Raw genomic sequence first — 57,252 nt, 5'->3', positions numbered from 1 at the left:
TTGATGGACCTCGGTTGCTATCGCGGTCTGCGTCATCGTCGCGGTCTTCCAGTGCGCGGTCAGCGTACCAAGACCAACGCGCGTACCCGTAAAGGTCCGCGTAAGCCGATCCGCAAGTAATCGCCCCAGCGAATCGACAGGAATTTAATCATGGCAAAACCTGCTGCTCGTCCTCGTAAAAAAGTTAAAAAGACAGTGGTTGATGGCATCGCCCACATCCATGCATCTTTTAACAACACCATCGTGACCATTACCGACCGTCAAGGTAACGCTCTTTCCTGGGCTACCTCCGGTGGTTCGGGTTTCCGCGGTTCCCGCAAGTCCACCCCGTTTGCTGCTCAAGTAGCTGCTGAACGTGCTGGTCAAGCTGCGCTGGAATATGGCCTGAAAAACCTCGACGTCAACGTCAAAGGTCCAGGTCCAGGTCGTGAATCCGCAGTCCGCGCTTTGAACGGCTGTGGCTACAAGATCGCCAGCATCACCGACGTGACGCCAATCCCGCACAACGGGTGCCGTCCGCCGAAGAAGCGCCGCGTGTAATCCAGGAGATTGTAAAGAATGGCTCGTTACATTGGTCCAAAATGCAAACTCGCTCGTCGCGAAGGCACCGATCTCTTCCTGAAGAGCGGCGTGCGCGCGATCGAATCGAAGTGCAACATTGAAGCAGCACCTGGTATCCACGGCCAACGCCGCGGTCGCCAGTCCGACTACGGCACCCAACTGCGTGAAAAGCAGAAGGTCCGTCGTATCTACGGCGTTCTCGAGCGTCAATTCAGCGGCTACTACAAAGAAGCTGCTGGCAAGAAAGGTGCAACCGGTGAAAACCTGCTGCAACTGCTCGAATGCCGTCTGGACAACGTTGTATACCGTATGGGCTTTGGTTCGACTCGTGCCGAATCCCGTCAGCTGGTATCGCACAAGTCGATCAGCGTAAACGGTCAGACCGTTAACGTTCCGTCCTACCAGGTTCGTGCTGGTGACGTGGTTGCTGTTCGCGAGAAAGCAAAAAATCAACTTCGCATTGTCCAAGCTCTCGATCTGTGTGCCCAACGTGGCCGCGTAGAATGGGTAGAAGTAGACACTGAGAAGAAGTCGGGCGTTTTCAAGAACGTTCCAGCTCGCAGTGATCTGTCCGCCGACATCAACGAAAGCCTGATTGTCGAGCTCTACTCCAAGTAAGGGCTAGAAAATAGGTGCATCCATGCAGATTTCGGTAAATGAGTTCCTGACACCCCGCCACATTGATGTGCAGGTTGTCAGTCCAACCCGCGCCAAGATCACTCTCGAGCCTCTCGAGCGTGGCTTTGGCCATACCCTGGGCAACGCGCTGCGCCGCATCCTGTTGTCCTCAATGCCCGGCTGTGCAGTAGTCGAGGCCGAGATTGACGGTGTGCTCCACGAGTACAGCGCCATCGAAGGTGTACAGGAAGACGTAATTGAAATCCTGTTGAACCTTAAAGGTCTGGCTATCAAGCTGCACGGTCGTGACGAAGTTACGCTGACCTTGTCGAAGAAGGGTTCGGGGGTGGTTACCGCTGCCGATATTCAGCTGGATCATGATGTCGAGATCGTTAATCCCGATCACGTAATCGCTAACCTGGCGTCTAACGGCGCCCTGAACATGAAGCTCGTAGTAGCTCGTGGTCGTGGTTATGAACCGGCAGACTCGCGTCAGAGCGATGAAGACGAAAGCCGCAGCATCGGTCGCTTGCAGCTTGACTCTTCGTTCAGCCCGGTTCGCCGTATCGCATACGTGGTGGAAAACGCCCGTGTCGAGCAGCGTACTAACCTGGACAAGCTGGTTATTGATCTGGAAACCAACGGTACCCTGGATCCTGAAGAGGCAATTCGCCGCGCTGCAACCATTCTGCAACAGCAGTTGGCTGCGTTCGTCGACCTCAAAGGTGACAGTGAGCCAGTGGTTGTCGAGCAGGAAGACGAGATCGATCCGATCCTGCTTCGCCCGGTTGACGATCTGGAACTGACTGTACGTTCGGCTAACTGCCTTAAGGCGGAAAACATCTACTACATCGGTGACCTGATTCAGCGTACCGAAGTAGAGCTGTTGAAGACTCCGAACCTGGGCAAGAAATCCTTGACTGAAATCAAGGACGTTCTGGCCTCCCGCGGTCTGTCCCTCGGCATGCGCCTCGACAACTGGCCGCCTGCAAGTCTTAAGAAGGACGACAAGGCGACTGCCTGATCGTCGTAATCACCGAACGTAGTGTTTGGTAAGGAATGAACCATGCGTCATCGTAAAAGTGGTCGTCACCTGAGCCGCACCAGCTCGCACCGCAAGGCCATGTTCCAGAACATGGCGGTGTCGCTGTTCGAGCACGAGCTGATCAAAACTACTCTGCCAAAAGCCAAAGAACTGCGCCGCGTTGCCGAGCCGCTGATCACTCTGGCCAAGACAGATAGCGTTGCTAACCGCCGTCTGGCTTTCGACCGTACTCGTTCGAAAGCTATCGTTGGTAAGCTCTTCAACGACCTGGGCAAGCGTTACGCTACCCGTGAGGGTGGCTACCTGCGCATCCTCAAGTGCGGTTTCCGCGCTGGCGACAACGCGCCTATGGCGTACGTCGAGTTGGTTGATCGTGCTACTGCTGGCGAAGCTGTATCTGCCGAGTAAGACGTCAGTCTGAAACAAAGAACCGGGCCTAGTGCCCGGTTTTTTGTGCCTGTAAGAAACGCGCCGTTTGTACAAGCGTCTCCTTCGTTCGCATCGTCATCATGTGATGGGGATGGTCATTAGTATTTTTCTATCGATGACTGCAAGTTAATGAATTTGTAGCTGTCATATTGATGATCAATACTCCTTCTCAGCCGATTAGCCGGCAGTTAAAGACCGACAGAGGAAGGACGATCGCATGAGCCAAAACACAACGCTTACCACCGCCAGTGGCGCTCCTGTTGCCGATAACCAGAATTCCCGTTCCGCCGGCCCTCGTGGCCCGCTGCTGCTCGACGACTTTCACCTGATCGAGAAGCTTGCCCACTTCAACCGTGAAAACATCCCTGAGCGCCGTGTACACGCCAAAGGTTCGGGTGCCTACGGTACGTTCACCGTGACGCGCGATATCACTCAATACACCACCGCGAAGCTGTTTGATGCGGTCGGCAAGCAAACTCCAGCGTTCCTGCGGTTTTCCACCGTGGGTGGTGAGCGCGGCTCGGCCGATACCGAGCGTGATCCACGCGGATTTGCCTTGAAGTTCTACACCGAGGAAGGAAACTGGGACATCGTCGGCAACAACACACCAGTGTTCTTCATTCGCGATCCACTGAAGTTTCCAGACTTTATCCACACGCAGAAGCGTTTGCCGCAAAGCAACCTGAAGAGTGCCCAGATGATGTGGGACTTCTGGTCGCATTCGCCCGAGGCGCTGCACCAGGTCACCATCCTGTTCTCCGACCGGGGCATCCCTGACGGATATCGCCACATGCATGGCTTTGGCAGCCACACTTACAGCCTCATCAACGCCCAGGGTGAGCGTCACTGGGTGAAGTGGCACTACAAGACCAAACAAGGGATCAAAAACCTCGCTCCTGCCGAGGCTGCGCGCCTGGCGGGAACTGACCCGGATTACGCCCAGCGCGATTTGTTCAATGCCATCGAACGCGGTGATTTTCCGAAATGGCGCGTGTGCATTCAGATCATGAGCGAGGCTCAAGCGGCGGCACACTATGAGAACCCGTTTGATGTGACCAAAACCTGGTCGCAAAAAGAGTTTCCACTCATTGAAGTCGGAGAGCTGGAGCTCAATCGCAATCCGCAGAACTACTTCGCGGAAGTCGAGCAAGCGGCGTTTGGTCCCAGCAATATGGTGCCAGGTGTTGGTCTCTCGCCGGATCGTTTGCTGCAAGGCCGGGTATTCGCCTACGCGGACGCTCACCGCTACCGTGTCGGCACCAATCACCAACAGTTGCCAGTCAACGCTCCGCGGAGCCCGGTGAACACTTACCAGCGCGATGGCTCGATGGCTTTTGGCAGCAATGGCGGTGCGTCGCCGAACTACGAGCCGAACAGCTACGTCGAGTCGCCTAAGCAGGCGCCTCGTTACGCAGAACCGGCGTTGGCCCTCAGTGGTGCTGCCGATCGTTACGACCACCGTGAAGATACCGATTACTACAGTCACGCTGGTGCGTTGTTTCGCTTGATGACTGAAGAGCAGAAATCACTGCTGGTCAGCAACATCGCCGGAGCGATGGCGGGTGTGTCGAGCGATGTGGTTGACCGCCAGCTGCAGCATTTCTACAAAGCCGATCCGGCGTATGGAGAAGCAATCGCAAAGCTGCTCAACGTACAGCTTAACGAAGTCTAAATGAGAAGCAGAACCGCCCTTGTTTGGGCGGTTTTTTGCGTTATTTAAGCTGCTTTTCTCGGAATATCTTCGCTTTTATTGCGTCTTCCGAGTGACGATAGGGGCATGTTGGTTCAAACTACAACTTTCAAGCAGGGAGATGTAGGGCGATGCAAGGCCACCCAGATGTGATCGATTACCTCAACACGTTGCTGACCGGCGAACTGGCCGCGCGTGATCAATATTTCGTCCACTCGCGGATGTATGAGGACTGGGGTTTCACCAAGCTCTACGAACGAATCAACCACGAGATGGAAGAAGAAGCCGGACACGCTGATGCCTTGATGCGCCGGATTCTGATGCTCGAAGGCACGCCGCGTATGCGTCCGGACGATCTCGATGTCGGCACCACGGTGACAGAGATGCTCGAAGCGGATTTGCGTCTGGAATACAAGGTCCGTGCTGCGTTGTGCAAAGGCATCACGCTCTGCGAGCAGCACAAGGACTATGTCAGTCGCGAAATGCTGCGGGTTCAATTGCATGACACCGAAGAAGATCACACCTACTGGCTCGAGAAGCAGTTGGGTCTGATCAAGTTGATCGGGCTTGAGAACTACCTGCAATCCCACGCCTGATTGCATAGGGGAAGCCCCAACGTCTTTTGCAGGAGCGAGCTTGCTCGCGAAAAATCTGAAGGCGCTGCGTTATCGTTTACGACCTTCGTCGGAACGCCGCCCGGAGCAAGCTCGCTCCTACAGATACAAAAAAAGCCCCTGTCACCGATGAAGTGACAGGGGCTTTTTCATGGGGCCAGGTTAAGCCCGATCGCGCTCCAGCAGCGGCTTGAGGTAGTAACCGGTATGGGATTGCTTCATCTCGGCCACTTCCTCCGGCGTGCCGACGGCAATGATCTGCCCGCCCTTGGAACCACCCTCCGGTCCCAGGTCCACCAGCCAGTCAGCGGTCTTGATCACGTCCAGGTTATGTTCGATCACCACCACGGTGTTGCCGTGATCGCGCAGGCGATGCAACACGTCCAGCAGTTGCTGGATATCCGCGAAGTGCAGCCCGGTGGTCGGTTCATCGAGGATGTACAGGGTCTTGCCGGTATCGCGCTTGGACAGTTCGCGGGAGAGTTTCACCCGCTGGGCTTCACCGCCGGACAGCGTGGTCGCCGATTGCCCCAGCTTGATGTACGACAGGCCGACGTCCATCAACGTTTGCAGCTTGCGCGCCAGGGCCGGTACGGCATCGAAGAACTCCCGCGCTTCCTCGATGGTCATCTCGAGGGTTTCGTGGATGCTCTTGCCCTTGTACTTGATTTCCAGGGTTTCGCGGTTGTAACGCTTGCTCTTGCACACGTCGCACGGAACGTAGATGTCCGGCAGGAAGTGCATCTCCACCTTGATCAGGCCGTCGCCCTGGCAGGCTTCGCAACGGCCGCCCTTGACGTTGAATGAGAAGCGCCCCGGCCCGTAGCCCCGGGAGCGGGACTCCGGTACGCCGGCGAACAACTCGCGGATCGGTGTGAACAGTCCGGTGTAGGTCGCCGGGTTGGAGCGCGGTGTACGGCCGATCGGGCTCTGGTCGATGTCTACGACCTTGTCCAGGTGCTCCATGCCCTTGATGCTGTCGTGGGCGGCCGCCTCAAGGGTAGTGGCGCCATTCAGCGCTGTAGCGCTTAAAGGGAACAGCGTGTTGTTGATCAGCGTCGACTTGCCTGAGCCGGATACGCCCGTCACGCAAGTGAGCAAACCAATCGGAATCTCCAGATCGACATCGCGCAAGTTGTTGCCACGCGCGCCCTTGAGCGACAGCGTCAGCTTCTTGTTGCGCGGTGTGCGTCTGGCCGGGACTTCGATCTTTACCCGGCCCGACAGGTACTTGCCCGTCAGCGAGTCCGGATGCGCCATGACCTCGGCCGGTGTGCCTTCGGCGACGATATGCCCGCCGTGCACGCCGGCGCCCGGGCCGATGTCCACCACGTAGTCGGCCAGGCGAATGGCGTCTTCGTCATGCTCGACCACGATCACCGTGTTACCGATATCGCGCAGGTGCTTGAGGGTGCCCAGCAGCCGGTCGTTGTCGCGTTGATGCAGGCCGATGGAGGGTTCGTCGAGGATGTACAGGACGCCCACCAGGCCGGCGCCGATCTGGCTGGCCAGACGGATACGCTGGGCCTCGCCACCGGACAAGGTGTCTGCACTGCGATCCAGCGACAGATAGTCGAGGCCGACGTTGACCAGGAACTGCAGGCGTTCGCGAATTTCCTTGAGAATCTTGTCGGCAATTTCGCCACGGCGGCCGGTGAGCTTGAGCCCGCCAAAATAATCGGATGCATCGCCGATCGGCAGGTTGGTCACCGCCGGCAGGGTTTTCTCGCCGACCCACACGTGCCGCGCCTCACGCCGCAGGCGGGTGCCGCGGCAGTCCGGGCACGACTGGGTGCTGAGGAACTTGGCCAGCTCTTCGCGCACCGATGCCGATTCGGTCTCGCGGTAGCGTCGCTCCAGGTTCGGCACGATGCCTTCGAACGGATGCGAGCGTTTGACGATGTCGCCGCGGTCGTTCAGGTATTTGAAATCGACGTTTTGCGAACCGCTGCCATGCAGGATGAATTTCTGCTGGTCGGCGGGCAGTTCGTTGAACGGTACTTCCAGGCTGAACTTGTAGTGCGAGGCCAGCGAGCCGAGCATCTGGAAGTAATAGACGTTGCGCCGATCCCAGCCACGAATCGCCCCTTCAGCCAGGGTCAGTTCGCCGTTGACCAGGCGCTTGATGTCGAAGAACTGTTTTACCCCCAGACCATCACAGGTCGGGCAGGCGCCGGCCGGGTTGTTGAAGGAGAACAGCTTGGGCTCCAGCTCGCTGATCGCGTGGCCGCAGATCGGGCAGGCGAAGCGTGCGGAGAAGATCATCTCTTCTCCCGGTTCGTCGTCCATCGGTGCCACCAGGGCGATACCGTCCGCCAGCTTCAGCGCGGTCTCGAAGGATTCGGCCAGGCGTTGTTGCAGGTCGGCGCGGACCTTGAAACGGTCGACCACGACATCAATGGTGTGTTTTTTCTGCTTGTCGAGCTTGGGTGCTTCGTCCAGTTCGTAAAGCTTGCCGTTGATCCGGGCACGGACGAACCCTTGGGCGCGCAGTTCTTCGAAGACCGACAGGTGCTCGCCTTTGCGCTCGCGGATGACCGGGGCCAACAGCATCAGCTTGCTGCCCTCCGGTTCGGCGAGGACCAGATCGACCATCTGGCTGACGGTCTGTGCTTCCAGCGGGATGTCGTGGTCCGGGCAGCGCGGGATACCCACGCGTGCATAAAGCAGGCGCAGGTAGTCGTAGATTTCGGTGATGGTGCCGACCGTCGAACGCGGGTTGTGCGAGGTGGACTTTTGTTCGATGGAAATCGCCGGCGACAGGCCTTCGATGGTGTCGACGTCGGGTTTTTCCATCATCGACAGGAACTGCCGGGCGTAAGCCGAGAGCGATTCGACATAGCGGCGCTGACCTTCGGCGTACAGGGTGTCGAACGCCAGGGACGACTTGCCGGAGCCGGACAGGCCGGTGATGACGATCAGCTTGTCCCGCGGCAGGGTCAGGTCAATGTTCTTCAGGTTGTGGGTTCGAGCCCCACGAATCAGGATCTTGTCCAAGGTGGCCTCGCTTGGCGGGCGTCGAAAACGTAGGAGTATACGGCCAAATACTGGATGGATGCACACTATCAAACGAGAGGGTTACTGTCTTACATGAAGAGTGTGTCAGCAATGCGCGTCAAAGCGTCGCGATATACCCCGCCAATCGATGGGGCTGGTAGAATCGGCGCCGGTTCACATGAGGTTTTTCCATGCACGATCCCCACAGCGAGCGCATGAGTGGCAGCGAGACCCGCGCAGCAAGCGGTCTGGCCCTGGTGTTCGCCTTCCGTATGCTTGGCATGTTCATGGTGTTGCCGGTACTGGCGACCTATGGGATGGATCTGGCGGGGGCTACACCGGCCCTGATCGGCCTGGCGATTGGCGCTTATGGCCTGACGCAGGCGGTTTTCCAGATTCCGTTCGGTTTCATTTCCGACCGCATCGGTCGACGCCCGGTAATTTATCTGGGGTTGATCGTCTTTGCCCTCGGCAGTCTGCTGGCCGCCAATGCCGATTCGATCTGGGGCGTGATCGCCGGGCGAATCCTGCAGGGCGCCGGGGCGATTTCCGCGGCGGTCATGGCCTTGCTGTCCGACCTGACCCGCGAGCAGCACCGGACCAAGGCCATGGCCATGATCGGCATGACCATCGGCCTGTCGTTTGCGGTGGCCATGGTGGTCGGCCCGCTGCTGACCCGTGCCTTCGGGCTGTCCGGGCTGTTCCTTGCCACGGGCGGCATGGCGCTGTTCGGCATCGTGATCGTGATGTTCATGGTGCCGCGCTCCACCGGCCCGTTGCAGCACCGCGAATCCGGTATCGCGCGCCAGGCGCTGATCCCGACACTCAAGCATCCGGACCTGCTGCGTCTGGACCTGGGCATTTTTGTGTTGCACGCGATGTTGATGTCCAGCTTCGTCGCCTTGCCGCTGGCGCTGGTCGAGAAAGCCGGGCTGCCCAAAGAGCAGCACTGGTGGGTGTACCTGACCGCGCTGCTGATTTCTTTCTTCGCCATGATCCCGTTCATTATCTACGGCGAGAGGAAACGCAAAATGAAACGAGTTTTACTCGGCGCCGTCGTGACGTTGATGCTCACTGAGCTATTCTTCTGGCAGTTCGGCGATAGCCTGCGGGCTCTGGTGATCGGTACGGTGGTGTTCTTCACCGCATTCAATCTGCTGGAAGCTTCGTTGCCATCGCTGATCAGCAAGGTTTCACCGGCAGGCGGCAAGGGCACGGCGATGGGGGTTTATTCCACCAGCCAGTTCCTTGGCTCGGCACTGGGGGGAATCCTCGGTGGCTGGCTGTTCCAGCATGGCGGTCTGTCGGTTGTGTTCCTCGGATGCGCCGGTCTGGCTGCCCTCTGGCTGGCCTTTGCTGTTACCATGCGTGAACCTCCCTACGTCACAAGCCTGCGCTTGCCGTTGTCGCCCGAGGCGATCCGCGAAGCGGGTCTGGTCGAGCGCCTGAAGGCGGTCGTAGGGGTAACAGATGCAGTCATCGTCGCAGATGAGGCGGCGATTTACATCAAACTGGACACCGAACTATTGGATCGCACCACCCTTGAGTGCCTGGTGAACAACCCGGCCGGGGCAGCGTGCGTAGCCTAGGAGAACGTTATGGCCCGTGGGGTTAACAAAGTCATATTGGTCGGCACTTGCGGCCAGGATCCCGAAGTTCGCTACTTGCCTAACGGTAATGCCGTGACCAACCTGAGTCTGGCGACCAGCGAACAGTGGACCGACAAGCAAACCGGTCAGAAAGTCGAAAAGACCGAATGGCACCGTGTGTCGATGTTCGGCAAAGTGGCGGAAATCGCCGGCGAATACCTGCGTAAAGGTTCGCAGGTGTACATCGAAGGCAAGCTGCAGACCCGCGAGTGGGAAAAAGACGGTATCAAGCGTTACACCACCGAAATCGTGGTCGACATGCAAGGCACCATGCAACTGCTGGGCGGCCGTCCGCAGGGCGACCAGCAGGGCCAGGGCGGTGGTAACAACTACCAGCAATCCGCTCCGCGCCAGCAGGCTCCGCGTCCACAGCAGTCGGCGCCGCAACAGTCGCGCCCGGCGCCACAGCAGGCCGCTCCTCAGCCGGCTCCGGATTTCGACAGCTTTGATGACGATATTCCGTTCTAAAGCAGCTGCAAGCCTCAAGCTACAAGCAGCAAGCTGACGAAACAAAACCCGCACTTCGGTCTGAAGTGCGGGTTTTTTTTGGGCGGTGAAATTTAGTTGCAGACTCAGGCCGCGATGAACTCGTCGGTCGAGACAACGCTGGCATACGCAAACGCCAGGGCCGCCATGAAAGCTGCATGAACCTGCGCCGCCGGAACCGTCACGCCATTGAACTCCAGGTCACGGGTGGCGCAGGCGTCGTGGATCACTGTGACCTTATAGCCAAAGTCTGCCGCCGCACGAGTGATGCCATCGATGCACATGTGGCTCATGCTGCCCACGACCACCAGTTCCTTGATGTCTTGCTCGTCGAGGATCGATTTCAGCCCGGTTTCGCGGAATGAATTGACGAAGTGCTTGAGCACCACCGGTTCGTCGGCGCGGTTGAGGACTTTGGGGTGCAGCTTCGCGCCTTCGGAGTTCGGGGTAAAAAACGGCGCCTCTTCGGAGGTGAATTCGTGGCGGATGTGCACCACCGGATTCCCCGCGTCGCGGAAGGCCTTGATCAGGCGTGCGGCGTTGTCGGCGGCGGCGTCGGCGCCAACCAGCGGCCACTTGCCTTGGGGGAAGTAGTCATTCTGGATATCGACTACGATGAGCGCTTGCTTGGCCATGACTGTTTCCTCGAAGTGTGTGTTGGCTGTGGAATGAAGTATTGGCTCTGGCAGGCGATCCGGGGATTGGCCGCACCGACAATAGAAGGGGGAAAACTGACAATGGACGCAGAAAGGGCAATCGCCGAACTGGGGGTGTTGATCTATCCCGGCGCGCAGATGGCGGCGGTGCATGGGTTGACGGATTTGTTCGGGGTGGCGAACCGGATCGCCGCCGAACATCAGTCTGCGCAGTTGCCGCTGCTGCGGGTCAGCCATTGGCAGGTCGAAGGCGATCAGGCGCCGGTTCGGGTCTTCGACAGCCATCCTGGCCCGGACCGCGCGCTGGTGGCCGTGTTGATTCCGCCGTCGATCACCGGTTTTTCCGAGGACAAGGCGCCACAGGGATTGATCCACTGGTTGCGTCAGCAACATGCCAGTGGCGCGACGCTGGGCGGGGTTTGCGTGGGGTCTATCCTGTTGGCCGAAAGCGGTCTGCTCGATGGTCGCAGCGCCACCACCCATTGGACCTCGGCCAAAGCCTTCGCCGAACATTATCCGGCGATCCGGCTCAAGGCCGATACGCCGATTGTCGATGACGGCGATCTGATCACCACCGCCGGACTGATGGCGTGGTCCGAACTGGGTTTGCGCCTGGTCAACCGGCTGCTGGGGCCGAGCATCGTCACCAACACCGCGCGTTTTCTGGTGGTGGAGCACAGCGACAGCGCCAGCGAGTGCGGCAGTAACTTCGCACCGATCCTCAGCCACGGCGATGCCGCGATCCTCAAAGTGCAACACTGGCTGCAAAGCACCGGGGCGACGGATGTGTCGCTGGCGGTGATGGCCGAAAAGGCTGGCCTGGAAGAGCGCACCTTTCTGCGCCGCTTTCGCGCGGCCACCGGGCTCAAGCCCACCGAATACTGCCAGCATCTGCGAGTCGGCAAGGCCCGTGAAATGCTCGAATTCACCAACGGCACCATCGACCACATCGCCTGGACGGTGGGTTATCAGGACCCCGGCGCGTTTCGCGCGACGTTCAGGAAAATCACCGGGCTGGCGCCGAGTGATTATCGGACGCGGTTCGGGGTGACGCCGGGTGTCGCGGTACGGTAAGTGGAACACCGAAAATCCAGTGTGGGAGCGGGTGTGCGGGCTGGAGTCGTGCAAAATGCCGGAATATCAAAGGGCATCGTGCAGAATAAAACAGGCCCCATGCCATCATGCTTTACCCAACTGGCTGATTTGAAAACAGTTTCCCTGTACTGCACCTTGGCCTGATCTCTGCACCCCTTCCGCTACATTCATCAAGCGTCGATTGAAGGGGGAAGCATGACCCCGACAAACCGCAAGAAACTGGTGGTCGCCCATTCGGTGCTCACCGATGCGCCGCTGCATGAAGTCGAAACCAACCGTGCGCTGGCCCGTTGGCTGGCGCAGATATTGGGGCTCAAGTACGGCGGTAGCTACGACCCGCAGTTGCACGAAGGGCGGGACCTCTACCTGTTGCCGACCCAGACTCTGGTGGGCGCTGCGGCTGCCCGGCAACTGGGGGTCAAGGGGCCGGAGGATTTGTGGGGCGGCTATGTCGACCACGACTTCATCTGCACCAAAGCCATCAGTCACGGCTTGTTGAACCACGATGCCCATGCACCACCAGGCTGGGCGCCGTTGTTTTCCGAGCGGGTGCGCAACGTAGTGCTCGACGGCCTCAGCGTGTTTTCCCTGAAGGATGCACGGCCGGCGGCAGAACATTTGTTGTACGCCGGGCCGATCCGCCTGAAGCCGATTCATGCTTGCGCAGGACGTGGACAGGAAGTGATCAACAGCCTCGACCGGTTCGACGAGATGCTTGCCAGGCCTGACGCCAAAAAACTGTTCAGTGAAGGCGTCGTGCTGGAGCAGGATCTCGACCAGGTGATCACCCATAGCGTCGGCCAGAGTTTTATCGGCAACAAGGTACTCAGTTACTGCGGTGATCAATACCTGACCGAGGACGCTCAGGGTGAGCAGGTGTATGGCGGGTCCAACCTGCTGGTGGTGCCGGGTGGCTATGACCAATTGCTGACGCTGGATCTGCCGGAAGACGTGCGCCTGGCGATCCATCAGGCTCAGGTTTTCGACAAGGCGGCGGATGAAGCCTATCCGGGTTTTTATGCATCACGACGCAACTACGACATCGCCCAGGGCGTTGGCAGCAACGGCCAGCGGCGCAGTGGCGTGCTCGAACAGTCCTGGCGCATGGGCGGTGCCAGTAGCGCCGAGGTGGCGGCCTTGCAGAGCTTCGTCGACGATCCGGGAGTACGCGCGATTCGTGTGTCTTCGGTGGAAACCTACATCGATCAGCCGCTGCCGGCAGATGCCATCGAGGTATACCGCGGGCCGGCGCAGACCAATGACTTTCTCCTCAAGTACGTGACGGTTGAATCCTATGACGGCTAGAAGCGAATCCATTCAAATCGACATAGACAATGAACAGATGAGCGGGACTTTTCTGAGTCCCAAATCGAAGGTCCCCGGCGTGCTCTTCGTGCACGGCTGGGGCGGTAGTCAGGAACGGGACCTGGAACGCGCCAAAGGTATCGCCGGGTTGGGCTGTGTGTGCCTGACCTTCGACCTGCGCGGGCACACCGGTGGCACTGGCGGCACCGGCATTCCATTGTCCCGGGTGACCCGGGAAGACAATTTGCGTGACTTGCTGGCGGCCTATGACCGTTTGCTCGCGCACCCGGCCCTCGATACCTCGGCGATTGCCGTGGTCGGCACCAGTTACGGTGGTTATCTGGCCGCGATTCTGACCTCGCTCAGGCCCGTTCGCTGGCTGGCACTGCGGGTGCCGGCGCTGTATCGCGACGAGCAATGGCACACGCCGAAACGCGATCTGGACAAGCTGGATCTGCGCGATTACCGAAGCACCCTGGTGTGCGTCGACAGCAATCGCGCCTTGCATGCCTGTTCGCTGTTCACCGGGGATGTGCTGTTGGTGCAGTCGGAGACAGACGAACACGTGCCCCACGCGACGATCATGAGTTACCGCGCGGCCTGCCAGCAGACTCACTCGCTGACCCACCGCATCATCGACGGTGCCGACCATGGATTGAGCGACCCGGTTTCACAGCAGGCTTACACCTCGATTCTGGTGGACTGGATTACCGAGATGGTGGTGGGGGAGCGGTTGAGCATTATTCAATCATCCTGAGATTTGCGCTGTGCTTGCGGACGCCTTCGCGGGCAAGCCCGCTCCCACAATGTCTGCAAGTATTCACAAAGAATGTGTTCATCACCGATCAACTGTGGGAGCGAGCTTGCTCGCGATGGCGGTCTTGGAAACAGCACAAATTATTTGGGTATCTTCGCAATCCGTAACGACTTGGCCTTGGCTTCCACCAGCAGGTACATCACCAGGGCAATCAACAACGGCAGGATGAAATAAATCGCCCGATAGGCCAGCAAGCCCGCCACCAGGCTGCCCCGCGAAAACTCGTGTTGCAGCAGCGCCACGAACACCGCCTCAAGCACGCCGAGCCCGGCCGGGATGTGCGTGATGACTCCAGCGATGGCGCTGATCAACAGCACGCCCAGCACCAGTGGATAGTCGAGCTTGCCCGGCAGCAACATGAAAATCACCGCCGCCATCAGCGACCAGTTCAGGGCCCCGAGCGCCAGTTGCAGCACCGCCATGCGTAGCGACGGCAGGTCGATTTCCATGCCGCGAATCGCCCACTCCCGACGTTTGGCAAACCGGCACGCCGCCAGGTACCCGCTGCTCAGCAGCAACAACAAGAGCCCGACGCCTTGCAGCGCGCTACTGCTGAGTTTCCAGCCCGGCGGCATGCGCACCAGCCCGCTGCTGAACACCGCGCCGGCAATCACCATGTAGCCGAACCAGTTGGTCGCCAGGCTCAGGCCGAGAATTTTCGCGATGTTGCTCTTGCTCACCCCGAGCCGCGAATACAACCGGTAACGCATGGCGATGCCGCCGACCCAGGCGCTTAGATTCAGGTTAAAGGCATAGCTGATGATTCCCACGGGCAGGATCTGTTTCCACGTCAGGTTCTGGCGGATGTAGGTGCGGCCGATCAGGTCGAAGCAGGCGTACACCAGAAAACTCACCAGGGTCAGCCCCGACGCAATGATCAGCGTACGCACCTTGAAGTCGGCCAGGTTATCGAACACTTCGTCCCACTCGATGCGCTGGGCGAGCATTGTGAACAGCACGATCAGCATCAGGAAAAACAGCATCGTCAGCGGTCGTTTCCAGCGGCTCCAGTGGGGCTTGCCCGAGTGTTTGGCGGGGGCCGACGCGTGGGTCTCAGTGCGGTTCATGGTCAGCGCTCCCGGTCGGAGGAGGGAAGGGTTTCAGGCGAGGTTTATGCGCCGGCAGCCAACCGGCCCACGCCGGGAAATGCCGCAGGAAGTGAAACACCAGAAAACCGACGGTCATGTGCCAGACGCGACCTCGTGGCGCGATGTCGGGAGACATGGCCTTGCAATGGTTGTCGCTGAGGTCTTCCAGGCGATCGAACAAATGACGATTGAAGCCTTGGTCGCGGATCAGCACGTTGGCTTCCAGATTCATCGACAGGCTCAACGGGTCCAGGTTGCTGGAACCGACGGTGCTCCAGTCTTCGTCCACCAGCGCGACTTTGCCGTGCAGCGGGCGGTCGCAATATTCGTAGATCTTCACTCCGGACTTGAGCAGGTAATCGTAAGTCATGCGCGCGGCGAGCCTGGCCACCCGCATGTCTGGCTGTCCCTGCAGGATCAGCCGCACATCAACGCCTCGGCGGGCCGCGTTGCGGATCTCGCGCAGCAAGCGGAAACCAGGAAAGAAGTAGGCGTTGGCGATCACCACCCTGCGCTGTGCCTGACGCAACACCTGGCGGTAAACCTCTTCGATGTCGTTCGGGTGTTCCCCGTTATCGCGGTACACCAACCGCACCTGGCCATCATGATCGTTGAGGGCCAGTTCCGAACGTCGCACCCGGCGCCGCTGCCACCAGTATTTCGCCCGCACCGGGCGACCACATTGCAGCAGGGCGAAGTGATGGATATCGGCAACGGCCGGACCCTGAACTTCTACGGAATAATCCTGTTTGGCCTCGGGACCGAAGTCGGTCAGATGATCGGCGGAAAAGTTGATCCCGCCGACGAATGCGACGGTGCCATCCACCACCACAATCTTGCGGTGCAGGCGCCGGAACCAGTTGGTGCGGATGCCCAGGCGTTTCGGTGCCGGGTCGAACATTTGCAGGTGCACGCCGGCTGCGGTCAGGGCGGTGAGGAATCCGCTACTCAGTTCGCCACAGCCAAAACCGTCGAGGCTGACGGTGGTGCGAACACCACGTTGAGCGGCTTCGATCAGGATTTGTTGCAGCTCATTGCCGACCTTGTCCTCGAACAGAATGAAGGTTTCCAGCAGGATTTCACTTTGCGCCCGGCGCAGGGCTTCAAACACCCGGGGAAAAAACGCTTCGCCGTTTTCCAGCAACTCGACGCGATTGCTGCCTTGCCAGCCGTATTCGATATCGACCGCTATTGGCTCGCGGGTGGGCGGAGCAGGGATGTGTTCCAGCGTGGTTTTTTCCATCGACTGGCTGCTCATAGCTCTATCTCCACCGACAGTGGGACGTGGTCGGAAAGGTGCGACCAGGGCCGGATTGTCAGCACGCGTGGATGGCTGGCCTTGAGGTTGCGCACGTAGATACGGTCCAGGCGCAATACCGGCAAGCGCGCGGGGAAACTGCGCGCCGGTTTGCCATGGTGCGCGGCGAAGACTTCACGCAAACCGCTGGGCTTGAGCAACGCATCGGCGCGCTGGCGCCAGTCGTTGAAGTCGCCGGCTACGATCACTGGGGCATCACCCGGCAGGGCGTCCAGACGCTGGGCGAGCAATTTCAGTTGTGCCGTGCGGTGGGTTTCGCGCAACCCCAGATGCACGCAAATCGCATGCACCTCCTGGCCGTCGCCGGGCAAACGCAACACGCAATGCAACAGCCCGCGGTTCTCGTGCCCGCTGATGGACACGTCGAGGTTGTCGTGGCGGATGATCTGGAATTTCGACAACAGCGCATTGCCGTGATCGCCCGCCGGATACACCGCATTGCGTCCATAGGCGAACTGTGGCCACAGGGTGTCGGCGAGGAACTCGTATTGCGGCATCGCCGGCCAGTTGGTGTAGCGCCTGGGGTGCTGCTCGTGGGTGCCGTGGACTTCCTGCAAAAACACCACGTCGGCAGACACGCTGCGCACCGCTTCACGCAGTTCCGGCAGGATGAAACGCCGGTTCAGCGCGGTGAAACCTTTATGGGTGTTGACCGTCAGCACCGTGAAACGACAAGTGACGGACGGACCCTGTACCGGCAAGTCGGTTGCATTTGAGTGTGCGGGAATACCGGTGTGATTCGCTGTCATGTCACCTGCCGCCTGACTACCCCTGTCTTTGGGTGACTGCGGGGCAGCGGTGAAAGTTTCGATGGGGCTACGGACGGTACATTTTCTACAGAGCACCACCGAACAAGTGTGGGAGCGAGCTTGCTCGCGAAAGCGGTGTGTCAGTCACCTCATTGTTGAGTGTGCCGACGCCTTCGCGAGCAAGCCCGCTCCCACAGGGTTTATCAGTGTCCTGTTACAACGCGTGAGGAGCCTTCAGCCGGTTCGGCATACACCGGGCCGAGGCGATCAAGACGACCACTCCACGCGGTCAATGCCAGCGCCACCAGCACCACCAGGCCACCGATCCACGCGGTATGAATCAACCCCATGTGGGCGACGATCAGGCCACCGCCCCAGGCGCCACCGGCAATGCCGAGGTTGAACGCCGCGATGTTCAGGCCGGATGCCACATCCACGGCCTGCGGTGTGTGATGTTCGGCCTGGCGCACCACGTACACCTGCAATCCCGGCACGTTGCCGAATGCCACGGCACCCCAGACCAGCACGGTGGCCAGCGCCAGCCAAGGATTTCCGGCAGTGAAGGTCAGCGCGAACAACACGGCGGCGAGCAGGGCAAAGATGATTTTCAGGGCGCTGATCGGACCGCGTTTGTCCGCCAGTTTGCCGCCCCAGATGTTGCCGACGGCCACGGAGATGCCGTAGACCAGCAACACCAGACTGACGGCGCTGGCGCTGAAGCCGGAGAGGTCCTGAAGTATTGGCGCGAGGAAGGTAAAGGCGGTGAACGTGCCGCCGTAGCCGACTGCCGTCATCGCATACACCAGCAACAGGCGAGGTTGCTTGAGCACCTGCAATTGCTGCAAGAACGACGCGGGTTTGCTGTGGGCGATATTTTTCGGCACGTAGATCAGGCTGCCGATGAAGGCGACGACACCCAGTGCCGAAACGGCGAGGAAGGTTTCACGCCAGCCGAAATGCTGGCCGATGAATGTCCCCAACGGCACGCCGGTGACCAGTGCTACGGTCAGGCCGGTGAACATGATGGCAATCGCGCTGGCGGCTTTTTCCTTCGGCACTAGACTGGTGGCGATGGTCGAGCCGATCGAGAAAAACACCCCGTGGGCCAGGCCGGTGACAATCCGGGCGAGGATCAACGACTCGTAGCTCGGTGCTTGCCACGCCAGCAGGTTGCCGAGGGTGAACAGCACCATCAGCGACAACAGCAGCAATTTGCGCGGCACCTTGCCGGTGAGGGCGGTCAGCACCGGGGCGCCGACGGCGACGCCAAGGGCATACAGGCTTACCAGCAGGCCGGCGGATGGCAGACTGACGCCGAGGTCGGCGCCGATGGTGGGTAACAGGCCAACGATGACGAACTCGGTCGTCCCGATGGCGAAGGCGCTGAGGGTCAGCGCGAGCAGGGCAATGGGCATGGCTGCAACTCCGGTGGTTGATTCGATGGAGCGCAGTGTCGGGGTTTGGCTCGTACGGAAAAATACAGGGATGGACATTTGATATTTGCGTACAGATCAAATATCGCGAAGGCGGGTGCATACTTGTGGCATCGCCATCCGGCTATCCGCTGGCAATGCCCGAACTTGCCCGGCATTTCTCGATCAGTTCCTTACAGACACAGCCAAAGGAGCGGGTGCTTTGATCAGGCTCAAGAGCGCGATACTGCTGGGGGCGTTACTGCTTCTGGGCAGCGAGGAACTGGAAGCCGCCGCGATACCGGGGCTGCCGGCCGCTGCGACCGCCGCGACACCGCTGGCCCACCCCGAGCCGTTGGTACAGGGCGGTTTGCTCGGTGCCATCAGTTCAAGCATCGACGAGGCCCAGAGCAAACTCGATCTCAACGAAAACCTGGTCGACGCCTGGCGCCTGCGTGCCGATCGCGCAGCCGAAGAAGTGGAGCAACTGGTCAATCAGCCATCGGCCCGTTCGCCCTGGAGCGTCGCCGGGGATTTCCTGCTGCTGACCTGCGTGTGGGCGGCCGTGTTTGCCGGGCTTTGGCTGCTTGGGCGGCTGACCGCCAGACGCCTGTGCGAGCAGCGTTTACTGCTCAGTCGCGAACGGGGCCAGGCATTGCTCGGTTACGTGCTGCCCTACGCCCTTCCGGCAGTGATCAGTCTGCCGTTGACGATTTATGCCAGCCAGTTTTTGCCGATATCGGCGGGCCGGGCGCTGGCGCTGTGTTTGGCCTATGCCACAAGCGCGGGGATCTTTGCCGCGTCATTGGTGATGTCGCTGATGGTGGTATTCAATGCCGGCCACAAGCGCCGCGCGGTGCAGATCATCCGTGAGAACAGTCCCTGGCCGTTGTTCGGTATCGGCTTTCTGGTGGCCTTGAGCGATGCTCTGACCAGCCCGCAGATCGCCCATCAGTTGGGCAACAATCTCACCAGCAGCATCGCCGTGTTTACCGGGTTGGCCGCGTCGATTTCCTTCGGCTTGCTGGTGATCCGCATGCGTCGCCCGGTAGCCCATGTGATCCGCATCCTGCCGCTGGCCCAGCGCCTCAGTCAGCCGGCGTTGCGTGAAACCCTGCGGATATTTTCCGGGCTCTGGTACTGGCCGATTCTGTTGATGGTACTGGTTTCGATCATCAACCTGATCGGCGCCGGGGCGGACAACCAGAGAGTGCTGCGCAGCGCCTTGTTCACCACCGTGCTGCTGATTGCCACGGTGTTTCTCAGCACCACGCTGCATCATCTGTTCAAGGCGCGCAGCGAGTCGGACCTGCGCCGCAGCAGCGCCTACAAGGAGCGCTTCCTCAATCTTTCCCACGCCTTGCTGCGCATCGGCATGGCCGTCGTCTTCATCGATATCCTCGGCCGTGTTTGGGGCGTATCGCTGTTCGAGTTTGCAGTGAGCAATGCCGTGGGCCGGGCGATCAGTGATTCTCTGAGCCACATCGGCCTGATCCTGCTGGTGACCTGGATGGTCTGGGTGGTGCTCGACACGGCGATTCAGGAGGCCCTGAAACCGCCGACCAACAAACGCTCGGCGCGCCAGCCCAGTACGCGGGTGAAAACCATCCTGCCACTGCTGCGCAACGCGATCAAAATCATCCTGGTGGTGATTTGCGCGATCACCACCATGGCCAACCTGGGGATCAACGTCGCACCATTCCTGGCCGGTGCCGGGGTCATCGGCCTGGCAATCGGTTTCGGTTCCCAGCAACTGGTGCAGGACGTGATCACCGGGCTGTTCATCATCATCGAAGACACCCTGTCCATCGGTGACTGGGTGGTGCTCGATTCCGGTCACGCCGGCACGGTCGAAGGCCTGACCATCCGCACCTTGCGCCTGCGTGATGGCAAGGGCTTCGTGCACTCGGTGCCGTTCGGCCAGATCAAGGCCGTGACCAACCAATCGCGGCAATTCGCCTATGCGTTTTTCTCGGTGCAATTCACCTACGACACCGATGTCGACAAGGCCATCGAACTGATCCGCGAGGCCGGGCATTCCATCAGCGGCGACCCGTTCCTGCGCTACAACCTTCAAGGGCCGCTGGATGTGTTTGGCGTCGACAAAATGGACCTCAACGGCGTGGTGTTGACCGCGCAATTCCGTACGGTGTCCGGTGGCCAATATGCGGTGAGCCGGGCCTTCAACCAGCGTTTGAAAAAGCTTGTGGATAACTGCCCGTGGGTGCATTTCGCGCAAACTTATCCACAACAGGCGCTGGTGCCGCGGCATCCGGTCGAGCCACCGCTGGAGGCTGGAGCTGAGCCGGAGCATGCGGCGGTGCTGATGCCGGATCGGCCGCGGTCTCAATAGTTTTTTGTCGACAGTACTGGCCCCTTCGCGGGCAAGCCCGCTCCCACAGGGGGATTTGCGAACGACACAAATCAACCGTGGGAGCGAGCTTGCTCGCGATGGGGCCGGTCCAGACGACATTAATGCCGGATCAGCTTGCTGCGCACTTCGGCACTAGCCTGCTGATCCAGCTCCAACCAAAAAAGCGGCTTGCCGGCAATCTCGGCAGCGACCGGCAACCCGTCGCGATACACCAGCCGATTGCTGACCAGCGCCGGGACTTTCACGCCGGGCAGTAGCGTGCCGGCGAGGTTCAGCGGATCCACCCCGCACACTGCGACCAAACTCCCGTCATGGGGCCGACGTCGCACCTCCCGCAGCAATGGAATCGCCTCGGGCAGGGCGAATTGCTCGCCCGCCAGGCCACTGACAAACCGCCCTCCGCGAATTTCGCCGCGTGCCTCCAGGCGATGGAAAGTACGCAGCAGTTCGCGCCAGCTGGGTAACCAGTCCGCCTCACGCTCCAGCAAGCGCCAGAACACCACGCCGTAGCGCCGCAGCAAGGTCATGGCGATGTGTTCAAGGGTTTCGGCAGGCGTCGGAGCGGGGCGCTGGTTTTGCAACGCCGGCGCGGCAGACGTGCGGCGCAGCAAGGCCCAGCGCCCGGCGTCGTCCATGCCACCGATAAATGCCCCGCGTCCGCGCCGACTGTTGCGAGGCTGGCGCTTGCTGGCCGGGGTGATCAGTGCGCGCAATCCGGCGAAGCTGTCGGCATTCACCAGCCCTGCGCCCACCAGTTCCTGCAGGGCGATTTCCAGCTCCGAACGCAGCAAGTGGGCCTCATGGATCAGCTCATCGAAAAACAGTGCGCCGTGCTGGCTGAGGGCGGCGTGGACCTTTTGCGTTTTCGGCGACAGTTCGCTGACTGGCGTCTGTTCGGTCAAGCTGCTCCAGAGTCCGACCCGGTTGCGCGGCAGCAACACAATCGGCGTACTGCGCAGCGCGGTGCTGGCGCTTTTGTTATGCGCGGTCAGGCGCGTCCACACCAGTCTGCCGCTGCGGCACAACTCATCCAGCCAGGTCGCCGAGTAGTCCTTGATTCGCGTCGGCAGGATGTCGCTGTCCCAGGCTGAAGCGGCGGCGGGGTAGCCTTCGAATTGCGCAGTAACGGCTGGCAATACTGCCGCGCCCTGGCCCTGGCTTGCGGTCGACACATGCTGCCAGTCAAACAGGAATCGCATGAAATCCTGCAACGCCACCGGTTCGATTTCCCGACGCAGGCGCTTGACCGTGTAGCGGTGAATCCGCGCCAGCAAATGCCGCTCGCACCATTCTTCCCCGGCGGTGCCCGGGGTGAAGCGGCCGCGCAACACGTAGCCTTCGCGTTCCAGTTGCGCCAGGGCCTGGTCCACTTGTGCAGCGGGCAAACCGAGTGGTTCGGCAATGCGATCGAGCGCAAGTGGCCCGAAGGCGCTGAGTCGTGCGCGGATCAGTTCAAGTACGGCTTCGTCGGGGTCCCAGACTTCATCGAAGTTCGGCAGCGCTTGCAGGGGGGGTGTCAATTCGGCTTGTGGATAGATCGCCCGCAGGCAAGTCAGGCGCTCCAGCGCCAGCCACAACGATTGCCCTGCGTTGATCTGCAAACGGCTCGCGCGTCCGGTGTCGGCCAGGGCATTGAGCCAGTCGAGCCACTGCAGGTTGGCGCGAGCCTCGGCATCGGTGATGCACGCCAGGCTCATCAACGCTTCGTGCATTTCATCGACACCGGAGGGTGCTGGCCAGGCTTCGTCGAGCACGGCGGCAATCGCCTCGGCGTCCAGCGCACCGAGATCATCGGTGGATTGCGGGTCGCTCCAGCGGCGATTGAGCACCGCTTGGGTGCGGCGCTCCTCCAGCGGTGCATCGTCGAGGAAGGTGTAGGGGCGGGCGCTGAGAATCTCCGCCGCCAGCGGCGAAGGCGCCGGCAAGTCGCGGCTGATCAGGCGAATGTCGCCGCGTTCCATGCGCCGCAACAAGGCCAGCCAGCCCTCAGTGTCCATGGCCTCGTGCAGGCAATCGTCGAGGGTTTGCTCCACCAGTGGATGGTCGGGAATCTCCCGTTCGCCGGCGAGGTTTTCCACGCAGGCGATCTGATCGGGAAACACGCTGGCGATCAGGTCTTCACTTTTCATCCGCTGGATCTGTGGCGGCACTTTGCGCCCGCCGCTGTAGCGTGGCAGGGCCAGGGCCACGCCGGCATTCCAGCGCCAGCGTACGCCGAACAGCGGCGCGTCGAGCACGGCTTGAGTCAGGATGTGCTCGGCGCTGTTGCTGTGCAGATAGCGCCAGACATCGTCCAGTTCAAAACTGTGGCTGGTGGACAGCGACAGCACAATGGCGTCTTCGCTGGCGGCGGCCTGCAATTCGAAATTGAAGGTGCGACAGAAACGCTTGCGCAGGGCCAGGCCCCAGGCGCGGTTGATGCGGCTGCCGAACGGAGTGTGAATGACCAGTTGCGTGCCGCCTGACTCGTCGAAAAAACGCTCCATCAACAACGTGTCTTGCGATGGCAGGGCACCCAGTGTCTGCCGTGCGCGGGCCAGGTAGTCCACCAATTGTTCGGCGCTGGCGAGGTTCAAACCCAGGGTCTCGGTCAGCCAGTCGAGCGCTGGCTGCACGTTGCCTGGCGCAGTCCTCAGCAGGTCGTCGAGTTGTGCCTGCAAGCGCGCCACCGCCGAGGACAATTCGGCACTGCGCCCCGGCGCTTCACCGAGCCAGAAGGGGATGGTCGGCGGCTGGCCCTGGGCATCCTCGACCCGAACCTTGCCGGTTTCCACCCGCAGGATTCGATAGGACGTATTGCCCAGTTGGAAGACATCCCCGGCAATGCTTTCCACCGCGAAGTCTTCATTGATGGTGCCGATATTCAGCCCTTGAGGCTCCAGCAGCACGCTGTAGTCGGCGTTGTCCGGAATGGTTCCGCCACTGGTCACTGCGGTCAGTTTCGCGCCACGGCGACCGCGCAAGGTGCGGCTCACGGCGTCGCGGTGCAGGTAGGCGCTACGGATGCCCTGACGCCCGTTGTAGCCCTCGGCGAGCATCTGCAGCAGCGCCTGGTAGTGTTTGTCGTCGAGCCCGGCGTAGGGCGAGGCTCGGCGCAGCATCTCCAGCAGTGCTTGCTCCGGCCACTCCTGGCAACTGACCTCGGCGATGATCTGCTGCGCCAGCACGTCCAGCGGCGCTTGCGGGATCAACAAAGTATCGAGTTCACCCCGGCGCACGGAGTCGAGCAGCGCGGCGCATTCGATCAAGTCGTCGCGGGTGGTGGCGAATAAACGCCCCTTGGGCGTGCCGCCGACCTGGTGCCCGGAGCGGCCGACCCGTTGCAGAAAACCGGCAATCGAGCGCGGCGAGGCGATCTGGCACACCAGGTCGACGTCGCCGATGTCGATCCCCAGTTCCAGCGACGCCGTGGCGATCAGCACTTGCAGGTCGCCGCGCTTGAGTCGCTGCTCGGCGTCCAGGCGAAACTCCTTGGCCAGGCTGCCGTGGTGGGCCGCCACGGCGTCCTTGCCCAGGCGTTCGCTCAGGTGCCGGCTCAGGCGTTCGGCCAAACGCCGGGTGTTAACGAAAATCAGCGTGGTCCGGTGCTCGCGGGCGAGGGCGGCGAGGCGGTCGTAGACCAGTTCCCAGACATCGTTGGCCATCACGGCCGATAGCGGCACGGGCGGCACTTCGATGTCCAGGTCGCGGGGGCGGGCATGGCCGATGTCGACGATCTCGCACGGACGGTCGCGACCGACCAGGAAGCGCGACACCGCTTCGATGGGCTTTTGCGTGGCCGACAGGCCGATGCGCAGCAGCGGCTCCGGGCAGAGTGCTTGCAGGCGTTCGAGGCTCAGGGCCAGATGGCTGCCGCGTTTGCTGGCGGCCATAGCATGGATCTCGTCGATGATTACCGTTTGTGTGGTGCCGAGCATCTGTCGGCCGGAATCAGAGCCGAGCAGCACGTATAGGGATTCCGGGGTGGTCACCAGGATGTGCGGCGCCATCTTGCGCATCGCCGAACGGTCTTTTTGTGGCGTGTCACCGGTGCGTACTGCGGTGGTGATCTGCAATTCGGGCAGGCCCATCACGCGCAATTGCCTGGTAATGCCAGCCAGCGGGTTTTGCAGGTTGATCTGGATGTCGTTGGACAGGGCTTTGAGTGGCGAGACGTAGACCACCAGGGTGGCGTCGGGCAGGCCTTCGGCGGATTCCAGGCCGCGGTGCACCAGGTCGTCGATGACGGCGAGAAAGGCGGTGAGGGTCTTGCCGGAACCGGTGGGCGCGGCGACCAAAGTCGAGCGGCGCTGGCGGATCAACGGCCACGCCCGGGCCTGGGCGGCGGTGAGCGCCGGGAATGTGTGGCTGAACCAGGCGCTGACGGCAGGGTGAAAGCCGCTCAGGGCACTGTCTGCGGGGATGGGCAGGTTCATGCAGCAAGTTATGCGGGTGGGTGGCCGAAGATGCAAGTACCGCTCGGGATCTCTATCGATGCTGATGACCTCATCGCGAGCAGGCTCGCTCCTACAATGGATTTGTGTACGCCGAACCCTGTAGGAGCGAGCCTGCTCGCGATGAGGCCAGCGGCAGCACCACAAATCCCGGACATCTACACTTTACGGATGACGGTTGCGCACTAAACCCGCAAAATGCAACGATTCCGGCAATTACCAACGACACCGCCTGGGCGCGGTGTCGATAAAGCCATTGTTCCAATCAGACTGGGCCTGCTGACTCTATGCGAATGCGCCTTATGTTACTGGGCGGCGGAAATGCCCTTGGGCAGGCGCTGATTCGCCTCGGTGCGGAGGAAGACATCGGTTTCCTCGCCCCCCGCCCGCCCGAAAACGGCTGGGATGCCGCGAGCCTGACACAACTGCTCGACGACACCCGTCCCGATGCGTTGATCAACCTTGCCTACTACTTCGACTGGTTCCAGGCCGAAGCGGTCAGCGAACAGCGCCTGGCCGGGCAAGAGCGCGCGATCGAGCGTCTGGCGGAACTGTGCCAGCACCACAATATCGTTCTGCTGCAACCTTCGAGCTATCGAGTATTCGATGGCTCCCGCGCCACCGCCTACAGCGAAAAAGACGAACCGGTGCCCTTGGGCCTGCGGGGCCAAGCCTTGTGGCGGATCGAGCAAAGCGTTCGCGCCACCTGCCCGCAACACGTGCTGCTGCGTTTCGGCTGGTTGCTGGATGACAGCCCGGACGGCACCCTTGGGCGCTTCCTCGCCCGCGCCGAACAACCCGAAGAACTGCTGATGGCCGATGACCGGCGCGGCAATCCGACGCCGGTCGACGATGCCGCCCGCGTGATCATTTCAGTGCTCAAGCAACTCGATTGCGCCGCGCCGCTGTGGGGCACCTACCACTATGCCGGGCATGAGGCGACCACGCCGCTGGCGCTGGGGCAGGCGATTCTGACCGAAGCCCGCAGCCTGCATCCGCTGGCCATCGAAGCCCCGACCGCTCAGGCCCACGCCGCGCGTCCGGATGCTGCAGAAGAACCGCAACACGCGGTATTGGCCTGCAAAAAAATTCTGCACACCTTCGGGATCAAGCCGCGCGCCTGGCGTGCGGCGCTTCCCGCTCTACTGGACAGGTTCTATCGCCATGGCTGACCGTCCCGTTTTGATCACCGGCGGTGCCGGTTTCATTGGTTCGCACCTGACTGACGCCCTGCTCGCCAAGGGCCATGCGGTGCGGATTCTCGATGACCTGTCCACCGGCAAGCGCAGCAATCTGCCGCTGGATAATCCCAGGGTCGAACTGATCGTCGGCGACGTGGCCGATGCTGCTGTGGTCGCCCAGGCGATGGCCGGTTGCAGTGCCGTGGCGCACCTGGCCGCCGTGGCTTCGGTGCAGGCCTCGGTGGACGATCCGGTGCGCACGCATCAGAGCAACTTCATCGGCACACTGAACGTCTGCGAAGCCATGCGCCAGGCCGGTGTCAAACGCGTGCTGTTTGCTTCCAGCGCGGCGGTATATGGCAACAATGGCGAAGGTGAGTCGATCGACGAAGACACACCCAAGGCACCGTTGACGCCTTATGCGGCGGACAAACTGGCCGGTGAACATTACTTCGATTTCTACCGCCGCCAGCATGGGCTGGAGCCGGTGATTTTCCGCTTCTTCAACATCTTCGGCCCGCGCCAGGATCCGTCCTCGCCGTACTCCGGGGTGATCAGCATTTTCAGCGAGCGCGCGCAAAAGGGCCTGCCGATCACGGTGTTCGGTGATGGCGAGCAGACCCGGGATTTTGTCTACGTCGAAGACCTGGTCGACTTGCTGGTACAGGCCATCGAAAAGCCCCGGGTCGAAGTCGGTGCGGTCAACGTGGGCTGGAACCAGGCGACGACCCTCAAGCAGATGCTCGAAGCGCTCGAAGCCGTGGTCGGCCAACTGCCGCCAGTGAGCTACGGCCCGGCGCGCTCCGGTGACATCCGTCATTCACGGGCGAACAACCGGCGTCTGCTGGAGCGCTTTCACACCTCCTCGCAAACACCGATGAGCGTGGGACTGGCGCGGTTGCTGGGACGATAGATCGCTTCCATGCGGGCATGAAAAAGGCGCCTTTTTACAGGCGCCTTTTTCACGGCCGGAATTTACTTGCAGCTTGTGTAATTTCTGTGGCGAGGGAGCAAGCTCCTCGCCACAACAGCCTCATTCACCACCACGTGAACGTTCTATCAGAACTTGTAGCCCAGGCCGACCATGTACACAAACGGATCGACGTCGACGTTGACCTTGGCGCGGGTGCCCGGTGCAATTGAGTTGTTTTCAACGGTGGCGCGGGTGTCGATGTCGATGTAGCGCACTTGGGCGTTGAGCAGGATGTTGTCGGTCAGCATGTAGTCGGCACCGACCTGCCAGGCCAGGCCCCAGGAATTCTTCGCCTTGAAGTTGCTGAAGCCGGCGGACTTGGCTTCGCTGCTGAGGTTTTCGTCGTAGATCCAGGTGTAGTTGATGCCACCGCCGACGTACGGCTGGAAAGCTGACTTCGAATCCAGCGGGTAGTAGACCACGCTCAGGGTTGGCGGCAGGTGTTTCAGGGAGCCGAGTTTGCCGTTGGCAGCCGGCAGGGCGGTGCCTTTGAGTTTCACGTCATGCTCGAACGGAGTGGCGGCGAGCAGTTCGATCCCCCAGTTGTTGGTGAGCATGTAGGCGAAGTTCAGGCCCAGCTGCGTGTCGCTGTCCATGGTCGCCTTGCCGCCCAGGTTGGTACCGGCCAGCGGACCCTGATCGACCTTCACGCTGGAGCTGTCGGCCTTTGGATTAACGGTGATGGCGCCCGCACGAAGGATGATGTCACCGGCCTCGTGGGCGTGGGCGAGCGGGGCTGCGAGCGCGAGGGCAACCAGCGTAGCGCTGAGCATGGACTTGTTCATGGGGGCTCCAGAGGACGTTAAAAATGTTCGATGTCCAATGGTAAGGTGCCTAACGAATCAGTCTTTTGATGCAGCTCAATGAATGTGGCAAGGGAGTGGTTTTTGTGGTGTTGCTGATGGCCTCATCGCGAGCAAGTCGGATCGCCGCACCGTCGCTCCCACAGGGGATTTGAGTCGAGACACAGATCAAGTGTGGGAGCGAGCTTGCTCGCGATGACTGACTTTCAAGCAACCCATGACTACCGGTTTCACTCCGGCAATTCATACAGATAAATCTTGTCCGCCTCCATCTGATACCCGGCATCCGCCAACTCGCTGGTGGATGCCTTGACCTGTAGCGCGCCTTCGATCCAGTAAGGCTGATACAACTCGTCGAGCTTCACGCCGACTTCGCTTTTGACGTGCACGATCTGGTTCGACGGCGGTGGCGGCACATGAATGCAGGCTCCGAAATACGGCACCAGCAGAAACTCCGTGGTGCGTCCTTCCTCGCTCACTTCCAGTGGCACGATGTAGCCCGGCAGGCGAATGTTCTGGCCATCGAGGGCCTTGACCACCGGTGCATTGGGCATTTCCTGCCTGGCGGCGGGTGCCGACTCGGCCGACAGCGCGTTGCTCATCTGCGACAGGTCGTGCAGCGGCGTCATGTTCGGTACTTCTTTCGGCGCATCCGGCGGAATCATCTCCGACCAGGTCAGGTCTTTTGGCTGGGCCGCCCACAGGGGCAGGGCAACCAGCATCAACAGCGCAATTACAGCGCGGGGCATTTTCAACGTCCTCATAAGCGGATCGACAGGCCATCGGCCAAGGATTGGCGATAGGCGCGCCAGGCCGGCACGCTGCCCATCAGCAGGGCGGCGATCAGGATGCCACCGAGCAGTGTCCATTCATACTCGCTGGGCCAGGACAGTGGCAGGTACAGGCCGTAATTGGCCTGCACATAACCCTGGGCCGCCGCGATGCACACATACAGCAACGCCACGCCAGCAATCACACCCGACAGCGCCAGGGCAAAGGCTTCCAGCACCAGCAACGTCGCGATGTGCCAGGGTCGTGCGCCCACCGAACGCAGGATCGCCATCTCCCGGCGTCGCTCGTTGAGGCTGGTGAGAATGGCCGTGAGCATGCCGATCAAACCAGTCAACACCACAAACAGCGAGACCACGAACAAGGCTTTTTCTGCCGTGCCCATCAAGCTCCATAGCTCTTGCAGCGCCACGCCCGGCAGGATCGCCAGCATCGGTTCGCCGCGGAATTCGTTGATTTCGCGCTGCAGGGCAAAGGTCGAAATCTTGTTGTTGAGGCCGAGCATGAACGCGGTGATCGCTTGCGGCGTCAGGTCCATGTTGCGCGCCTGATCGGCCGTGATGCGACCCTCGCCACGGGCCGGCACGCCGTTGTGCCAGTCGATGTGAATCGCTTCCATGCCGCCGAGGCTGATGTGCAGCGTGCGATCCACCGGGGTGCCAGTGCGCTTGAGAATGCCGACCACGGTGAACGGCTTGTCGTCGTGCTTGACCAGGCTGATCGCTGCCACGCCGTGGGCCAGCACCAGTTTGTCGCCGAGTTTGTAGTGCAGCGCATCGGCTACTTCGGCACCGAGCACCACTTCGAACGGGTCGGTGGCGAAGGCCCGGCCAACAGCCAGCTCCAGGTGTTGCTGGCGGCCGTATTGGTAATGCTCGAAGTAGGCTTCGGTGGTGCCCATCACCCGGTAGCCGCGATGGGAATCGCCGAGGGATATCGGGATCGCCCACTTCACTTTCGGGTTGTTGGCGAAGTGTTCGAAGCTGTCCCAACGAATGTTGTTGGTGGCGTTGCCGATGCGGAACACCGAGTACAGCAGCAGGTTCACCGAGCCTGAGCGGGCACCGACGATCAGGTCGGTGCCGCTGATGGTGCTGGCGAAACTGGCCTTGGCTTCGGTGCGCACGCGCTCCACCGCCAGTAGCAGGCACACCGACAGGGCGATGGCGAACGCAGTGAGGATCGCGGTGAACCGGCGGTTAGCCAGGCTGGCCATGGCTAGACGAAACAAATACATCTCAAACCTCGGACAGGATGGCGGCGCGATTGAGTTCGGCCAGCGACAGGTTGCGGTCGAACAGCGGCGCCAGGCTCTGGTCATGGCTGACGAACAACAGGCTCGACCCGGCTTCGCGGCACTCGGCGAACAGCAGGCGAATGAAGTTCTCGCGGGCGTCGTAATCGAGGGCCGAGGTCGGCTCGTCGGCGATCACCAGTTCCGGTTGACCGATCAGCGCGCGGGCAGCGGCGACCCGTTGTTGTTGGCCGATGGACAGCGAATCGGCGCGGCGACCGAGGATGTTTTCATCCTTCAGACCCAGGTGGGCGAGTAGCGTGGCGGCCGCTTTGTCGACGCTGCCGTGGCGTTGTTTTGCCCGTTCGGCGCGCAGTTTCGAGAAATGGCAGGGCAGTTCGACGTTCTCGCGCACCGACAGAAACGGCAGCAGGTTGAACTGCTGGAAAATGTAGCCGGTGTGATCGACGCGAAAGTGGTCGCGGGCGCCGGCCGACAGTTCGGTCAGCTCCTGGCCGAGCAGGCGGATGCTGCCGCGATCAGGCTTTTGCACGCCGCCGAGCAGGCCGAGCAGGGTGGTCTTGCCGCTGCCGCTGGGGCCTTTGAGGAACAGGGTTTCCCCGCGCTCCAGGCGAAACGCCGGGATGTCCAGCAGTGGCGGTTGACCGGGCCAACTGAAGCCCAGGTCGGACAGTTCGATGAGTGCTTGGGTCATGTGAAACCGGTCAGGTTGGTGGTGAACCCTTGTAGGAGCGAGCTTGCTCGCGATGGAGTGTCAGCTACGTCGATGTCGACTGACCACCTTCGCGAGCAAGCTCGCTCCTACAGGGATCTTCGGTGAGTTCAGAATTTCAGTGCAGCCGCCTTGGCCGTCACTTCAACGCCTTGCTGCCCGCTCGGGCCGATCAGTTGTACCTGAATTTTCCGGGTGGCCGGGAACGTGTTGAAAATGTTCGCCAGGTCCAGGGTCTTCAACGCGTCTGGCGTGGCGCAGGTGAACTGATAGCGAGCGTGGATTTCGCTGTGATCATGGTGATGTTCGTGGCCGTCTTCGTCCTTGGCGTCTTCATCGTGGTCATCGTCGGCATCGGGCTGGTCACCGAACAACGGGCTTTCCAGTTCCTGGTTTTCCACCACGCAACCGGCGGCTTTCGGCAGGTTGAACAAGGCCAGGGGTTGCTCAAGCCGGGTACGTGCGGCGACGACTTTGGCTTTGTCGGCATCGCTGGTGGCGACGTGTTCGAAACCCACCAGGTTCATGGCCGGACTTTCCAGCTCCAGCTCCAGGGTCTTGCCGTCCAACACGGCATTCAGGCGCCCCACGCCATGTTCGTGGGCACCCAGGCTGCCATGCTCATGATCGTGTTCGTCGGCAGCATGGGCGACAACCAGCGGCAACATGGCAAACGGCAGGGCGAGAAGCAGACGGCGCATGGCGAGTCTCCGAAAAGTAAAATGAAGAATTTGTTATGTAATCTTATAACGTAATCGAGCAGAGTTTGACTGTCTGCTTGGCGTTGCACAAGTCCCATGGGAGCATGCTGGGAAGAAATGTGCAGGAGCAGACCTATGTTGCGAATTCGCGGAAGCATCGGCGACTGGCCGGTGGATTTGACTCTGGAGATGGACGACGCAGACTGGGCGCGACTAGGGGCGCAGTTGCAGGTGGAAAAACCCGCAGTCAGCGCGCCGGCGGCGAAACCGCTGAATCAGGATGATGCGCTGTGGCAGATAGCCAGGGATTTGTTGCGCAAGGCAGGGCAACTCAGCGGGCCGGATCTGCTCGATCAACTAGAAGGCCTGACCGGCAGCGCGGCGGCGGGCAAACGCCTGCTGGTGCGTTTGCGCCATTGTGCGGATGTGAAGGTGGAAAGCGGCGGCGATACACCGTTGTACCGCTGGCTGTTGTAGGAGCGAGCTTGCTCCGGGCGGCGTTCCGACGAAGGGCGTCAGGGCACCGCGGTCATACAGGTAGCCCTCATTATCGTTGACGCCCATCGCGAGCAAGCTCGCTCCTACAAGGTGGCGATTAGTACAGCGCGGCAAACAATTTACGACGGTACGTGCTGACCAACGGATGATCATTGCCCAGCAACTCGAACACCTGCAGCAAGGTCTTGTGCGGCAAACCTTCGCTGTAGCTGCGGTTGCGGATGAACAGCTTGAGCAATGCGTCCAGCGCGGCGTCGTACTGCTGACGGGCCAGTTGCTGGATGGCCAGTTGATAAACCGCTTCATCGTCCTGGGGATTTTTCGCCAGCCGGGCCTTCAGGTCGGCGGCATCCGGCAAGTCCCTCGCCAAACCGAGAAACTTGATCTGCGCCTTGGCACCGGCCAGCGCAGCCTTGTGTTCGTCGCTCTTGACCGCATCCAGCACGGCTTGCGCTTCGCCCAGTTCACCGCGCTCGGTCAGGCAGCGGGCGTACAGGATCAGCGCCTTGGCGTTGGTGTTGTCTTCACCCAGCAGCACTTTGAGCAGGGCTTCGGCATCGGCAAAGCGGCTGTCGTCGAACAGCACCTGGGCCTGTTCGAACGGATCGGCAGCGGCCGGTGGCGGCATCTGCACATGGGGTTCGAGCAGGGCGCGGACGGCGGATTCAGGCTGGGCACCGGCAAAGCCGTCGACAGGCTGGCCGTCCTTGAACAGCACCACGGTCGGCAGGCTGCGGATGCCGAAGCGGGCGACGATGTCTTGCTCGATGTCACAGTTGACCTTGGCCAGCAGCAACTCACCCTGATAACTCTCGGCAATGCTCTGCAACATTGGCATCAGCACTTTGCAGGGCGCGCACCATTCGGCCCAGAAATCCACCAGCACCGGCTTGTGGAAAGAGTTCTCGATCACCGACTGGTCGAAATCGGCAGTCGTGGCGTCGAAGATGTACGGCGTTTCCTGACTCATGGGCAATCTCGTAGAAGCGTGAATGGGGCAACTATACGGCTTGGTGGGGGCGCGCCGGAAGCGGGGTGGCAGTTGGTCTTTGGTTGTCTGATAAACCGCCATCGCGAGCAAGCTCGCTCCCACACTGGATCTATGTCGTGCATAAATCCCCTGTGGGCTTGCTCGCGAAGCTCTTGGCTAGCGCTGCGCGTGGTACAGGCTCACATGCCGAAACTCGTGGGGCTCGGCCAGATCCGGCAGGGTCATGGCTTCAAGCATTTCGATGCGCCGATACAACGGATGGCGAAAATCCCGCACTCTTGAGTCCGCCACCAGCGCCTCACGGCCGCGACTGAGGAACTGGTCGAGCAGCGGCAGGTTCGCCCGGTCGTACAACACATCCGCCACCAGGATCAGATCGAAGCGATCGGCCTCGGCGAAAAAGTCCGTCGAGTAATTGAGCTGTACATCATTGAGTTCGGCATTCGCCCGGCACGCGGTAATCGCCAGCGGGTCGAGGTCGCAGGCCAGCACTTCCAACGCGCCGGCCTTGGCAGCGGCAATCCCCGCCACGCCGGAACCCGCGCCGAAATCCAGTACCCGCTTGCCTTCGACCCAATGTGGGTTTGCGGCCAGATAACGGGCCACGGCCAGGCCGCTTGCCCAGCAGAAACTCCAGTACGGTGGTTCATGCAGGATGCGCCGGGTTTCTTCCGGGCTGAAGGCGCGGTCCATGTTGTCGCCGTCGATCAGCCACAGCTGCAAGTCGGTTTCCGGCAACGGGCAGGCCACCAGTTGTGCATCGCCGAGCAATTCAGCCAGGGCCCGTTGCAGGTCGAGCGGTGCACTCATGGGGCTTTGACGAATTGCAGTTGGCCCAGGGCCTGGGTGGTCGGCTGGGTAATCAGCTGCGACGGCAGGTGCAGGATCAACTGGCCGGACTGACTGGCGCGGCCTCGCAGTTCAACACGGGCACCGACCGGGAAGGATTCCGGATTGAAGCGCAGGTGAAACGGCAGCACCTGGTTGTTGCCGATCAGGCTGGAACTGGCGAGTAATTGTTGCGGGCGGTCTTTTTCGTCGATCACCAGCAGCGCCAGCTCGACTTCAGCGCCGGCCGGCACACCTAGCAAGGTGCCGCTCAATTCGCGCTGATACGCGGGCAGCGGGCCAAGTTCGGCAGCCTCCCGGGCCTTCTTCTGTGCTTGCTGCGGCGCCGGGCCTGGCGTTGGCGGCTGAGGCTTGGGTGCATCGCTGCCGCAAGCCACCAGCAGGCTGAAAACACTGAGCAAAACGAGCGGGCGTAACGACATTGGTGGCTCCATAAAGCTGAATTCCATGGATCAAGTGATCATCCCGTCTGTATACCGCAAACCCTATGGCTTGTCTTGCCACCGGGATGCGCTACCATGGCCCTCCCTTTTTTTGTTGCCTGCCACCATGCACTGTCCCTTCTGCGGTGCCAACGACACCAAGGTCATCGACTCGCGTCTGGTCGCCGAGGGCGAACAGGTGCGCCGCCGGCGTGAATGCCTGGCCTGCGGCGAGCGTTTCACGACGTTCGAGACGGCTGAACTGGTGTTGCCGCGCCTGATCAAAACCGACGGCAGTCGCCAGCCGTTCGACGAAGAAAAACTCCGCGCCGGCATGCAGCGCGCGCTGGAAAAGCGCCCGGTGAGCGTCGAGCGCCTCGAATCGTCGCTGGTGCACATCAAACACAAACTGCGTGCCACCGGCGAACGCGAGGTCAAATCCCTCGTGGTCGGCGAGTTGGTGATGGCCGAGCTGCAGAAGCTCGATGAAGTCGCCTACATCCGCTTCGCTTCGGTGTATCGCCGCTTCCAGGACCTCAACGAGTTCCGCGAAGAGATCGATCGCCTGGCCCGTGAACCGGTGAAAGAATGACCACGCCTGCCGAACAAGCCATCCTCGACGCCCATTTCATGGCCCGTGCCCTGGAACTGGCGCACAAGGGACATTACACGACACACCCCAATCCGCGGGTCGGTTGCGTGATCGTGCAGGGCGGGCAGATTGTCGGCGAAGGCTGGCATGTTCGCGCCGGCGAGCCCCACGCCGAAGTCCACGCCCTGCGCGCCGCCGGTGAGCAGGCTCGTGGCGCTACCGCTTATGTGACGCTTGAACCTTGCAGCCACCACGGCCGTACGCCGCCCTGTGCCGATGCGCTGGTGAATGCCGGTGTGGCCCGCGTGGTCGCGGCGATGCAGGACCCGAACCCGGAAGTCGCCGGTCGCGGTCTGCAGCGTTTGGCCCAGGCGGGTATCGCCACCGAAAGCGGCGTGCTGGAAAGCGAGGCGCGCAAGCTCAACCAAGGCTTTCTGAAACGCATGGAACACGGCTTGCCGTTCGTGCGGGTCAAGTTGGCGATGAGCCTGGACGGGCGCACGGCTATGGAAAGCGGCGAAAGCCAGTGGATCACCGGCCCGGCCGCACGTTCGGCGGTGCAACGCCTGCGCGCCCAGGCCAGTGTGGTACTGACCGGCGCCGACACGGTGCTGGCGGACAACGCGCGGTTGACCGTACGCGCCGATGAGCTGGGTCTGGACGCCGAGCAAACTGCACTGGCCATGAGCCGTCCGCCGTTGCGTGTGCTGATCGACGGTCGCCTGCGGGTGCCGCTGGATGCACCGTTCTTCAAGGCCGGCCCGGCGCTGGTCGCTACCTGCGTGGCGGTGGAAGAGCAATATGCCAACGGTCCGGAATGCCTGATCGTGCCCGGCTACGACGGCCAGGTCGATTTGCGTCAGCTGCTGGTCGAATTGGCTGCTCGCGGGGTCAACGAAGTGCTGGTCGAGGCCGGTCCGCGTCTGGCGGGTGCCTTTGCCCAGTTGGGTTTGGTGGATGAGTTCCAGATTTTCATCGCCGGCAAGTTCCTGGGTTCCTCGGCGCGGCCGCTGCTGGACTGGCCGCTCGCGCAAATGAAGGATGCGCCGGAGCTGAAAATCACCGAAATTCGTGCCGTTGGCGATGACTGGCGAGTCATCGCCATTCCTTTGCCAGCAGCGAGCGTATAATTTCCGGCCATCGCGCAAGCTTTGGCTTTGTTCTCGAGGAGAACCTCATGTTTACCGGCATCATCGAATCCATCGGCAGTATTCGTGCATTGACCCCAAAGGGCGGTGATGTGCGGGTTCACGTCGAAACCGGCAAGCTCGACCTGAGCGACGTCAAGCTGGGCGACAGCATCGCGGTCAACGGCGTATGCCTGACCGCCGTTGAGTTGCCGGGCAACGGCTTTGCGGCGGACGTCAGTCGCGAAACCCTCGACTGCACTGCCATGAACGACCTGAAAAGCGGCAGCCCGGTCAATCTGGAAAAAGCCCTGACTCCGACCACTCGCCTCGGCGGGCACCTGGTCAGCGGTCACGTCGATGGCGTGGGCGAAGTGGTTGCCCGTACCGAAAACGCGCGCGCCGTGGAATTCCGCATTCGTGCGCCGAAGGAACTGGCCAAGTACATCGCCCATAAAGGTTCGATCACCGTCGACGGCACCAGCCTGACCGTGAACGCGGTCGATGGCGCCGAGTTCCTGCTGACCATCATTCCTCACACCCTGAGCGAAACCATCATGGCGTCGTATCAGCCTGGTCGCCGGGTGAACCTGGAAGTGGACTTGCTGGCCCGTTATCTGGAGCGCCTGCTGCTGGGCGACAAGGCCGCAGAGCCTGCAAAATCCGGAAACATTACCGAAAGCTTTCTGGCCGCCAACGGCTACCTCAAATCCTGACCCAAGGGGGTGCCTTGTGGCGCTCAATAGCATCGAAGAACTGGTTGAAGACATCCGCCAAGGCAAGATGGTCATCCTCATGGATGACGAAGATCGCGAGAACGAAGGCGACCTGATCATGGCCGCAGAGTGCTGCAAGCCCGAGCACATCAACTTCATGGCCAAGCACGCCCGTGGCCTGATCTGCATGCCGATGAGCCGTGAGCGTTGCGAACTGCTCAAGCTGCCGTTGATGGCGCCGCGCAACGGTTCCGGTTTCGGTACCAAGTTCACCGTGTCCATCGAAGCCGCCACCGGCGTGACCACCGGCATTTCCGCTGCCGACCGCGCGCGCACCGTGCAGGCTGCCGCCGCCCGTGATGCCAAGGCTGAAGATATCGTCAGCCCGGGTCACATCTTCCCGCTGATGGCCCAGGCTGGTGGCACATTGGCCCGTGCTGGCCACACCGAAGCTGCCTGCGACTTGGCGCGGATGGCCGGTTTCGAGCCGAGCGGCGTGATTTGCGAAGTGATGAACGACGACGGCACCATGTCCCGTCGCGCCGAGCTGGAAGCTTTTGCAGCTGAACACGACATCAAGATCGGCACCATCGCCGACCTGATTCACTACCGGATGATCCATGAACGTACCGTTCAGCGGATTGCCGAGCAGCCACTGGACAGCGAACTGGGCCAATTCAACCTGGTGACCTATCGTGATTCGGTGGAGGGCGACGTGCACATGGCCCTGACCCTGGGCAATGTCTGCGCCGAAGAACCGACCCTGGTCCGGGTGCACAACATGGACCCGCTGCGTGACCTGTTGATGGTCAAGCAACCGGGCCGCTGGAGCCTGCGCGCCGCCATGGCCACGGTTGCCGAGGCCGGCAGCGGCGTGGTGCTGTTGCTCGGTCACCCGCTCGATGGCGACGTGTTGCTGGCGCATATCCGCGAAACCGCGGACCACGCAGCGGTGAAAAAGCCGACCACCTACAGCACTGTGGGTGCCGGTTCGCAGATTCTGCGCGACCTGGGCGTGCGCAAAATGCGCCTGATGTCGGCACCGATGAAATTTAATGCGATATCCGGTTTCGATCTGGAAGTTGTAGAATACGTGCCCTCCGAATAATGACCGGCAGTTTCCGGTCCTGAATTCGCGGCAAATAAATCACTGAGGGACGCGTACAAGACGCGTCCCGGCTCTTTAAGAGATCTATCGAATGACCCTGAAGACCATCGAAGGTACCTTCATCGCCCCTAAAGGCCGCTACGCTCTGGTAGTGGGCCGTTTCAACAGCTTCGTCGTTGAAAGCCTGGTCAGCGGTGCAGTTGATGCCCTGGTTCGCCACGGCGTAAGCGAAAGCGACATCACCATCATCCGCGCGCCTGGCGCCTTCGAAATCCCGCTGGTTGCGCAGAAAGTCGCTCAAAAGGGCGAGTTCGCGGCAATCATCGCCCTGGGCGCAGTCATTCGTGGCGGCACTCCGCACTTCGAATACGTGGCTGGCGAATGCACCAAGGGCCTGGCCCAGGTGTCCATGGAGTTCGGCGTACCGGTTGCATTCGGCGTGCTGACCGTTGATTCCATCGAGCAAGCCATCGAACGTTCCGGCACCAAGGCCGGTAACAAAGGTGCCGAAGCTGCCCTGTCCGCTCTGGAAATGGTCAGCCTGCTGGCGCAGTTGGAGGCCAAGTGATTAGCGACGAAAGCGATCGTTTCAACCCGCGCGATCCAAAGCCTGCGGATGCCGGCAAGCCATCGAAAAGCGTCAAGCGTCGCGAAGCCCGTCAGCTCGCGACTCAGGCGCTGTACCAATGGCATATGGCCAAGCAGTCGCTGAACGAGATCGAAGCGCAGTTCCGGGTCGATAACGATTTCACCGATGTCGACGGCGCGTACTTCCGCGAAATCCTGCACGGGGTTCCGCAGTTCAAGACCGAAATCGACACTGCACTCAAGCCTTGCCTGGACTTGACCATCGAAGAGCTGGACCCGGTTGAGCTGGCGGTTCTGCGCCTGTCGACCTGGGAACTGCTCAAGCGCGTCGACGTGCCGTACCGCGTTGTGATCAACGAAGGTATCGAACTGGCCAAGGTCTTCGGTTCCACCGATGGCCACAAGTTCGTCAACGGTGTGCTCGACAAGCTGGCCCCGCGTCTGCGTGAAGCTGAAGTGAAGGCGTTCAAGCGCTGATCGGCGCTTGAGTTGCTGCCAATGGGCGAGTTTGAGCTGATCCGCAATTTCTTTGCCGCCGCGCCTTGTGCGCAGGGCGGCGAAGGCGTTGCCCTCGGGATCGGCGATGACTGCGCCTTGCTGGCTGTTCCTCCCGGGGAGCAGTTGGCAATTTCTACCGATACGCTGGTGGCCGGCGTGCATTTCGCCGATCCCTGCGATCCCTTTCTGCTCGGTCAGCGTTCGCTGGCCGTGGCCGTCAGCGACCTGGCTGCCATGGGCGCCACCCCCGTTGCCTTTACCCTTGCCCTGACCTTGCCGACGGTAACCGCCGATTGGCTGCAAGCCTATGCCCGTGGTTTGAACCAGATGGCGCAAAGCTGCGGCGTGGCGCTGGTGGGTGGCGACACGACCCGTGGGCCGCTGAGCCTGACCATGACCGTATTCGGGCGTGTGCCGGGCGGTCTGGCGTTGACCCGCAGCGGTGCACAACCGGGCGATCTGCTGTGTGTCGGTGGCGACCTGGGCAATGCCGCCGGTGCCTTGCCCTTGGTGCTCGGTCAGCGCACGGCCGAAGCCAGCATTGCCGAGCCGTTGCTGGCGCATTACTGGTCGCCGCAACCGCAGCTTGGCCTGGGTCAGGCGCTGCGGGGCAAGGCCACTTCGGCAATGGATATCTCCGACGGCTTGCTCGCTGATTGCGGGCATATCGCGCTGGCCTCGAAGGTCGGTATCGAAGTCGAGCAGGAGCGTTTACCGCTGTCGCAAAGCCTGGTCGACTTTCTCGGTCAAGCGGATGCACAGGTGGCGGCCCTGAGCGGAGGCGATGACTACGTCCTGGTTTTCACCTTACCGTCCGTCGAGTTACCACTATTGCTGGCCGACGGCTGGCCGATCCATGTGATTGGAACAGTAGTGACGGGGCTGGGCGTAAGGCTGCTGGACGCCGACGGCAAAGACATCACCCCGCAAAATCGGGGTTATCAACATTTTCGGGAGTCACCGTGACAGATCATCCCAAACAGGTTCCGGCGGAACTCGTACCGCCGTCGGTCTGGCGTAATCCGTGGCATTTCCTGGCGTTCGGCTTCGGCTCGGGCACCTTGCCAAAGGCGCCAGGCACTTGGGGATCGTTAGTTGCGCTGCCTTTTATCCCGTTGTGGCAAATGCTGCCTGACTGGGGTTACTGGCTGATGCTCGGCATCACCATGCTGTTCGGCTTCTGGCTGTGCGGCAAAGTGGCCGACGATTTACGGGTACACGACCATGAAGGCATCGTCTGGGACGAAATGGTCGGGATGTGGATCACCCTGTGGCTGGTGCCGGAAGGTTGGCAATGGTTGCTCGCGGGCTTCTTGATGTTCCGCTTCTTCGACATCCTCAAGCCGTGGCCGATTCGCTGGATTGACCGGCACGTACATGGCGGTGTCGGCATCATGCTCGATGATGTCCTGGCCGGGGTGTTCGCCTGGTTGGCAATGCAGGGACTGGTGTGGTTTTTCGCCTGACCGGGGATTTCCCGGCGTTAATCAGGATAGCGGTTAATCGGGGGGTAGCAGGGATGGCTTTACGCGGTTTGATGGTGATGGCGTTTGCGATGTTTTGCTCTTTTGCCCAGGCGGGAGGAGGGGGGGCTACGCCGCCGTCGGTGATTCATGTGGCCAGCGAAGACTGGGAAGACTACACCGCTGCTGACGGTCATGGACTGGGTTGGGAAGTGCTACGGCAAGTGTTCGAGCCGGCGGGCGTCAAGGTCGACATCCGCACCGAGCCCTACTTGCGCTCCCTGGGCCTGGCCGAACGTGCCGAGGTCGATGCCTGCGTCGGTTACTATCGTGACGAATCCGAGGGCGTGCTCTATCCCCGCTGGAACTTCGACACCGATCACATCTATGCCTTGGGCCTGGCCAGCAGTCCGGTACCCACTCCGGAAACCCTGGGCAATTATCGGCTGGCCTGGGTCCGCGGCTACGATTACCAGCGTTACTTGCCCAATGTGCGCCACTTCGACGAAGTGATACGGCGTACCGGCATCGTGTCGATGCTGACCCACAATCGCGTCGACTTCTATATCGATGCCCTGACTGAAGTCGATGACGTCCTCAACCGCGCCAAGGATCCATCCCAGCTGCGGCGCACCCATATTGCAGAGTTGCCGCTGTATCTGTGTTTCGCCAAGACCCCGAAGGCGCGCAGCCTGATGGCCCTGTTCGATCAGCGCATGGAGCAACTGGTGAAAAGCGGCGAGCTGAAACCGATTTTTGAACGCTGGAAACAGCCGTATCCGTTTGATTCGAACTGAAGGGCTGATACAGAACCCTGTAGGAGCGAGCTTGCTCGCGAAGGAGTGTCAGTCGACAGCGAGATAGCTGACACTCCATCGCGAGCAAGCTCGCTCCTACACAGGAGAGTGTCGTCAGGGCGCATATCAAACTTATTGATAGTTATCGCCGATAATTCAGCCTAAGCGTCCTCCGGAACCTGCTGTTACAATGCCGGCTCTGCGAATCTTCAGACTTTTAGATCAGGAGCACACCGGTGCCTGTCGTTTTTGTCGCCGCTTCCAAGCTGCCAACGCCTTTTGCGCAATTCACCATGCACGGCTTTCTCGATGAGGCCACCGGCCGCGAGCACGTTGTGCTGAGCCTGGGTGAGTTCGCCGACGGTGCCCCGGTACTCGGCCGGTTGCACTCCGAATGCCTGACGGGCGATGCCTTGTTCAGCCAGCGTTGCGACTGCGGCTCGCAACTGGAGGCCGCCTTGCAGGCCATCGCCCGCGAAGGTCGTGGTGTTTTGCTCTACCTGCGCCAGGAGGGCCGGGGCATTGGTCTGCTGAACAAGATCCGCGCCTATGAGCTGCAGGACGGTGGCGCCGATACCGTTGAAGCCAACGAGCGCCTGGGTTTTGCTGCCGACCAGCGTGACTACGCCATGTGCCTGCCAATGCTGGAGCACCTGGGTGTGAAGTCACTGCGCCTGATGACCAACAACCCGCGCAAGGTCAAAGCCTTGACCGATATGGGGATCGCGGTCGCCGAGCGCGTGCCGCTGCACACCGGCCACAACCCGCATAACCGACTCTACCTGGCGACCAAGGCCAGCAAGCTCGACCACATGATGGGCAATGAGCATCAGGGCGAGGTAGACCGGGCGTGACCCGCGGTCAGGTGCGGCGGCGACTGTCCGTCAACTGGTGGCAATACCTGGCACTGGCCTTGTTGCCGCTGTTGGTGATCAACGTGGTGTTCGGCCAGGCCGAAGCCATCCTGCCGGTGTTGGCGATGCCGTTTTTCATCGCCGGTGTCGCTTCGATGTTTGTCAGCCTGAAGTTTTTCGGTACCTACAAACACGCGCTGATCGCCACCCAGAAAGCCCTCGATACCCCTGAAGAACCGGCCGCCTGGGTCAGTCTTGCAGCCAAGCGTCGCACGGCATTCCTTGCCGCCGGTCTGCCGGCCTGGATCGGTGCCCTGGCGGTGTTCGTCGGTCTCGAAGCGGTGCCGCTGATGCTGCTGGCGCTGTCGACCGTCGTGCTGTTCTACCTCTACCGTATTCCGCGTCAACTCGGTTGATGCGCGCGGTCTGGCTGGCGGTGTTGCTGTTGGCCGCCAGCGGCTCGGCTGTCGCGGTCGAGCGGGTTGTCAGCCTTGCACCATCGCTCTCTGAAATTGTCGTTGAACTGGGTTCCGCCGACCTCCTGGTCGGTGTGCTGGACGCCGGTGAACGCCCCGCCGAACTCAAGAACCTGCCGTCCGTTGGCCGCTATGGCCAGTTGGACATGGAACGCCTGCTCAGCCTGAATCCCGATCTGTTGCTGCTATGGCCCGGTAGCGTCGGCCCGGCCCAACGCGACCAGCTCAAGCGCCTGAATATTCCCACCTACGTCGCCGAACCCCACAGCCTGGACCAGCTCGCCGAGCAGATTGAGGCCATTGCCGCTCAGCTCAGTCGACCTGAACGCGGAATTTCATTGGCCACCGATCTACGCCAGCGGCTGGATGAATTGCGCCAACGCTATCGGCGGGATCAGCCATTACGGGTGTTCTATCAGGTGTGGGATCGACCGCTGTACACCGTCGGCGGCGAGCAGATCATCAGCGATGCGCTGGAAGTCTGCGGCGCGCACAACGTGTTTGCCGACCTGACGCTGCCTGCACCGCAAGTCAGTGTGGAAGCCGTGTTGCAGCGTAATCCCGAGGTGATTCTGGCCAGCGATCAGGCGCAACTTGATGCGTGGAAAGCCTGGCCACAGGTGGCGGCGGTGGCGCAAGGGCAATTGCGCCTGGTCACGGACAAGGGGTTGGAGCGGCCGAGTGGGCAGATGGTCGAGGCGACTGCAAAGCTTTGTCATTTGATTGCGCCAGACCGCTGAGACCGAGGTGCCTTCATCGCGAGCAAGCTCGCTCCCACAGGGTTCTGTTTTGATCGCAAATCGAAAACCTGTGGGAGCGGGCTTGCTCGCGAAGAGGTTGGCCCAGACAGTACAAGGTTCGGATCAGATCTCCGGCGTCCACGTTACCCCGAACATCCACGCCCGACCTTCCTCGCGATACCCGAACTGGTTACCTTGGTAGCTATACAACGCCCGGCTGTAACCCTTGTCCAGCAGGTTATCGATCTTCAGCTCCAGTTCGATTTCACGATTGAGCTCCCAACTGCTGCGCAGTCCCAACAAGGCATAACCGCCGAGCGGCTGTTGATTGTTCAGGTCGTCATAGCTGCTGCTGACCGCTTGCCAACTGGCGCCGAGGCCCAGGCGATCGAATTGCCGATCCAGGTCCAGGCTCAAGGTGCGCCGCGCACGACGGGCCAGAGTATGGCCAGTGTCGCGATCGCGCGGGTCGATGATCGCCACGCCAAGGTTGCTCTGCCAGCCGAACAACTCCTGCTTCAATGCCGCTTCAAAACCGTTGATCCGCGCCGAGGCAACGTTCTCCGGGCGCGAGTTGCTGCCGAAGATGATCGCGTCTTCAAGGTCGGTGCGATACAGCGAGGCCTCCAGACGACTGCTCTCGGTCAACTGGCTGCGCCATTGCAGCTCATAGCTTTTCGAGGTTTCAGGCTTCAGGTCCGGGTTGCTGAAGTCGGGGTAGTACAGGTCGTTGAACGTCGGTGCGCGGAAGCCTTCGCTGTAGGTCAGCAGCATTTCGTTGTCCGGGTTCAGCGGCAGGGTGAAGGTGCCGCTCCAGGTATTCTGGCTACCGAACTGCTGGTTATCGTCGTGACGCAGGCCCAGCTCCGTGGAGAAACTGTCCGCCTGAAAGCGATGCTGGATAAACGCGGCGCGGTTCCAGCGGCTTTCCTCGTCGTACGCCGTGCTGCTGTTGACCCGGTCTTCATACCAGTCGCCACCCAGCAGCAGGCTGTTGCGCTCGTTGAGCGTCAGGTCGTTCTGCCAAGTCACCGAATCGCGGTAAGTATTGAAAACACTGCGCTCATCGCTGAGCTTGTCGAGGGTCTTCTCGCGATTTTCACTGTGACCGAGTTCAACACGGGTTTTCCATGCTTCATTGATGCGCGCGTCGATGTAATTGCTGACACTGCTCACATCGAATTCGTTGTAGGGCTGCTGTTGGACTGCCCCGAACGGGCTGTCGAACTCGCTCTTGCCACGGTTATCCAGCACGTTGGCGCCGATCTCGATGTCATCGCCGAGGGCATGGCTCAAGCTCAGGCTGAACGACTGGTTGCGATACTCGTCATGGTCACCGTCGCTGGGGTGTGACTCGTGGGTGCGATTGATCCCGGCGGTTTCGTCGAGGCTGGCGCCGAGGTTGAAGCGGGTTCGCTCATCACCACCGGACAGGCCAAGGCTGTGCTCCCGGGACTGGTTGCTGCCAAAACCCGTGTGCAAACGCGGTTGCAGACCTTGCTCGCCGCCACGGCGGGTGAAGATCTGGATCACCCCGCCAATCGCATCACTGCCATAAATTACCGAACGGGAGCCGCGCAGCACTTCCACGCGCTCGACCTGCTCGATATTGATGTGTTGCAGATTGCTGTCGCCGGAGGTCGAGCTGCCGATGCGCTGGCCGTCCACCAACACCAGGCTCTGGGCCGACTGGGTGCCGCGGATGAAGACACCCGGAAGGCTGCCGCGCCCGCCCGTTTGCGAAACCTGCACACCCGGCACCCGACGTAGCAGATCGGTAACGCTGTCGGGTTGCAGGCGATCGATGTCTTCGCGGGTGAATACAGTGTTGGCGGCACTGCTGTCATTGCGCGCTTCGACCTGGCGGTTGGCGCTGATCAATACGTCGGGCAGCTTCAAGGCTTGATCGCGTTCGAAGGTGTCGGCCAGCAGTGGGCCGGCCGGCAGCAGGGCCAGCGTCAGGGCGAAGAGGGAGAGTTTCATGGGTAGTCCGTTGGTGCTTTGAGGCGAATACAGTTTTGATAGACGCTGAAAGCCACTGTGGGAGCGAGCTTGCTCGCGATAGCGGTGTATCAGTCAGCATTTGAGTCGACTGACAGGCCGCCATCGCGAGCAAGCTCGCTCCCACAGGGTTTTGCGTTTAGATGTTGAGCAGTTGCAGGCGCTCGCGGATCGAAGCCTCGATCCCGGCTTCATCCAGCCCACACTCGGCCAGCATTTGCGCAGGCTTGGCGTGTTCGACGTAAATGTCCGGCAAGCCCAGGTGCAGCATCGACTTGAGGATGTTCTCGCGAGCGAGGAACTCGCTGACTGCGCCACCGGCACCGCCCATGATCGCGTTTTCTTCGACGGTCACCAGTAGCTCGTGGCTACCGGCGATTTCGCGAACCAGTGCTTCATCGAGCGGTTTGACGAAACGCATGTCGACCACGGTCGCGTCCAGCGTCTCGGCGACTTTAAGGGCTTCGGCCAGTTGCACGCCGAACACCAGCAGGGCGACTTTGCTGCCCTGGCGGCGAATCACACCCTTGCCGATCTCGATCGGTTCGAGGTCTTTCTCGATGGTCGCGTTCGGGCCATTGCCGCGTGGATAGCGCACGGCCGCCGGGCCTTCATACAGGTGGCCGGTGGTGAGCATTTTGCGCAGCTCGTTTTCATCGCTCGGGGTCATCACCAGCATGCCCGGGATGCAACGCAGGAACGACAGGTCGAAACTGCCGGCGTGGGTCGGACCGTCTTCGCCCACCAGACCGGCGCGGTCGATGGCGAACAGTACGTCGAGATTCTGCACGGCGACGTCATGCACCAGTTGGTCGTAGCCGCGCTGCAGGAAGGTCGAATAGATGGCCACCACGGGTTTGGCGCCTTCGCAGGCCATGCCGGCCGCGAGGGTGACGGCGTGCTGCTCGGCAATGGCTACGTCGAAGTAGCGCAGCGGGAAACGTTCGCTGAAAGCGACCAGGTCCGAGCCTTCCTTCATCGCCGGGGTAATCCCGACCAGACGTGGATCGGCCGCCGCCATGTCGCACAGCCATTCACCGAACACACCGGAATATTTCGGCCCACTGGCCTTTTTCGGCGCAGCGGCCGGAGCGTCCAGAGGTTCGAGTTTGGTGATGGCGTGGTAACCGATCGGATCGACTTCCGCCGGGGCGAAGCCTTTGCCTTTCTTGGTGACGACGTGCAGGAACTGCGGGCCTTTCAGATCGCGCATGTTGCGCAGGGTGGCGATCAGGGTCGGCAGGTCGTGGCCATCGATCGGACCGATGTAGTTCCAGCCCAGCTCTTCAAACAGCGTGCCGGGAACCAGCATGCCTTTGGCATATTCTTCGGTGCGGCGGGCGATTTCCCAGGCACCGGGCAGGCGCGACAGCACTTTCTTGCTGCCCTCGCGCATGCTCGCGTAGGTGCGGCTGGAAAGGATCTTCGCCAGATAGTTCGACAAGCCACCGACGTTGCGCGAGATCGACATGTCGTTGTCGTTGAGGATCACCAGCATGTTGGCATCCACTTCCGGCGCATGGTTCAGCGCCTCGAACGCCATGCCCGCGGTCAACGCGCCGTCGCCGATCACTGCGATCGCCTTGCGCTCGCTATTTTGCAGGCGGGCGGCAATCGCCATGCCCAGCGCGGCACTGATCGATGTGCTGGAGTGGCCGACACCAAAGGTGTCGTACTCGCTCTCGGAGCGGCGCGGGAAGGCAGCGACGCCGTCCTTCTGACGCAGGGTGCCCATGCGCTCGCGACGACCGGTGAGGATCTTGTGCGGATAAGCCTGGTGACCCACGTCCCACACCAACCGGTCGTCCGGGGTGTCGAAGACGTAATGCAGCGCGATGGTCAGCTCGATCACGCCCAGGCCGGCACCGAAATGCCCACCGGTCTGGCCGACCGTGTAGAGCAATTCCAGGCGCAACTCATCGGCCAGGGTTTCCAGCTCGGCTTCGCCTAACCGGCGCAGGCCGTCCGGCGTGTTCGCGCGGTCGAGCAGGGGCGTGGTCGGGCGCTTGCGGGGAATCTCATGAAACGTCGTGGGCATCAGGCGAATCGTTATAGGTATAAAAGATGCGGCAGTTTACCTGATGCTTCGTCCCCTGCCCACGCGTTGGTTTTTTTTGGCGGATACGCCGTCAACTGCGGCGATCGACGATATACCGGGCCAGATCACGCAACGGCTCGGCTGCCGCGTCAAACGGTCGCAGTGCGTGCAGGGCCTGGTCGCGCAATTCCAGGGCATAGGCCTTGGCGGCGTCGAGGCCGAGCAGGGCCGGGTAGGTCGGTTTGTCCCGAGCAATGTCGGCGCCCTGGCGTTTGCCGAGGGTTTCGGTATCGCTTTCGACGTCGAGAATGTCGTCCTGGACCTGGAATGCCAAGCCGATGGCCTGTGCATAAGTCTGCAGGGACTTGAGTTCGTCTTTCTCGGCGCAGCCGCTGGCCAATGCGCCGAGTTTGACGCTGACCTCGATCAACGCGCCGGTCTTGTGCCGATGCATGTATTCCAGGGCTTTCTGGTCGAGCTTCAGGCCGACCGAGCCGAGGTCGATGGCCTGACCGCCGACCATGCCCGCCGGGCCTGCCGCCAGAGCCAGGGCGCTGACCATTTGCAGGCGGATTTCGGCCTGCGAAGTGCTCAAGCGTGGGTCGAGCAGGGCGCTGAAGGCCAGGCTCTGCAAGCCGTCGCCGGCGAGGATCGCGCAGGCTTCATCGAATTTCTTGTGGGTGGTTGGCTGGCCGCGACGCAGATCGTCATCGTCCATGGCCGGCAAATCATCATGCACCAGCGAGTAGGCGTGGATCAGTTCCACCGCACAGGCCGCGCCGTTGGCTTGCTCGGCCTTGCCGCCCAACGCTTCGCACGCGGCGTAGGCCAGCAGTGGACGCACGCGTTTGCCGCCATTCATCACGCTGTAGCGCATGGCCTCGTACAGCCGCGCCAGCTCCGGGCTCGGTGCCGTGAACAGGGTTTCCAGGGCCGCATTGACACGAGCCTGGCTGGTTGCCGAGTACGCTGCAATCATTCTGGCTGATCCGCGTCGAAGGGTTCCTCGGCCAACTCGCCATCACGCTCGAGCAGCACCTGAACCTTTTGCTCGGCCTGGGCCAGCGCCGCCTGGCAATCGCGGGTCAGACCGATGCCTTGCTCGAAAGCGGCCAGCGAGTCTTCCAGCGACAATTCGCCATTCTCCAGACGCTCCACCAGCGTTTGCAGGTCGGCGAGGGACTGTTCGAAATCCAGTGCAGCTTTTTTGCGGGCCATGGCGGCGATTTCCGGTTGACGTTAAACCGGCGCGACACTAGCAGATAGGGGGTTTATGGGCAAATGAGCGGGGTGATTGGTGCAATGGTTTCAGTGCTCAGGATTGCGCCTCGTCGGGATATTTGATCTGGTACCGAGTACTGCGCCCACCCCCGGGCAGGCGTTGCAGGCAGTCTTTGTTCAGCAGTTCGGTCAGATGACGAGTCGCGGTCGCTTTGGATACTTTGGCGACGGCCTGGTATTGAGCCGCACTGATACCGTGCTCGAAGCCTCTTTCGCCGCCATCGAGCAAGCGATTCAGCACCTTGGTTTGTTCGGCCGACAGCCCGGATGTCTGGTGCGCCTGCCAGAATCGCGCCTTGCCCAGCACACTGTCGATCCGTGTCATGGCTTGTTGCAGGCTGCGCAGAAGGGTTTGCAGGAACCACTCCAGCCACACAGTGACATCGGTCGTAGCCTTTTGACTCGTTTCCAATACCCGGTAGTAACCGGTGCGATCTTCAAGAATGCTTGCCGACATTGCGTGAAAACGAATCGCCTGAGACTCGCCCTGCGCCAATGCCATGTCGGTGATGGTGCGCGTGAGGCGACCATTGCCGTCGTCAAAAGGATGGAGCGTGACAAACCAGAAGTGTGCGATGCCAGCACGCAGCAATGGGTCGAGCCCGCCCTGACTTCGGCCGCTCTCAAACCAGTCGAGGAAGATTTCGAGTTGACGTTCAAGGCCCAGTCGAGGCGGCGCTTCGAAGTGCACGGTCGGCTTGTCGAGACGACCGGAGACGACTTGCATCGGTTCATCACCTCGCAATGCACTGACACGTATCGTCCGGGCGGCGAGGTCGCCGTCCTGCTCCGGAAACAACCATTCATGCCAGTCCAGCAAACGATCCAGCGTCAGCGGTTCAGCGAAATGCTGCGTAGCATCGAGCATCAATTGCGCAAGACCTTCACTGCGTTGGCTAACCCTGTCGCCATCAACCAGATTCAGACCCAAGCGTCGAGCCAGCGACGAACGAACGGAGCCGACATTCAGTTGTTCACCTTCAATGGCCGATGAGGTGACGATGTTTTGCAACAACGCATCCAGCTCACTTTGCGCGCTCAGCGAACTGTCCACGGAACTGGCCATGCCCATTAGCCGACCTTGTGCTTGAACGCACTCGCGTAACAAGGGCGCCAAGCGTTCGGCACTCCAGGTGAACTCCGGCCAATCAGGCTGCTGCCATATCCATTGAGGTGTCATGAATTTGATGCTCTGGAGGGGGATGAGCCGATTGGAAAGGATATTCGGCTCACATAATGAGCCGAATATGATACTTATTCGGCTCACCGTCCACCCGCTACCGTGATATCCACCGCAATTTCCGAGCCATCCGATTGTTAAAAAACACCTGAATGGCTAACCTTCGAGCCCTATACGACCTGGCAGTCACGGGTCTTTCAGACGAAATGCAGTCTCCACATCTGTAACGCGCCCAGGATCAGGCGCAAGGTTTCGTCATGCATGCCAGGAGGCGTCACATGCGCTCATTTCTTTTGCTGCTGATCGGGTTGGCTGTCGTGCCCGTGATTCTGGCCGCGCCGGATGCCGAGTTGTCGGAGCCGGTGGGTGGCTGGCGTTACAACGGCTTGCTGGATCGCAGTGATAACCCGCAAGTCGCCTATCCCACGCCGCCGATTGACCGAGGCGTGCAGCGCAATCGCACGATGATCGAAGGCCGACTCAAGGCCATCGGCACTCAGCGCGGGCCGCACACGTTGGCGGTCAACGGCAATCCGCTGAACCTCTACACCGACGACCAAGGGCGTTTCGCCCGGCCGTATGCGTTTGGTGCCGGTTCCAACAGCGTCGAAGTGCGCAGTGCCGAAGGCCAGTCCCTCAAGCGTGTTCAATTCTATGAAGCCAACAACCTGCGCACACCGGCAAGGATTCGCGTGGTGCTGGGTTGGGACGATCCGAAAGCCGAGCTCGACCTGCATATTGTCACGCCCGATGGCCAGCATGCCTTCTGGGCGCACTCAGCCTTGACCAATGGCGGTGGCCTCGACCCTGACGGCGTCGATGGCCCGGGTCCGGAAATGTTCACCATGACCGCACCGCTGCATGGCACCTATCTGGTTTACGTGAACTATTGGGGCAACTTCGGCAGCGGCGGCTATAACTTCGATGAGACCAGCAACCAGAACGAGGTGATTACCTCGCAGATCAACCTGGTGCTCAACGAAAACACCGTCGATGAAAAACGCGAGACGTTCATCGTGCCCCTGCGCGCAATCGGCGACCTGCTGCTGGTCAAGACTTTCAACTATTAAGCATCCCCGCTCCACGGATGAAATTCGGGTTTTGTGAACATGAGTGATAGCACTGTTACTCCGGCTGCTGGCGCGCCAGCGACCAAACCTTCCCTGCATTGGCCGACGCTGCTGATCGGGATATGCCTGATCGTTGGCGTGGCCGGTGGGTTGGGGTGGTTAATGCACAAGCCCAAGGCCCCGGCACCTGTGTTGGCCAGTGACAAACTGGGCATGAGCCGCCCGGATGGCTTGCTGGAAACCCATTCCCTGAGCCAACTGCCCAAGGACTTGCTGGCAGTGCCGTTCCTCAAGGAAACCCTGACTGAAGATTTCGTCTTCTATTACGAATCCCACGCCGATCGCCTGGGTTTGATCGGCAGCTTGCGGCGGATCATCTACGAACATGACCTGAAGTTGCAGGACACCCTGATCGAGCAACTGTTCGATCAGCCTGCCGACGTAGCGTTGTGGCGCGGGGCGGATGGGCGGCTCAAGGATTTCCTGCTGGTGATGGATCGCGGCGGTCTGGCCAAGGTGCTGGAGCCGCTGGCCAAAGTGGCGCTGGACGACTCGCAGTTGAGCAAAGTCGCTGACGTGAAAGTCGGTATCGACGACGTGGCGCTCTATCAACTCAACTACAACGCCAGCAAGGCGCTGCTGTTCGCGTCCCATGGCGACAAACTGGTGGTGCTGTCCAACCCGGCGAAACTCTACGACCCGCAAAGCGGTGCTGCACAGGAAAACGGCAGCGTTTCGACCCAAGCCATCGCAGCCCTGCTCAATGGCGACAAACTGTTCCCCGAAGCCTTCGGCCTGTCACCGCGTGCGCCGCAGGTGAAGCAACGCCTGTCGGTGAACGCCAGTGTGCTGGCCATGGGTTACCAGCGTTTCATTCCGAACTTTGCCGGCCTGCGCTTTGACATGGACGACACGGGTTGGCACAGCTTTCTGGCCATGGATGAACTGGAAGATCAGCCGGACTTCGATTTCAAACCGATCTGGCAAGCCATGCCCATGGGAGCCAGCGCTTGCGTGGCGTTGCCACTGGCTGCCGAACAACAGAAACCGCTGCTGGTGAAACTCGGCGCAGAGGAGAAAGTCGCCCAAGCATTGATCGAACACATGGCCGGCGCGGCGGGCCTGTGCTGGTATGCCGATTCGCGGCTGTACACGCCCTTGCTGGTGGCCAGCCTCAACGATGACGACAGCGGCAAACTCGATGGGGATCTGGGCAACCTGTTCGGCTCGATGGTCGGCGCCTACGAGAACAACGTCGAAGACGGTGCCTTCCCGGTGGTGGAAAAACAGGCAGGCCAGAGTCACCAGTGGCAGCGTCAGGTCAGCTCCAGTTTTGGTCCCTATGCGGCCAAAGAGGCCGAAGACCCCGATGCCATCACCGGCAAGGCGTTCATGAAAGTCAGCCTGGCACGCCACGGTTCGACGCTGCTGTTTTCCCTCGACGACAAGCTGCTGGACAAGGCTCTCGGTACCCTCGACAAACGCTTCCCGCCAATGGCCGACGTGGTGCCCAAAGACCTGCTGATGCCGGTCTATATCGGCCCGGATTCCATGGCGCAACTGATGCAACAGGAAACCCTCGACAGCCTGCCCCAGGACATGGAACCGGTGTTCTACAACGCCGCGCAAACCTACCTGATCCCGAAATTGCGCAAGCTCGGCGGCTACGGCAAATACGCCCTGACCTTGCCCAAAGGCAGCGAGCCCGACGGCCACTGGCAGTGGTTGCCGCTGGAGTGGAAAGCGCTGTGACGGCATTGATCCGAAGTCTCGGCCTGTTGGCGCTGTTGCTGAGCGCGGGCGCCCGCGCTGTCGAGACGCCGCCGCTCGACCCGCAGCAGTCCCAGGTGTTCCGCGCCTGGTTCGTGCGCATCGCCCAGGAGCAACTCAGCCAGGGCCCGAGCCCCCGTTGGTATCAGCAAGACTGCGCCGGGCTGGTGCGTTTTGCCGCCAATGAAGCGCTGAAAGTCCATGACGACAAATGGCTGCGCAGCAATGGACTGTCCAATCGTTACCTGCCGCCGGAGCTGCAATTGAGCGATGCCCAGCGCGGTCTTGCGCAGCAATGGCAGCAGGGTGGCGGCAAGGTTGGGCCTTACGTCAACGCGATCAAGTTGATCCAGTTCAACAGCCATCTGGTCAGCCGCGATGTGTCGCAGGCGCGACCGGGCGACCTGATGTTTTTCGATCAGGGCGACGACCAGCACCTGATGATCTGGATGGGCCGCTACATCGCCTATCACACCGGCACCACCACACCCACCGACAACGGCATGCGTTCGGCAAGCCTGCAGCAACTCATGACATGGAAGGACACCAGATGGATACCCGACGCAGCCAACCCCAACTTCATCGGCGTCTATCGACTGAGTTTTCTCTCCCAATGACCGGTGCCCGCATGCTGCGTTTTCTGTCTCTGATGTTGGTATTGGTGCTGCCTTGCTCGGTGGTTAACGCCGAAGATTCGGTCCCGTCCAGCGGCTATGCGCCAGTGGCCGGCGAGAGTTTTTTCCTGCTGGCCGACAGCAGTTTTGCCAGCGATGAACAGGCGATGGTGCGCCTCGAAGCACCGGGCCGCGACTATCGCCGGTTTCGCATGGAGCCCTACGGCGGCGCCGACATTCGGGTGTATCGCATCGACAAGCCGCTGGATTTCCTCAAGCGCCAGAAGAACCTGCATCGGGTGGTCAGCGATGGCCAGTTCAAGGGTGAAGGCCTGTCGAACACGCTCGCGTACCTGTGGGACAACTGGTATCGCAAATCCCGTCGGGTGATGCAGCGGGCGTTTACCTACGAGTCGCGTAAACAAGTCACCGAGGAAGTGCCGGAACTGAAGATGGGCAATGCGATGGCCGCGCCAACGCCCTACGATGCGCAGCCGCAATTCGCGCTGATACCGGGTTTGCCGGTGGTCAGCCAGTTCCGTTATCCGTTGTGGCAGGCCAAGCCGATCCAGCCACCGACAGGGGTGAACCTGGCCGGGTCTTCCAGCGAGTTCGTCAGCGTTGCGCCGGGCAACGTGTACATCCCGTTGGGCAATCTCAAACCGGGTCTTTATCTGGTGGAAGCACTGATCGGCAAGTACCGCGCGACCACCATGGTGTTCGTCTCCAACACCGTGGCGGTGAGCAAGATTGCCGGTGACGAATTGCTGGTGTGGGCCGCGCGCAAACACGAAGGCAGCCCGGTGCCGAAGGTCAATGTGTTGTGGACCGATGGCCTCGGCGTAATGAGCAGCGGCGCCACGGATAGCGACGGCTTGCTGCGCTTGAAACACGTCAGCCCCGAGCGTTCGTTCGTGATCGGCGAGGACGAAGAGGGCGGAGTGTTCGTCTCGGAAAACTTCTACTACGACAGCGAAATCTACGACACCAAACTCTATGCCTTCACCGACCGGCCGCTGTATCGACCGGGGGATTGGGTGTCGCTGAAAATCGTCGGGCGTGAATTCAAGAATGCCCGGGACTCGGTGCAGCCAAGCGCTGCCGACGTCAACGTGACTGTGCTCGATGCAACCGGTACGGCGCTGCAATCCCTCGAATTGAAGCTCGATTCCAAGGCTGGCACCCAGGGCCGATTCCAGTTGCCGGACAACGCCGTGGCCGGTGGTTATGAGTTGCGTTTCAGTTACAAGGACCAGGCTTACAGCAGCGCCTTTCGCGTCGCCGAATACATCAAGCCGCACTTCGAGATTTCACTCAATCTGGCCAGGCAGGATTACCGCACGGGCGAGCCAGTCAAGGGCAATCTGGTGCTGCTGTACCCGGACGGCAAACCGGTGGCCAATGCGAAATTGAGCCTGAGCCTGCGCTCCCAACAGCTGTCGATGGTCGACAACGAACTGCAATACCTCGGGCAATTCCCGGTGGAGCTGACCAGTACCGAACTGACCACCGACGCCAAGGGCAGCGCGTCCCTCGACTTGCCGGCCGCTGACAAACCGAGTCGCTACATGCTGACCGTGTTCGCCAGCGACGGTGCGGCGTATCGCGTGAAAACCACCAAGGAAATCCTCATCGACCGTGGCGCGGCGAATTTTCGCTTGAGCGCACCCCGGCGCTTCAGCGCGGTGGGCGACAAGGTTGCGTTCAGCTACACCCGCGAAGGCGAGCAGGCCGACGCAGTTACGCCAGGCAGCTACGGCTGGGTACGCCTGGAAGACCAGAGCACCGGCGAAGGCAAACTCGCGGCAACCGACAAAGGTTTCACACTGGCCTTTGACCGACCGGGCACCTACAACCTGACACTCAAGGATGACCACGGTCGCGTGGTCGGCGCCACCGGGCATTCGGTCACCGGCGACGGTGTCAAAGCCGTACCCGGCACCGTGGAAATCGTCCTCGACAAGCCCGAGTACATCCCAGGCGATGAAGCGCTGGCGCTGATCACTTTCCCGGAACCCGTGAGCGATGCGCTGCTATCTCTGGAGCGCGACAAGGTCGAAGCCACCGCGTTACTTTCCAGGAGCGGCGACTGGCTGAAGATGGAAAAACTCAGCGATACCCAATACCGCGCGCGCATCCCGGTGAAGGAAGGTTTCGCGCCGAACCTGACCTTCTCGGTGCTGTACACCAAGGGCGGCCAGTACAGTTTCCAGAACGCTGGCATCAAGGTGATCACGCCACAGATCGACGTGGCCATCGTCACCGATAAAGAAACCTACCAGCCGGGTGAAACCGTCTCGGTGGACCTGAGTACCGGGTTCGCCGGCAAGCCGATTCCCGCGCACCTGACGGTCAGCGTGGTCGATGAAATGGTCTACGCCCTGCAACCTGAGGTCGCGCCGAGCATCGACCAGTTCTTCTATCACCCGCGGCGCAATAATGTGCGCACCAGCGCCAGTTTGTCGTTCATCAGTTATGACGTTGCCTTGCCGGGCAGCCCCGGTGCACCGGGCAAAGCCAATCGCAGTGAGCGCGGCGTGAAAGTGCTGGAGCGGCCGCGTCGCGAGGATGTCGACACGGCTGCCTGGCAACCTGAATTGCTGACCGATGCCAACGGCAAAACCCGCTTCACCTTCAAGATGCCTGATTCCCTGACCCGCTGGCGCATCACCGCCAGGGCCATCGCCGATGACGGTCAGGTCGGGCAGAAGAAGCAATTCGTACGCTCGGAAAAACCGCTGTACCTGAAGTGGAGCGGCCCGACCCGATTCCGCGCCGGCGACAAACCGGACCTCGGTGTGTTCGCCTTCAGCCAGGCCGAGAACCCGGTCAAGGCCGAACTGGTGACCCGTTACGCCGGCAACGAACAGCGCGTGCCCGTGACCCTGAACAGCGGGATCAACTACATCCCGTTGCCGGCATTTGAACTGGCGGATGGCGAGTGGAACGCCGAGCTGGTGCAGGACGGCAAAGCCGCTGACGCGTTGACGGTGCACCTGAGCGCGACCGGTGAAGGCTGGCAGGTGACTCAAACCCGGAGCCTTGATGTGGGTGAGGGCGATACGCCGCTGACATTGCCGACAGACGCCAGCGATATCCGCCTGCGTCTGGACGACAGTCCGCAAGCGTTGTTCCGCTCTGCACTCGACGATCTGTTGAGCTACCCCTACGGCGGCGTTGAACAGACCGCCAGTCGTCTGTTGCCGTTGAGCATCGCCTACCCGACACTGGCGGCGAATCCGCAGATCCGCGATCGCTTGCGCCTGATCATGCAAAACAGTCGCCTGCGCCTGGTGCAAATGGCCGGTCCTTCGGCGTGTTTCACCTGGTGGGGCATGGACGGCGAGCCGGATGCGTTCCTCACCGCTTACGCCTATTACGCCGACTGGCACGCCAGCCGGGTGCTGGAACTGAGCCTGCCGCCGGAGCATTGGCAGCGGGTGCTGGAGGTCTACGCCAAACAGGCGAACAACACACCACTGTTGCAGCGGGCGCTGATCCTGTCGTTCGCCAAACAGATGCAGTTGCCGGTCAACACCTTGCTCAGTGGCTTGCTGGAAGACCTGGCGAAAGCAGGCGAGGGCACGGCCGCAAACCTGATGGAGGACGGCGAAGACAGCCTTGTCATGAGCGATCCGGATTCAGCCTTGGGGCTGGCTGCCGCACGAGTGCTGACGGCATCGCTGGCCAGGCAATCGAAGGTCGTTTTGCCGGACGCGTTCAATCGGCAACTGGCCGACGCGCAGCAACGTCTGGCGGTCAGTTCCCAGCCGTTTGCCGAAGCGCTGAACCTGTCGCTGCAACCCTTCGATCAGGTTCACGCCCAGGC

52 protein-coding genes (2 of these 52 cut by a window edge) are annotated in these 57,252 nt (G+C 61.1%); 32 read left to right on the top strand and 20 right to left on the bottom strand.

Annotated elements, in window-relative coordinates:
• From rpsM to bfr, 7 genes are all read left to right on the top strand, one after another.
• Positions 1-120, top strand: partial view of a 30S ribosomal protein S13 gene (rpsM, locus tag ACEN8Z_RS28715; protein WP_009045849.1) — the final stretch only. 237 nt of this gene lie to the left of the window's left edge; 120 of the gene's 357 nt are visible here — the last part of the coding sequence; its start codon lies off the left edge, out of view; the stop codon is at positions 118-120.
• A 30-nt stretch (positions 121-150) separates the two neighbouring features.
• On the top strand, positions 151-540 hold the full coding sequence (rpsK, locus tag ACEN8Z_RS28710) for a 30S ribosomal protein S11 (protein WP_002555466.1): 390 nt from the start codon (positions 151-153) through the stop codon (positions 538-540).
• Positions 541-558: 18 nt separating this feature from the next.
• Positions 559-1,179, top strand: a complete 621-nt coding sequence (rpsD, locus tag ACEN8Z_RS28705) for a 30S ribosomal protein S4 (RefSeq protein WP_003176404.1) — start codon at positions 559-561, stop codon at positions 1,177-1,179.
• A 22-nt stretch (positions 1,180-1,201) separates the two neighbouring features.
• Complete coding sequence (locus tag ACEN8Z_RS28700; protein WP_007970428.1) at positions 1,202-2,203, top strand: DNA-directed RNA polymerase subunit alpha; 1,002 nt, start codon at positions 1,202-1,204, stop codon at positions 2,201-2,203.
• A 42-nt stretch (positions 2,204-2,245) separates the two neighbouring features.
• Positions 2,246-2,632 carry a 50S ribosomal protein L17 gene (gene rplQ / locus ACEN8Z_RS28695; protein WP_007970429.1) on the top strand — a complete coding sequence of 129 codons (387 nt, stop codon included), beginning with the start codon at positions 2,246-2,248 and terminating at the stop codon, positions 2,630-2,632.
• A 238-nt stretch (positions 2,633-2,870) separates the two neighbouring features.
• The gene (locus ACEN8Z_RS28690) at positions 2,871-4,325 is read left to right on the top strand and encodes a catalase (protein WP_495596392.1); all 1,455 of its coding nucleotides are present in this window, start codon (positions 2,871-2,873) and stop codon (positions 4,323-4,325) included.
• Between the two features lie 149 nt (positions 4,326-4,474).
• Positions 4,475-4,939, top strand: a complete 465-nt coding sequence (gene bfr / locus ACEN8Z_RS28685) for a bacterioferritin (protein WP_007984427.1) — start codon at positions 4,475-4,477, stop codon at positions 4,937-4,939.
• 180 nt (positions 4,940-5,119) lie between these two features.
• Here the strand turns inward: bfr and uvrA are convergent, their stop codons facing one another.
• A complete protein-coding gene (gene uvrA / locus ACEN8Z_RS28680) occupies positions 5,120-7,954 on the bottom strand; it encodes an excinuclease ABC subunit UvrA (protein WP_116263818.1) in 2,835 nt (944 codons plus the stop codon).
• 191 nt (positions 7,955-8,145) lie between these two features.
• Here uvrA and ACEN8Z_RS28675 point away from each other — a divergent pair, with 191 nt between their 5' ends.
• Together ACEN8Z_RS28675 and ACEN8Z_RS28670 are read left to right on the top strand one after the other, a co-directional pair.
• On the top strand, positions 8,146-9,543 hold the full coding sequence (locus ACEN8Z_RS28675) for an MFS transporter (RefSeq protein WP_495596391.1): 1,398 nt from the start codon (positions 8,146-8,148) through the stop codon (positions 9,541-9,543).
• 9 nt (positions 9,544-9,552) lie between these two features.
• On the top strand, positions 9,553-10,071 hold the full coding sequence (locus ACEN8Z_RS28670; RefSeq protein ID WP_007984430.1) for a single-stranded DNA-binding protein: 519 nt from the start codon (positions 9,553-9,555) through the stop codon (positions 10,069-10,071).
• 104 nt (positions 10,072-10,175) lie between these two features.
• On the opposite strand, the gene ACEN8Z_RS28665 is transcribed toward ACEN8Z_RS28670, so the two are convergent.
• A complete protein-coding gene (locus ACEN8Z_RS28665) occupies positions 10,176-10,724 on the bottom strand; it encodes a cysteine hydrolase family protein (RefSeq protein ID WP_495596390.1) in 549 nt (182 codons plus the stop codon).
• Positions 10,725-10,826: 102 nt separating this feature from the next.
• Between ACEN8Z_RS28665 and ACEN8Z_RS28660 the strand changes: the two genes are divergently transcribed.
• The 3 genes from ACEN8Z_RS28660 to ACEN8Z_RS28650 all read left to right on the top strand — a co-directional run bounded on the left by ACEN8Z_RS28660 (position 10,827) and on the right by ACEN8Z_RS28650 (position 13,902).
• Entirely contained in the window at positions 10,827-11,819 is a 993-nt protein-coding gene (locus ACEN8Z_RS28660; RefSeq protein WP_495596389.1) for a GlxA family transcriptional regulator, read from the top strand.
• Positions 11,820-12,035: 216 nt separating this feature from the next.
• Positions 12,036-13,145: a DUF3182 family protein gene (locus ACEN8Z_RS28655; RefSeq protein ID WP_495596388.1), complete on the top strand. Its 1,110-nt coding sequence runs from the start codon at positions 12,036-12,038 to the stop codon at positions 13,143-13,145.
• Positions 13,135-13,902 carry an alpha/beta hydrolase family protein gene (locus ACEN8Z_RS28650; protein ID WP_495596387.1) on the top strand — a complete coding sequence of 256 codons (768 nt, stop codon included), beginning with the start codon at positions 13,135-13,137 and terminating at the stop codon, positions 13,900-13,902. Before ACEN8Z_RS28655 ends, ACEN8Z_RS28650 begins: the two co-directional genes overlap by 11 nt.
• Before the next feature lie 140 nt (positions 13,903-14,042).
• On the opposite strand, the gene ACEN8Z_RS28645 is transcribed toward ACEN8Z_RS28650, so the two are convergent.
• The 4 genes from ACEN8Z_RS28645 to ACEN8Z_RS28630 form a co-directional block, all read right to left on the bottom strand.
• Positions 14,043-15,029, bottom strand: coding sequence for a lysylphosphatidylglycerol synthase domain-containing protein (locus ACEN8Z_RS28645; RefSeq protein ID WP_495596386.1), 987 nt, complete (start codon positions 15,027-15,029; stop codon positions 14,043-14,045).
• Positions 15,016-16,308: a cardiolipin synthase ClsB gene (clsB, locus tag ACEN8Z_RS28640; RefSeq protein WP_495596385.1), complete on the bottom strand. Its 1,293-nt coding sequence runs from the start codon at positions 16,306-16,308 to the stop codon at positions 15,016-15,018. The genes ACEN8Z_RS28645 and clsB overlap by 14 nt, the downstream gene beginning before the upstream one ends.
• A complete protein-coding gene (locus tag ACEN8Z_RS28635) occupies positions 16,305-17,117 on the bottom strand; it encodes an endonuclease/exonuclease/phosphatase family protein (RefSeq protein ID WP_495596384.1) in 813 nt (270 codons plus the stop codon). Before ACEN8Z_RS28635 ends, clsB begins: the two co-directional genes overlap by 4 nt.
• Before the next feature lie 203 nt (positions 17,118-17,320).
• Complete coding sequence (locus ACEN8Z_RS28630; RefSeq protein ID WP_495596383.1) at positions 17,321-18,532, bottom strand: MFS transporter; 1,212 nt, start codon at positions 18,530-18,532, stop codon at positions 17,321-17,323.
• Positions 18,533-18,752: 220 nt separating this feature from the next.
• On the opposite strand from ACEN8Z_RS28630, the gene ACEN8Z_RS28625 reads away from it, so the two are divergent.
• On the top strand, positions 18,753-20,882 hold the full coding sequence (locus ACEN8Z_RS28625) for a mechanosensitive ion channel family protein (RefSeq protein WP_495596382.1): 2,130 nt from the start codon (positions 18,753-18,755) through the stop codon (positions 20,880-20,882).
• 119 nt (positions 20,883-21,001) lie between these two features.
• Here ACEN8Z_RS28625 and ACEN8Z_RS28620 read toward each other — a convergent pair whose 3' ends face one another.
• Positions 21,002-25,318 carry a DNA glycosylase AlkZ-like family protein gene (locus tag ACEN8Z_RS28620; RefSeq protein ID WP_495596381.1) on the bottom strand — a complete coding sequence of 1,439 codons (4,317 nt, stop codon included), beginning with the start codon at positions 25,316-25,318 and terminating at the stop codon, positions 21,002-21,004.
• Between the two features lie 305 nt (positions 25,319-25,623).
• Between ACEN8Z_RS28620 and ACEN8Z_RS28615 the strand changes: the two genes are divergently transcribed.
• Positions 25,624-26,508, top strand: coding sequence for a sugar nucleotide-binding protein (locus tag ACEN8Z_RS28615; RefSeq protein ID WP_007999165.1), 885 nt, complete (start codon positions 25,624-25,626; stop codon positions 26,506-26,508).
• Complete coding sequence (locus ACEN8Z_RS28610; protein WP_495596380.1) at positions 26,501-27,430, top strand: NAD-dependent epimerase/dehydratase family protein; 930 nt, start codon at positions 26,501-26,503, stop codon at positions 27,428-27,430. Before ACEN8Z_RS28615 ends, ACEN8Z_RS28610 begins: the two co-directional genes overlap by 8 nt.
• A gap of 146 nt (positions 27,431-27,576) precedes the next feature.
• Here ACEN8Z_RS28610 and ACEN8Z_RS28605 read toward each other — a convergent pair whose 3' ends face one another.
• The 5 genes from ACEN8Z_RS28605 to ACEN8Z_RS28585 form a co-directional block, all read right to left on the bottom strand.
• The gene (locus ACEN8Z_RS28605) at positions 27,577-28,275 is read right to left on the bottom strand and encodes an OmpW/AlkL family protein (RefSeq protein WP_495596379.1); all 699 of its coding nucleotides are present in this window, start codon (positions 28,273-28,275) and stop codon (positions 27,577-27,579) included.
• 248 nt (positions 28,276-28,523) lie between these two features.
• Positions 28,524-29,042 carry a DUF3299 domain-containing protein gene (locus ACEN8Z_RS28600; RefSeq protein ID WP_495596378.1) on the bottom strand — a complete coding sequence of 173 codons (519 nt, stop codon included), beginning with the start codon at positions 29,040-29,042 and terminating at the stop codon, positions 28,524-28,526.
• Positions 29,043-29,053: 11 nt separating this feature from the next.
• Positions 29,054-30,319: an ABC transporter permease gene (locus ACEN8Z_RS28595; RefSeq protein ID WP_495596377.1), complete on the bottom strand. Its 1,266-nt coding sequence runs from the start codon at positions 30,317-30,319 to the stop codon at positions 29,054-29,056.
• Between the two features lies 1 nt (position 30,320).
• Positions 30,321-31,031 (bottom strand): ABC transporter ATP-binding protein, encoded by a 711-nt coding sequence (locus ACEN8Z_RS28590; protein WP_495596376.1) that lies wholly within the window; start codon positions 31,029-31,031, stop codon positions 30,321-30,323.
• Positions 31,032-31,159: 128 nt separating this feature from the next.
• A complete protein-coding gene (locus ACEN8Z_RS28585; protein ID WP_495596375.1) occupies positions 31,160-31,750 on the bottom strand; it encodes a DUF2796 domain-containing protein in 591 nt (196 codons plus the stop codon).
• A 135-nt stretch (positions 31,751-31,885) separates the two neighbouring features.
• On the opposite strand from ACEN8Z_RS28585, the gene ACEN8Z_RS28580 reads away from it, so the two are divergent.
• Positions 31,886-32,227 (top strand): hypothetical protein, encoded by a 342-nt coding sequence (locus tag ACEN8Z_RS28580; protein WP_495596374.1) that lies wholly within the window; start codon positions 31,886-31,888, stop codon positions 32,225-32,227.
• A gap of 118 nt (positions 32,228-32,345) precedes the next feature.
• On the opposite strand, the gene trxA is transcribed toward ACEN8Z_RS28580, so the two are convergent.
• The 3 genes from trxA to ACEN8Z_RS28565 all read right to left on the bottom strand — a co-directional run bounded on the left by trxA (position 32,346) and on the right by ACEN8Z_RS28565 (position 34,510).
• The gene (gene trxA, locus ACEN8Z_RS28575) at positions 32,346-33,218 is read right to left on the bottom strand and encodes a thioredoxin (protein WP_495596373.1); all 873 of its coding nucleotides are present in this window, start codon (positions 33,216-33,218) and stop codon (positions 32,346-32,348) included.
• Positions 33,219-33,395: 177 nt separating this feature from the next.
• Positions 33,396-34,049, bottom strand: coding sequence for a class I SAM-dependent methyltransferase (locus ACEN8Z_RS28570; protein ID WP_495596372.1), 654 nt, complete (start codon positions 34,047-34,049; stop codon positions 33,396-33,398).
• Complete coding sequence (locus ACEN8Z_RS28565) at positions 34,046-34,510, bottom strand: hypothetical protein (protein ID WP_495596371.1); 465 nt, start codon at positions 34,508-34,510, stop codon at positions 34,046-34,048. Before ACEN8Z_RS28565 ends, ACEN8Z_RS28570 begins: the two co-directional genes overlap by 4 nt.
• A 127-nt stretch (positions 34,511-34,637) precedes the next feature.
• Between ACEN8Z_RS28565 and nrdR the strand changes: the two genes are divergently transcribed.
• From nrdR to ACEN8Z_RS28505, 12 genes are all read left to right on the top strand, one after another.
• Positions 34,638-35,102: a transcriptional regulator NrdR gene (gene nrdR / locus ACEN8Z_RS28560; RefSeq protein WP_003228656.1), complete on the top strand. Its 465-nt coding sequence runs from the start codon at positions 34,638-34,640 to the stop codon at positions 35,100-35,102.
• Entirely contained in the window at positions 35,099-36,232 is a 1,134-nt protein-coding gene (ribD, locus tag ACEN8Z_RS28555) for a bifunctional diaminohydroxyphosphoribosylaminopyrimidine deaminase/5-amino-6-(5-phosphoribosylamino)uracil reductase RibD (protein WP_495596370.1), read from the top strand. Before nrdR ends, ribD begins: the two co-directional genes overlap by 4 nt.
• A gap of 47 nt (positions 36,233-36,279) precedes the next feature.
• Positions 36,280-36,945, top strand: coding sequence for a riboflavin synthase (locus ACEN8Z_RS28550; protein WP_008000433.1), 666 nt, complete (start codon positions 36,280-36,282; stop codon positions 36,943-36,945).
• Positions 36,946-36,961: 16 nt separating this feature from the next.
• On the top strand, positions 36,962-38,053 hold the full coding sequence (ribBA, locus tag ACEN8Z_RS28545) for a bifunctional 3,4-dihydroxy-2-butanone-4-phosphate synthase/GTP cyclohydrolase II (protein WP_007984459.1): 1,092 nt from the start codon (positions 36,962-36,964) through the stop codon (positions 38,051-38,053).
• Positions 38,054-38,144: 91 nt separating this feature from the next.
• Positions 38,145-38,621 carry a 6,7-dimethyl-8-ribityllumazine synthase gene (gene ribH, locus ACEN8Z_RS28540; protein ID WP_003228649.1) on the top strand — a complete coding sequence of 159 codons (477 nt, stop codon included), beginning with the start codon at positions 38,145-38,147 and terminating at the stop codon, positions 38,619-38,621.
• On the top strand, positions 38,618-39,118 hold the full coding sequence (gene nusB / locus ACEN8Z_RS28535) for a transcription antitermination factor NusB (protein WP_008000432.1): 501 nt from the start codon (positions 38,618-38,620) through the stop codon (positions 39,116-39,118). Before ribH ends, nusB begins: the two co-directional genes overlap by 4 nt.
• A 21-nt stretch (positions 39,119-39,139) precedes the next feature.
• Positions 39,140-40,105 carry a thiamine-phosphate kinase gene (thiL, locus tag ACEN8Z_RS28530; RefSeq protein ID WP_495596369.1) on the top strand — a complete coding sequence of 322 codons (966 nt, stop codon included), beginning with the start codon at positions 39,140-39,142 and terminating at the stop codon, positions 40,103-40,105.
• Entirely contained in the window at positions 40,102-40,605 is a 504-nt protein-coding gene (locus tag ACEN8Z_RS28525) for a phosphatidylglycerophosphatase A family protein (protein WP_495596368.1), read from the top strand. Before thiL ends, ACEN8Z_RS28525 begins: the two co-directional genes overlap by 4 nt.
• Before the next feature lie 53 nt (positions 40,606-40,658).
• Positions 40,659-41,399, top strand: a complete 741-nt coding sequence (locus ACEN8Z_RS28520) for a substrate-binding periplasmic protein (RefSeq protein ID WP_495596367.1) — start codon at positions 40,659-40,661, stop codon at positions 41,397-41,399.
• A 236-nt stretch (positions 41,400-41,635) separates the two neighbouring features.
• A complete protein-coding gene (gene ribA, locus ACEN8Z_RS28515) occupies positions 41,636-42,253 on the top strand; it encodes a GTP cyclohydrolase II (RefSeq protein WP_007984463.1) in 618 nt (205 codons plus the stop codon).
• The gene (locus ACEN8Z_RS28510; RefSeq protein WP_495596366.1) at positions 42,250-42,669 is read left to right on the top strand and encodes an MFS transporter; all 420 of its coding nucleotides are present in this window, start codon (positions 42,250-42,252) and stop codon (positions 42,667-42,669) included. Before ribA ends, ACEN8Z_RS28510 begins: the two co-directional genes overlap by 4 nt.
• The gene (locus ACEN8Z_RS28505; RefSeq protein ID WP_495596365.1) at positions 42,669-43,469 is read left to right on the top strand and encodes a cobalamin-binding protein; all 801 of its coding nucleotides are present in this window, start codon (positions 42,669-42,671) and stop codon (positions 43,467-43,469) included. The genes ACEN8Z_RS28510 and ACEN8Z_RS28505 overlap by 1 nt, the downstream gene beginning before the upstream one ends.
• Before the next feature lie 123 nt (positions 43,470-43,592).
• On the opposite strand, the gene ACEN8Z_RS28500 is transcribed toward ACEN8Z_RS28505, so the two are convergent.
• From ACEN8Z_RS28500 to ACEN8Z_RS28480, 5 genes are all read right to left on the bottom strand, one after another.
• Positions 43,593-45,452 carry a TonB-dependent receptor domain-containing protein gene (locus tag ACEN8Z_RS28500; protein ID WP_495596364.1) on the bottom strand — a complete coding sequence of 620 codons (1,860 nt, stop codon included), beginning with the start codon at positions 45,450-45,452 and terminating at the stop codon, positions 43,593-43,595.
• A gap of 157 nt (positions 45,453-45,609) precedes the next feature.
• Positions 45,610-47,508 carry a 1-deoxy-D-xylulose-5-phosphate synthase gene (gene dxs / locus ACEN8Z_RS28495; protein WP_116263848.1) on the bottom strand — a complete coding sequence of 633 codons (1,899 nt, stop codon included), beginning with the start codon at positions 47,506-47,508 and terminating at the stop codon, positions 45,610-45,612.
• A 91-nt stretch (positions 47,509-47,599) separates the two neighbouring features.
• Entirely contained in the window at positions 47,600-48,487 is an 888-nt protein-coding gene (gene ispA / locus ACEN8Z_RS28490; RefSeq protein ID WP_495596363.1) for a (2E,6E)-farnesyl diphosphate synthase, read from the bottom strand.
• Positions 48,484-48,726, bottom strand: coding sequence for an exodeoxyribonuclease VII small subunit (locus tag ACEN8Z_RS28485; RefSeq protein WP_007970180.1), 243 nt, complete (start codon positions 48,724-48,726; stop codon positions 48,484-48,486). The genes ispA and ACEN8Z_RS28485 overlap by 4 nt, the downstream gene beginning before the upstream one ends.
• Before the next feature lie 97 nt (positions 48,727-48,823).
• On the bottom strand, positions 48,824-49,969 hold the full coding sequence (locus tag ACEN8Z_RS28480; protein ID WP_495598204.1) for a Fic family protein: 1,146 nt from the start codon (positions 49,967-49,969) through the stop codon (positions 48,824-48,826).
• A 278-nt stretch (positions 49,970-50,247) separates the two neighbouring features.
• On the opposite strand from ACEN8Z_RS28480, the gene ACEN8Z_RS28475 reads away from it, so the two are divergent.
• The 4 genes in view from ACEN8Z_RS28475 to ACEN8Z_RS28460 are tightly spaced (at most 39 nt apart) and all read left to right on the top strand, a layout consistent with a single transcriptional unit that may run on beyond the window.
• Positions 50,248-51,039 (top strand): YfaP family protein, encoded by a 792-nt coding sequence (locus ACEN8Z_RS28475; RefSeq protein WP_495596362.1) that lies wholly within the window; start codon positions 50,248-50,250, stop codon positions 51,037-51,039.
• 39 nt (positions 51,040-51,078) lie between these two features.
• Positions 51,079-52,791 carry a DUF2138 domain-containing protein gene (locus tag ACEN8Z_RS28470; protein WP_495596361.1) on the top strand — a complete coding sequence of 571 codons (1,713 nt, stop codon included), beginning with the start codon at positions 51,079-51,081 and terminating at the stop codon, positions 52,789-52,791.
• Complete coding sequence (locus tag ACEN8Z_RS28465; protein ID WP_495596360.1) at positions 52,788-53,426, top strand: DUF1175 domain-containing protein; 639 nt, start codon at positions 52,788-52,790, stop codon at positions 53,424-53,426. Before ACEN8Z_RS28470 ends, ACEN8Z_RS28465 begins: the two co-directional genes overlap by 4 nt.
• Positions 53,423-57,252 carry the 5' portion of an alpha-2-macroglobulin family protein gene (locus tag ACEN8Z_RS28460; protein ID WP_495596359.1) on the top strand. The gene runs 730 nt beyond the window's last position, so 3,830 of the gene's 4,560 nt are visible here — the first part of the coding sequence; it begins with the start codon at positions 53,423-53,425; the stop codon falls past the right edge of the window. Before ACEN8Z_RS28465 ends, ACEN8Z_RS28460 begins: the two co-directional genes overlap by 4 nt.

This window comes from Pseudomonas sp. Pseusp10 (assembly GCF_059492225.1).
This window is presented reverse-complemented; position numbering and strand designations above follow the sequence as displayed.

Coding starts and splice junctions, on each gene's coding strand:
- rpsK (WP_002555466.1), top strand. CDS start 151: ATGGCAAAACCTGCTGCTCGTCCTCGTAAAAAAGTTAAAAAGACAGTG.
- rpsD (WP_003176404.1), top strand. CDS start 559: ATGGCTCGTTACATTGGTCCAAAATGCAAACTCGCTCGTCGCGAAGGC.
- ACEN8Z_RS28700 (WP_007970428.1), top strand. CDS start 1,202: ATGCAGATTTCGGTAAATGAGTTCCTGACACCCCGCCACATTGATGTG.
- rplQ (WP_007970429.1), top strand. CDS start 2,246: ATGCGTCATCGTAAAAGTGGTCGTCACCTGAGCCGCACCAGCTCGCAC.
- ACEN8Z_RS28690 (WP_495596392.1), top strand. CDS start 2,871: ATGAGCCAAAACACAACGCTTACCACCGCCAGTGGCGCTCCTGTTGCC.
- bfr (WP_007984427.1), top strand. CDS start 4,475: ATGCAAGGCCACCCAGATGTGATCGATTACCTCAACACGTTGCTGACC.
- ACEN8Z_RS28675 (WP_495596391.1), top strand. CDS start 8,146: ATGCACGATCCCCACAGCGAGCGCATGAGTGGCAGCGAGACCCGCGCA.
- ACEN8Z_RS28670 (WP_007984430.1), top strand. CDS start 9,553: ATGGCCCGTGGGGTTAACAAAGTCATATTGGTCGGCACTTGCGGCCAG.
- ACEN8Z_RS28665 (WP_495596390.1), bottom strand. CDS start 10,724: ATGGCCAAGCAAGCGCTCATCGTAGTCGATATCCAGAATGACTACTTC.
- ACEN8Z_RS28660 (WP_495596389.1), top strand. CDS start 10,827: ATGGACGCAGAAAGGGCAATCGCCGAACTGGGGGTGTTGATCTATCCC.
- ACEN8Z_RS28655 (WP_495596388.1), top strand. CDS start 12,036: ATGACCCCGACAAACCGCAAGAAACTGGTGGTCGCCCATTCGGTGCTC.
- ACEN8Z_RS28650 (WP_495596387.1), top strand. CDS start 13,135: ATGACGGCTAGAAGCGAATCCATTCAAATCGACATAGACAATGAACAG.
- ACEN8Z_RS28645 (WP_495596386.1), bottom strand. CDS start 15,029: ATGAACCGCACTGAGACCCACGCGTCGGCCCCCGCCAAACACTCGGGC.
- clsB (WP_495596385.1), bottom strand. CDS start 16,308: ATGAGCAGCCAGTCGATGGAAAAAACCACGCTGGAACACATCCCTGCT.
- ACEN8Z_RS28635 (WP_495596384.1), bottom strand. CDS start 17,117: ATGACAGCGAATCACACCGGTATTCCCGCACACTCAAATGCAACCGAC.
- ACEN8Z_RS28630 (WP_495596383.1), bottom strand. CDS start 18,532: ATGCCCATTGCCCTGCTCGCGCTGACCCTCAGCGCCTTCGCCATCGGG.
- ACEN8Z_RS28620 (WP_495596381.1), bottom strand. CDS start 25,318: ATGAACCTGCCCATCCCCGCAGACAGTGCCCTGAGCGGCTTTCACCCT.
- ACEN8Z_RS28615 (WP_007999165.1), top strand. CDS start 25,624: ATGCGAATGCGCCTTATGTTACTGGGCGGCGGAAATGCCCTTGGGCAG.
- ACEN8Z_RS28610 (WP_495596380.1), top strand. CDS start 26,501: ATGGCTGACCGTCCCGTTTTGATCACCGGCGGTGCCGGTTTCATTGGT.
- ACEN8Z_RS28605 (WP_495596379.1), bottom strand. CDS start 28,275: ATGAACAAGTCCATGCTCAGCGCTACGCTGGTTGCCCTCGCGCTCGCA.
- ACEN8Z_RS28600 (WP_495596378.1), bottom strand. CDS start 29,042: ATGCCCCGCGCTGTAATTGCGCTGTTGATGCTGGTTGCCCTGCCCCTG.
- ACEN8Z_RS28595 (WP_495596377.1), bottom strand. CDS start 30,319: ATGTATTTGTTTCGTCTAGCCATGGCCAGCCTGGCTAACCGCCGGTTC.
- ACEN8Z_RS28590 (WP_495596376.1), bottom strand. CDS start 31,031: ATGACCCAAGCACTCATCGAACTGTCCGACCTGGGCTTCAGTTGGCCC.
- ACEN8Z_RS28585 (WP_495596375.1), bottom strand. CDS start 31,750: ATGCGCCGTCTGCTTCTCGCCCTGCCGTTTGCCATGTTGCCGCTGGTT.
- ACEN8Z_RS28580 (WP_495596374.1), top strand. CDS start 31,886: ATGTTGCGAATTCGCGGAAGCATCGGCGACTGGCCGGTGGATTTGACT.
- trxA (WP_495596373.1), bottom strand. CDS start 33,218: ATGAGTCAGGAAACGCCGTACATCTTCGACGCCACGACTGCCGATTTC.
- ACEN8Z_RS28570 (WP_495596372.1), bottom strand. CDS start 34,049: ATGAGTGCACCGCTCGACCTGCAACGGGCCCTGGCTGAATTGCTCGGC.
- ACEN8Z_RS28565 (WP_495596371.1), bottom strand. CDS start 34,510: ATGTCGTTACGCCCGCTCGTTTTGCTCAGTGTTTTCAGCCTGCTGGTG.
- nrdR (WP_003228656.1), top strand. CDS start 34,638: ATGCACTGTCCCTTCTGCGGTGCCAACGACACCAAGGTCATCGACTCG.
- ribD (WP_495596370.1), top strand. CDS start 35,099: ATGACCACGCCTGCCGAACAAGCCATCCTCGACGCCCATTTCATGGCC.
- ACEN8Z_RS28550 (WP_008000433.1), top strand. CDS start 36,280: ATGTTTACCGGCATCATCGAATCCATCGGCAGTATTCGTGCATTGACC.
- ribH (WP_003228649.1), top strand. CDS start 38,145: ATGACCCTGAAGACCATCGAAGGTACCTTCATCGCCCCTAAAGGCCGC.
- thiL (WP_495596369.1), top strand. CDS start 39,140: ATGGGCGAGTTTGAGCTGATCCGCAATTTCTTTGCCGCCGCGCCTTGT.
- ACEN8Z_RS28520 (WP_495596367.1), top strand. CDS start 40,659: ATGGCTTTACGCGGTTTGATGGTGATGGCGTTTGCGATGTTTTGCTCT.
- ACEN8Z_RS28505 (WP_495596365.1), top strand. CDS start 42,669: ATGCGCGCGGTCTGGCTGGCGGTGTTGCTGTTGGCCGCCAGCGGCTCG.
- ACEN8Z_RS28500 (WP_495596364.1), bottom strand. CDS start 45,452: ATGAAACTCTCCCTCTTCGCCCTGACGCTGGCCCTGCTGCCGGCCGGC.
- dxs (WP_116263848.1), bottom strand. CDS start 47,508: ATGCCCACGACGTTTCATGAGATTCCCCGCAAGCGCCCGACCACGCCC.
- ispA (WP_495596363.1), bottom strand. CDS start 48,487: ATGATTGCAGCGTACTCGGCAACCAGCCAGGCTCGTGTCAATGCGGCC.
- ACEN8Z_RS28485 (WP_007970180.1), bottom strand. CDS start 48,726: ATGGCCCGCAAAAAAGCTGCACTGGATTTCGAACAGTCCCTCGCCGAC.
- ACEN8Z_RS28480 (WP_495598204.1), bottom strand. CDS start 49,969: ATGACACCTCAATGGATATGGCAGCAGCCTGATTGGCCGGAGTTCACC.
- ACEN8Z_RS28475 (WP_495596362.1), top strand. CDS start 50,248: ATGCGCTCATTTCTTTTGCTGCTGATCGGGTTGGCTGTCGTGCCCGTG.
- ACEN8Z_RS28470 (WP_495596361.1), top strand. CDS start 51,079: ATGAGTGATAGCACTGTTACTCCGGCTGCTGGCGCGCCAGCGACCAAA.